Origin of the sequence: Sporosarcina newyorkensis (assembly GCF_900167515.1) — a bacterium.
In the GTDB taxonomy this organism is placed as follows: Bacteria; Bacillota; Bacilli; order Bacillales_A; family Planococcaceae; genus Sporosarcina; species Sporosarcina newyorkensis.
The window spans coordinates 57,672-115,342 of the sequence record NZ_FUYJ01000011.1 but is presented as its reverse complement, the minus strand read 5'-3'; the positions used below and the strand labels follow the sequence as shown (position 1 = coordinate 115,342).

56 protein-coding genes, 1 pseudogene and 1 riboswitch (2 of these 58 cut by a window edge) are annotated in these 57,671 nt (G+C 40.7%); of the genes and pseudogenes, 49 read left to right on the top strand and 8 right to left on the bottom strand.

What is annotated here, in order from left to right:
• Positions 1-534, bottom strand: the beginning of a protein-coding gene (gene dnaA / locus B5D59_RS17060) for a chromosomal replication initiator protein DnaA (RefSeq protein ID WP_009499369.1). It extends 816 nt beyond the left edge of the window; 534 of the gene's 1,350 nt are visible here — the first part of the coding sequence; the start codon lies at positions 532-534; its stop codon lies beyond the left edge, outside the window.
• Between the two features lie 506 nt (positions 535-1,040).
• On the opposite strand from dnaA, the gene rpmH reads away from it, so the two are divergent.
• The 11 genes from rpmH to B5D59_RS17005 all read left to right on the top strand — a co-directional run bounded on the left by rpmH (position 1,041) and on the right by B5D59_RS17005 (position 11,507).
• Positions 1,041-1,175 (top strand): 50S ribosomal protein L34, encoded by a 135-nt coding sequence (gene rpmH, locus B5D59_RS17055; protein ID WP_040760031.1) that lies wholly within the window; start codon positions 1,041-1,043, stop codon positions 1,173-1,175.
• Positions 1,176-1,294: 119 nt separating this feature from the next.
• Positions 1,295-1,645: a ribonuclease P protein component gene (gene rnpA, locus B5D59_RS17050; RefSeq protein ID WP_040760028.1), complete on the top strand. Its 351-nt coding sequence runs from the start codon at positions 1,295-1,297 to the stop codon at positions 1,643-1,645.
• A gap of 73 nt (positions 1,646-1,718) precedes the next feature.
• On the top strand, positions 1,719-2,492 hold the full coding sequence (gene yidC, locus B5D59_RS17045) for a membrane protein insertase YidC (RefSeq protein ID WP_040760025.1): 774 nt from the start codon (positions 1,719-1,721) through the stop codon (positions 2,490-2,492).
• On the top strand, positions 2,489-3,364 hold the full coding sequence (gene jag, locus B5D59_RS17040) for an RNA-binding cell elongation regulator Jag/EloR (protein ID WP_078818762.1): 876 nt from the start codon (positions 2,489-2,491) through the stop codon (positions 3,362-3,364). The genes yidC and jag overlap by 4 nt, the downstream gene beginning before the upstream one ends.
• Before the next feature lie 346 nt (positions 3,365-3,710).
• Complete coding sequence (gene mnmE, locus B5D59_RS17035; protein WP_009499362.1) at positions 3,711-5,096, top strand: tRNA uridine-5-carboxymethylaminomethyl(34) synthesis GTPase MnmE; 1,386 nt, start codon at positions 3,711-3,713, stop codon at positions 5,094-5,096.
• 51 nt (positions 5,097-5,147) lie between these two features.
• Positions 5,148-7,037 carry a tRNA uridine-5-carboxymethylaminomethyl(34) synthesis enzyme MnmG gene (gene mnmG, locus B5D59_RS17030; RefSeq protein WP_009499361.1) on the top strand — a complete coding sequence of 630 codons (1,890 nt, stop codon included), beginning with the start codon at positions 5,148-5,150 and terminating at the stop codon, positions 7,035-7,037.
• Positions 7,038-7,088: 51 nt separating this feature from the next.
• Complete coding sequence (rsmG, locus tag B5D59_RS17025) at positions 7,089-7,808, top strand: 16S rRNA (guanine(527)-N(7))-methyltransferase RsmG (RefSeq protein ID WP_009499360.1); 720 nt, start codon at positions 7,089-7,091, stop codon at positions 7,806-7,808.
• Between the two features lie 80 nt (positions 7,809-7,888).
• Entirely contained in the window at positions 7,889-8,749 is an 861-nt protein-coding gene (gene noc / locus B5D59_RS17020) for a nucleoid occlusion protein (protein WP_040760023.1), read from the top strand.
• Between the two features lie 391 nt (positions 8,750-9,140).
• The gene (locus tag B5D59_RS17015) at positions 9,141-9,902 is read left to right on the top strand and encodes a ParA family protein (RefSeq protein WP_009499358.1); all 762 of its coding nucleotides are present in this window, start codon (positions 9,141-9,143) and stop codon (positions 9,900-9,902) included.
• The gene (locus B5D59_RS17010; protein WP_078818761.1) at positions 9,895-10,725 is read left to right on the top strand and encodes a ParB/RepB/Spo0J family partition protein; all 831 of its coding nucleotides are present in this window, start codon (positions 9,895-9,897) and stop codon (positions 10,723-10,725) included. The genes B5D59_RS17015 and B5D59_RS17010 overlap by 8 nt, the downstream gene beginning before the upstream one ends.
• A 77-nt stretch (positions 10,726-10,802) precedes the next feature.
• A complete protein-coding gene (locus B5D59_RS17005) occupies positions 10,803-11,507 on the top strand; it encodes a DUF554 domain-containing protein (RefSeq protein ID WP_009499356.1) in 705 nt (234 codons plus the stop codon).
• Here the strand turns inward: B5D59_RS17005 and yyaC are convergent.
• Positions 11,418-12,056 (bottom strand): spore protease YyaC, encoded by a 639-nt coding sequence (yyaC, locus tag B5D59_RS17000; RefSeq protein WP_009499355.1) that lies wholly within the window; start codon positions 12,054-12,056, stop codon positions 11,418-11,420. The two genes, B5D59_RS17005 and yyaC, sit on opposite strands and share 90 nt — an antisense overlap.
• A gap of 124 nt (positions 12,057-12,180) precedes the next feature.
• Here yyaC and B5D59_RS16995 point away from each other — a divergent pair, with 124 nt between their 5' ends.
• The 3 genes from B5D59_RS16995 (at position 12,181) to ychF (ending at position 14,486) form a co-directional block, all read left to right on the top strand.
• Complete coding sequence (locus tag B5D59_RS16995; RefSeq protein ID WP_245799558.1) at positions 12,181-13,113, top strand: mechanosensitive ion channel family protein; 933 nt, start codon at positions 12,181-12,183, stop codon at positions 13,111-13,113.
• Positions 13,094-13,291, top strand: a complete 198-nt coding sequence (locus B5D59_RS16990; RefSeq protein ID WP_009499353.1) for a DUF951 domain-containing protein — start codon at positions 13,094-13,096, stop codon at positions 13,289-13,291. The genes B5D59_RS16995 and B5D59_RS16990 overlap by 20 nt, the downstream gene beginning before the upstream one ends.
• 94 nt (positions 13,292-13,385) lie before the next feature.
• Complete coding sequence (ychF, locus tag B5D59_RS16985; protein WP_078818759.1) at positions 13,386-14,486, top strand: redox-regulated ATPase YchF; 1,101 nt, start codon at positions 13,386-13,388, stop codon at positions 14,484-14,486.
• A gap of 58 nt (positions 14,487-14,544) precedes the next feature.
• On the opposite strand, the gene B5D59_RS16980 is transcribed toward ychF, so the two are convergent.
• Positions 14,545-15,087 (bottom strand): DUF3267 domain-containing protein, encoded by a 543-nt coding sequence (locus B5D59_RS16980; protein WP_078818758.1) that lies wholly within the window; start codon positions 15,085-15,087, stop codon positions 14,545-14,547.
• 154 nt (positions 15,088-15,241) lie between these two features.
• Between B5D59_RS16980 and rpsF the strand changes: the two genes are divergently transcribed.
• The 18 genes and pseudogenes from rpsF to B5D59_RS16890 all read left to right on the top strand — a co-directional run bounded on the left by rpsF (position 15,242) and on the right by B5D59_RS16890 (position 37,095).
• Positions 15,242-15,529, top strand: coding sequence for a 30S ribosomal protein S6 (gene rpsF / locus B5D59_RS16975; RefSeq protein ID WP_009499350.1), 288 nt, complete (start codon positions 15,242-15,244; stop codon positions 15,527-15,529).
• Between the two features lie 48 nt (positions 15,530-15,577).
• Positions 15,578-16,090, top strand: coding sequence for a single-stranded DNA-binding protein (gene ssb, locus B5D59_RS16970; protein ID WP_009499349.1), 513 nt, complete (start codon positions 15,578-15,580; stop codon positions 16,088-16,090).
• A gap of 41 nt (positions 16,091-16,131) precedes the next feature.
• Positions 16,132-16,371 (top strand): 30S ribosomal protein S18, encoded by a 240-nt coding sequence (gene rpsR, locus B5D59_RS16965; RefSeq protein WP_171805962.1) that lies wholly within the window; start codon positions 16,132-16,134, stop codon positions 16,369-16,371.
• Between the two features lie 334 nt (positions 16,372-16,705).
• Positions 16,706-17,644 carry a YybS family protein gene (locus B5D59_RS16960; protein ID WP_009499313.1) on the top strand — a complete coding sequence of 313 codons (939 nt, stop codon included), beginning with the start codon at positions 16,706-16,708 and terminating at the stop codon, positions 17,642-17,644.
• 11 nt (positions 17,645-17,655) lie between these two features.
• Positions 17,656-19,629 carry a DHH family phosphoesterase gene (locus B5D59_RS16955; RefSeq protein ID WP_139366044.1) on the top strand — a complete coding sequence of 658 codons (1,974 nt, stop codon included), beginning with the start codon at positions 17,656-17,658 and terminating at the stop codon, positions 19,627-19,629.
• Entirely contained in the window at positions 19,629-20,075 is a 447-nt protein-coding gene (rplI, locus tag B5D59_RS16950; RefSeq protein WP_040760012.1) for a 50S ribosomal protein L9, read from the top strand. Before B5D59_RS16955 ends, rplI begins: the two co-directional genes overlap by 1 nt.
• Before the next feature lie 24 nt (positions 20,076-20,099).
• A complete protein-coding gene (dnaB, locus tag B5D59_RS16945; RefSeq protein WP_425441362.1) occupies positions 20,100-21,446 on the top strand; it encodes a replicative DNA helicase in 1,347 nt (448 codons plus the stop codon).
• 220 nt (positions 21,447-21,666) lie between these two features.
• Entirely contained in the window at positions 21,667-22,377 is a 711-nt protein-coding gene (yycF, locus tag B5D59_RS16940) for a response regulator YycF (protein ID WP_078818756.1), read from the top strand.
• A gap of 6 nt (positions 22,378-22,383) precedes the next feature.
• Positions 22,384-24,207 (top strand): annotated as a pseudogene (gene walK, locus B5D59_RS16935) (cell wall metabolism sensor histidine kinase WalK).
• The gene (locus B5D59_RS16930; RefSeq protein ID WP_078818755.1) at positions 24,198-25,529 is read left to right on the top strand and encodes a YycH family regulatory protein; all 1,332 of its coding nucleotides are present in this window, start codon (positions 24,198-24,200) and stop codon (positions 25,527-25,529) included. The pseudogene walK and the gene B5D59_RS16930 overlap by 10 nt, the downstream one beginning before the upstream one ends.
• Positions 25,516-26,328, top strand: coding sequence for a two-component system regulatory protein YycI (locus B5D59_RS16925; protein ID WP_078818754.1), 813 nt, complete (start codon positions 25,516-25,518; stop codon positions 26,326-26,328). The genes B5D59_RS16930 and B5D59_RS16925 overlap by 14 nt, the downstream gene beginning before the upstream one ends.
• An 11-nt stretch (positions 26,329-26,339) precedes the next feature.
• A complete protein-coding gene (locus B5D59_RS16920) occupies positions 26,340-27,128 on the top strand; it encodes an MBL fold metallo-hydrolase (RefSeq protein WP_078818753.1) in 789 nt (262 codons plus the stop codon).
• Positions 27,129-27,245: 117 nt separating this feature from the next.
• Positions 27,246-28,499, top strand: coding sequence for a S1C family serine protease (locus B5D59_RS16915; RefSeq protein ID WP_078818752.1), 1,254 nt, complete (start codon positions 27,246-27,248; stop codon positions 28,497-28,499).
• A gap of 401 nt (positions 28,500-28,900) precedes the next feature.
• A complete protein-coding gene (gene rlmH, locus B5D59_RS16910; RefSeq protein ID WP_078818751.1) occupies positions 28,901-29,380 on the top strand; it encodes a 23S rRNA (pseudouridine(1915)-N(3))-methyltransferase RlmH in 480 nt (159 codons plus the stop codon).
• A gap of 459 nt (positions 29,381-29,839) precedes the next feature.
• A riboswitch (cyclic di-GMP riboswitch) is annotated at positions 29,840-29,950 on the top strand.
• Between the two features lie 201 nt (positions 29,951-30,151).
• Positions 30,152-32,203, top strand: a complete 2,052-nt coding sequence (locus tag B5D59_RS16905) for a methyl-accepting chemotaxis protein (RefSeq protein ID WP_078818750.1) — start codon at positions 30,152-30,154, stop codon at positions 32,201-32,203.
• 186 nt (positions 32,204-32,389) lie between these two features.
• Positions 32,390-34,570 carry an amidase family protein gene (locus B5D59_RS16900; protein ID WP_078818749.1) on the top strand — a complete coding sequence of 727 codons (2,181 nt, stop codon included), beginning with the start codon at positions 32,390-32,392 and terminating at the stop codon, positions 34,568-34,570.
• A 637-nt stretch (positions 34,571-35,207) separates the two neighbouring features.
• Positions 35,208-36,392, top strand: coding sequence for a sodium/glutamate symporter (gltS, locus tag B5D59_RS16895; RefSeq protein ID WP_009499309.1), 1,185 nt, complete (start codon positions 35,208-35,210; stop codon positions 36,390-36,392).
• Positions 36,393-36,816: 424 nt separating this feature from the next.
• Positions 36,817-37,095: a hypothetical protein gene (locus tag B5D59_RS16890; RefSeq protein WP_009499308.1), complete on the top strand. Its 279-nt coding sequence runs from the start codon at positions 36,817-36,819 to the stop codon at positions 37,093-37,095.
• A 247-nt stretch (positions 37,096-37,342) separates the two neighbouring features.
• Here B5D59_RS16890 and B5D59_RS16885 read toward each other — a convergent pair whose 3' ends face one another.
• Positions 37,343-37,549: a hypothetical protein gene (locus B5D59_RS16885; RefSeq protein WP_009499307.1), complete on the bottom strand. Its 207-nt coding sequence runs from the start codon at positions 37,547-37,549 to the stop codon at positions 37,343-37,345.
• A gap of 223 nt (positions 37,550-37,772) precedes the next feature.
• On the opposite strand from B5D59_RS16885, the gene B5D59_RS16880 reads away from it, so the two are divergent.
• The gene (locus B5D59_RS16880; RefSeq protein WP_040760247.1) at positions 37,773-38,273 is read left to right on the top strand and encodes a YehS family protein; all 501 of its coding nucleotides are present in this window, start codon (positions 37,773-37,775) and stop codon (positions 38,271-38,273) included.
• Between the two features lie 123 nt (positions 38,274-38,396).
• Here the strand turns inward: B5D59_RS16880 and B5D59_RS16875 are convergent, their stop codons facing one another.
• A complete protein-coding gene (locus B5D59_RS16875; RefSeq protein ID WP_078818748.1) occupies positions 38,397-39,212 on the bottom strand; it encodes a DUF817 domain-containing protein in 816 nt (271 codons plus the stop codon).
• 178 nt (positions 39,213-39,390) lie between these two features.
• Between B5D59_RS16875 and B5D59_RS16870 the strand changes: the two genes are divergently transcribed.
• Positions 39,391-40,077, top strand: coding sequence for a peptidylprolyl isomerase (locus tag B5D59_RS16870; RefSeq protein ID WP_078818747.1), 687 nt, complete (start codon positions 39,391-39,393; stop codon positions 40,075-40,077).
• Between the two features lie 210 nt (positions 40,078-40,287).
• Complete coding sequence (locus B5D59_RS16865; protein WP_176132622.1) at positions 40,288-41,157, top strand: DMT family transporter; 870 nt, start codon at positions 40,288-40,290, stop codon at positions 41,155-41,157.
• 81 nt (positions 41,158-41,238) lie between these two features.
• On the opposite strand, the gene B5D59_RS16860 is transcribed toward B5D59_RS16865, so the two are convergent.
• Positions 41,239-41,856 carry a YczE/YyaS/YitT family protein gene (locus B5D59_RS16860; RefSeq protein WP_139366043.1) on the bottom strand — a complete coding sequence of 206 codons (618 nt, stop codon included), beginning with the start codon at positions 41,854-41,856 and terminating at the stop codon, positions 41,239-41,241.
• Positions 41,857-41,974: 118 nt separating this feature from the next.
• Here B5D59_RS16860 and B5D59_RS16855 point away from each other — a divergent pair, with 118 nt between their 5' ends.
• Positions 41,975-42,754 (top strand): TatD family hydrolase, encoded by a 780-nt coding sequence (locus B5D59_RS16855; RefSeq protein ID WP_176132621.1) that lies wholly within the window; start codon positions 41,975-41,977, stop codon positions 42,752-42,754.
• Between the two features lie 75 nt (positions 42,755-42,829).
• Here the strand turns inward: B5D59_RS16855 and B5D59_RS16850 are convergent, their stop codons facing one another.
• Entirely contained in the window at positions 42,830-43,321 is a 492-nt protein-coding gene (locus B5D59_RS16850) for a hypothetical protein (protein ID WP_078818744.1), read from the bottom strand.
• A 303-nt stretch (positions 43,322-43,624) separates the two neighbouring features.
• Between B5D59_RS16850 and isdC the strand changes: the two genes are divergently transcribed.
• From isdC to B5D59_RS16805, 9 genes are all read left to right on the top strand, one after another.
• Complete coding sequence (gene isdC, locus B5D59_RS16845; RefSeq protein WP_245799557.1) at positions 43,625-44,314, top strand: heme uptake protein IsdC; 690 nt, start codon at positions 43,625-43,627, stop codon at positions 44,312-44,314.
• Positions 44,311-45,747, top strand: coding sequence for an NEAT domain-containing protein (locus tag B5D59_RS16840; RefSeq protein ID WP_078818743.1), 1,437 nt, complete (start codon positions 44,311-44,313; stop codon positions 45,745-45,747). The genes isdC and B5D59_RS16840 overlap by 4 nt, the downstream gene beginning before the upstream one ends.
• A gap of 232 nt (positions 45,748-45,979) precedes the next feature.
• Positions 45,980-47,197 carry an NEAT domain-containing protein gene (locus tag B5D59_RS16835; protein ID WP_139366042.1) on the top strand — a complete coding sequence of 406 codons (1,218 nt, stop codon included), beginning with the start codon at positions 45,980-45,982 and terminating at the stop codon, positions 47,195-47,197.
• A gap of 42 nt (positions 47,198-47,239) precedes the next feature.
• Positions 47,240-48,127, top strand: coding sequence for a heme ABC transporter substrate-binding protein IsdE (gene isdE, locus B5D59_RS16830; protein ID WP_078818769.1), 888 nt, complete (start codon positions 47,240-47,242; stop codon positions 48,125-48,127).
• A 32-nt stretch (positions 48,128-48,159) separates the two neighbouring features.
• Positions 48,160-49,125: a FecCD family ABC transporter permease gene (locus tag B5D59_RS16825; RefSeq protein WP_078818741.1), complete on the top strand. Its 966-nt coding sequence runs from the start codon at positions 48,160-48,162 to the stop codon at positions 49,123-49,125.
• Positions 49,126-49,131: 6 nt separating this feature from the next.
• On the top strand, positions 49,132-49,902 hold the full coding sequence (locus tag B5D59_RS16820) for an ABC transporter ATP-binding protein (protein WP_009499295.1): 771 nt from the start codon (positions 49,132-49,134) through the stop codon (positions 49,900-49,902).
• Positions 49,903-49,913: 11 nt separating this feature from the next.
• Positions 49,914-50,690, top strand: a complete 777-nt coding sequence (srtB, locus tag B5D59_RS16815; protein WP_009499294.1) for a class B sortase — start codon at positions 49,914-49,916, stop codon at positions 50,688-50,690.
• A gap of 124 nt (positions 50,691-50,814) precedes the next feature.
• A complete protein-coding gene (locus tag B5D59_RS16810) occupies positions 50,815-51,432 on the top strand; it encodes an NUDIX hydrolase (protein WP_009499293.1) in 618 nt (205 codons plus the stop codon).
• Between the two features lie 112 nt (positions 51,433-51,544).
• Positions 51,545-52,270, top strand: coding sequence for a 3-ketoacyl-ACP reductase (locus tag B5D59_RS16805; protein WP_009499292.1), 726 nt, complete (start codon positions 51,545-51,547; stop codon positions 52,268-52,270).
• A 105-nt stretch (positions 52,271-52,375) separates the two neighbouring features.
• Here B5D59_RS16805 and B5D59_RS16800 read toward each other — a convergent pair whose 3' ends face one another.
• Entirely contained in the window at positions 52,376-52,858 is a 483-nt protein-coding gene (locus tag B5D59_RS16800; protein WP_009499291.1) for a DUF2798 domain-containing protein, read from the bottom strand.
• Positions 52,859-52,989: 131 nt separating this feature from the next.
• Between B5D59_RS16800 and B5D59_RS16795 the strand changes: the two genes are divergently transcribed.
• The 4 genes from B5D59_RS16795 to B5D59_RS16780 form a co-directional block, all read left to right on the top strand.
• The gene (locus B5D59_RS16795) at positions 52,990-54,180 is read left to right on the top strand and encodes a DUF4317 domain-containing protein (RefSeq protein ID WP_078818740.1); all 1,191 of its coding nucleotides are present in this window, start codon (positions 52,990-52,992) and stop codon (positions 54,178-54,180) included.
• 111 nt (positions 54,181-54,291) lie between these two features.
• The gene (locus tag B5D59_RS16790; protein ID WP_078818739.1) at positions 54,292-54,834 is read left to right on the top strand and encodes an RNA polymerase sigma factor; all 543 of its coding nucleotides are present in this window, start codon (positions 54,292-54,294) and stop codon (positions 54,832-54,834) included.
• On the top strand, positions 54,827-56,089 hold the full coding sequence (locus tag B5D59_RS16785; protein ID WP_078818738.1) for a DUF4179 domain-containing protein: 1,263 nt from the start codon (positions 54,827-54,829) through the stop codon (positions 56,087-56,089). Before B5D59_RS16790 ends, B5D59_RS16785 begins: the two co-directional genes overlap by 8 nt.
• Positions 56,090-56,347: 258 nt before the next feature.
• Positions 56,348-57,671, top strand: partial view of a malate:quinone oxidoreductase gene (locus B5D59_RS16780; RefSeq protein WP_078818737.1) — the 5' portion only. 176 nt of this gene lie beyond the right edge of the window; only the first 1,324 of its 1,500 coding nucleotides appear in the window; its start codon is at positions 56,348-56,350; its stop codon lies off the right edge, out of view.

Genomic DNA, 57,671 nt, shown 5'->3' with positions numbered 1-57,671 from the left:
GACAACCTTCAAGGATGGATTCTGTTCTAGCACATAATGTCCGATCGCATGCATCAAGTGGGTTTTACCAAGGCCAACGCCTCCATAGATGAAGAGTGGATTGTAGGCTTTCGCAGGTGCCTCTGCAACTGCAAGTGATGCTGCGTGAGCAAAGCGATTGCCGGATCCGATAACGAACGTATCAAATGTATACTTTGGATTGAGCATGCCAGCGGAATTGGTCATTGGTACTTTTTCTGCTACCTTTGGCGGTGCTTTCGGTATTTTAATATCATTTTCCACCATATCTTGCGGAACAATGAATTCTATAATCCGATCTTCTCCGGTTAATTCAGACAAAATTCCAGTAATTAAATGGACATAATGTGTTTCTAACCAATCTTTCGCGAATGAATTGGGGACCGCAATCGTTACATTTTCAGCTTCGAAAGTCAGCAGTTTTGTTGATTTTAACCACGTTTCAAAACTGGGCTTTGAAACACGGGTTTCAATATTCTTCAATACCTGATCCCACAAATTCGATAAATTTTCCAATCGTGTGCCTCCTTTACGATGAGATATTAAAAAGCCTGGAATCCGCTTATGCACAGTATCCAAGCTTGTGGATAAAACTTATCGAAACATGTTGAAAAAACTATCCACACACTATTCACATATGTGGATAAGATTCTTTAAATAAATTATACACACAATAAAAGCTTTTTAATTGTAACAGGGAACATGAATAATGACAAGGTGTCTAATGATTTATTCACAATGCCCGCAACTGTGCATAAAATGGTTATCCACAGCCTTGTATATGTGAAAAACTTGTCGACAAATGCCGGAATAAAAAATCCACAATTTTAGTCTGCACACAATTCATCAAGAATCTGCTTTCAAAGAATTGTGGATAAGTTATATGTTGAACGAGCTAAAATCTAGTGAGTAGTCAAATGCTAATGAATAGAAAAGCATTGACATTCTTTTACTGGGTGGCTATACTATTCAAGACTGTCACAATAGGAAAAGAGACAATCAAGCAGGAGGTGTCTTACGAAATGAAACGTACATTCCAACCAAATAAACGTAAACGCAGTAAAGTCCACGGATTCCGTACTAGAATGAGTTCTAAAAACGGCCGTAGAATTTTAGCAGCTCGTCGCCGTAAAGGAAGAAAAGTTCTTTCAGCATAAGGCCACTGACTTATCAGTGGTCTTTTTTTTGCTATTATGGCTATTTAGGCTAACGGAATTTGTTTACGTTGTTGAGGACCAGCAGATGAAGTTTGAAGAAAATTAAAGCAGGTGGAATTATGAAGAAGAGCCAGCGGATTAAAAAGAATAAAGAATTTCAGACGGTTTTTAAGAAAGGTAAATCATTCGCCAATCGGCAATTCATCGTCTATACCTATAAAAAAGAGCATCAAGAAGAGTTTCGCATTGGCTTGTCTGTCAGCAAAAAGGTGGGCAATGCAGTCACCCGCAATCGAGTGAAACGCTATATCCGTCAATCTTTCCTAGAAATGAAAGATGAGATTAGACAGGATCTCGACTATGTTATCATCGCAAGAAATCAAGCAGCCACGCTCGATTTCCATACGGCCAAAAAAAATCTGCAGCATGTCCTGCGAATTGCCAAAGTATTTAAAGACAAGAAGAAGTAGAACGTTTAGTGTCATCATGATAAACTGAGAAAAAAGTTGAGAAATCAGCTTGTGATTGTTTGGGGGAAAACATGTGAAGAAGAAATTAATATTCCTTTCGTTGCTCGTCGTGGTCGCTGTCTTCATGGCTGGTTGTACGGAATTCAAAGAGCCGATCACCGCGGAAAGTACAGGGATTTGGAACGAGTACATAGTTTGGCCGCTCGTTACCTTGATTATGAAATTCAAATCTTGGCTTGGGACGTACGGATTGGCGATCATAGTCGTAACTGCTATCATTCGTACTGCTTTGCTACCATTAATTATTCAACAAACGAAGAGCTCGAAACGGATGCAAGAAATTCAACCACGTTTGAAGGCGTTGAAGGAAAAGTACAAGTCTAAAGATGCTGTGACACAGAAAAAGTATCAAGAAGAAATGCAACAAATTATGATCAATGAAAAGATCAATCCGGTTGCTGGATGTTTGCCAGTCATCATCCAAATGCCCATATTTATCGGTTTCTACCATGCAATCAACCGGATGAATGCAACACCGACGATTGAATTGGGGAACTTCTTGGGCGTTGCACTTGGTACACCGAGTATCGTATTCGCTATCATCGCCGGACTGTTCCAGTTGATGGTACTTCGCACGGGACCAGCAATGGATAACCCGCAAATGAAAGTCATGATGTATATCATGCCATTCATGATCATGGTTTTCGGATCATTCTTACCAGCAGCACTTGCCCTATACTGGGTTGTTGGAAACATCATTTCACTTATCCAAAATATTTTTATTTACAAGCCGTTTGACAAACCGAAAGACGGTGAAGTTGTAAAAACAGGAGGGAAAAAGAAATGAAGCAACTTACACAAAGGGCTGCAACCGTTGAGCTAGCAATTGCATCAGCTTTACAAGACCTGGGTGTAACGAGAAATGAAGTAGAAATAAAGGTGCTTGAAAATGGCAGAAAAGGATTTTTAGGTTTTGGGGCTAGGGAAGCAGAAATACTTGTAACAGTCACAAAACGGAAGCCAGCAAAGCAGAGAGCACCTCAAGTAACAGATGGAGTGACTGAATCTGATGAATCCAGAACATTAAATGAAGTCAGCGAAGTACCTTCCATTGTTACTGAGCCTGCACCAGAAGTGGTTGAGGAGCCGGCGGCGGAGTTGCAGCCAGAACCGATAATTGTTTCTGAACTGGAGCAGCAGCCAACTATGCTGGATCCAATTGACGATATGAATGAAGAAACTTCTAATCTCAAGAAGTACAGCGAAGCAGAAGCAATTGAGGAAACTAAACGTTATATAGAAGATGTAGCGAACAACATGGGGATTACAGACTTAGCTATCACGTACGAAACAAAAGGAAAGTACATCAATTTTCAATTGGATAGTGAAAAGGCAGCATTCTTAATAGGAAAAAGAGGCCAGACGTTGAATGCTATTCAGCAATTAGCCCAGCTCGTTGCCAATAAAGTTACCCATCAATTCAAGATTGTACGAGTCGATGTAGCAGATTATAGAGAACGTCGGGAGCAATCACTAGAGCAGCTTGCAGACCGCATGGCGGATCGAGCTATCCGTACGAAACGTCAAGTAGCACTTGAACCGATGCCTTCATACGAAAGAAAAGTCATCCATAATGCATTATCTCGCAGGCTGGATGTCGAAACTTTCTCAGAAGGAAAAGATCCATATCGACATATTGTAATTAAAGGAATCGAATAAATACTAGGCTGTCCGAAAAGTCATATATATGACTTTGGGACAGCTTTTTTTTACTCAATTTCCTCATACACCGTGCCAAACTGAATTCCTCATGCACTGACCAAAGCCTCCGTGGACTGATCTAAACTCTCTATGTACAGAAACAAACTATCCTCAAACAGTTGCAGTCTTGTCAATTTATGACTTGTACACATCTCCTAATTTGTCTATTTGTGAAATTATCCACATTTTTTCATTTCGCATGCTAGGAGATTTAGATGATTTATGATAATATAGGATGTTAGAAAGTTGTGTCCGCATTAAAGATATTCACATGTGGATAACGAAGCCAGGAAGGTGAAAAAACTTGCATTTTGATACGATAGCCGCCATATCAACTCCAATGGGAGAGGGAGCGATTGCAATCGTTCGGATTAGCGGTGAGGATGCGTGGACGATAGCGGACCGTATATTCCGTTCGCCTGCAGCTTTAGCCTTAAGTGAGCAACCCTCACATACGATTCATTACGGACATTTGCATAATCCTGCTACTGCAGAAATAGTGGAAGAAGTCATGGTCTCGATTATGAAAGGACCAAAGACGTTTACACGGGAAGATATAGTAGAGATTAATTGTCATGGAGGAATCACTTCGGTCAATCGGGTACTTGAACTCGTATTGACAGAGGGAGCAAGATTGGCGGAACCCGGCGAGTTTACCAAACGGGCATTTCTAAATGGTCGGATTGACTTATCACAAGCTGAAGCAGTCATGGATTTGATCAGAGCCAAAACGGATAAAGCGATGAACGTAGCGCTCAATCAAATGGAAGGAAAACTGTCCCATTTGATAGGCGATCTTCGCCAAGCACTTCTAGAAACACTTGCACAAGTGGAAGTGAACATTGATTATCCGGAATATGACGATGTAGAAGAAGTGACAATCCCTTTGATGATTGAAAAAGGCGAGTGGGTACGTGATGAGATTGATCAGCTATTACGTACTTCCTCGCAAGGGAAAATTTTGCGAGAAGGACTATCAACTGTTATTGTCGGGCGTCCGAATGTCGGGAAGTCTTCATTGCTAAATAGCTTAGTTCAAGAAAATAAAGCGATTGTGACTGACATTGCAGGCACTACCCGTGATATTATAGAAGAGTATGTCAATGTAAGAGGAGTTCCTTTACGTCTTGTTGACACGGCTGGAATTCGCGAAACGGAAGATATTGTGGAGCGCATCGGGGTGGAGCGTTCAAGACAAGTGCTGAAAGAAGCCGATTTGATTCTATTGATGGTCAATAGTTCAGAACCATTGACCGATGAAGACGAAAGGTTATTTGAAGCAGTTGCTGGAATGGACGTGCTCGTCATCGTCAATAAAACCGATTTGCCAGCGAAGATCGACTTGCAGCGAGTTTATGAAGTGGCGGGAAAAGAACGTGTCATCACAACGTCCATCTTACAGGAGCAAGGGATCACGGAATTGGAAGAAGCAATTGCCTCATTGTTTTTCGAAGGATCGATTGAGTCAAATGATATGACGTATGTGTCGAACGCTCGTCATATAGCGTTATTAAAACAAGCACGCAATACGATTGAAGATGCTGTAATGGCTGCTCAAACAGGAGTCCCGATTGACATGATTCAAATAGATGTAACACGTACATGGGAAATCCTTGGTGAAATTATCGGGGATACCGTTCAAGATAGTTTAATTACGGAGTTGTTTTCAAAATTCTGCCTCGGAAAATAATAAGTTCAGCCAACCAGCTGAACAATTTAATAATAGGAAGGATGAACGAACATGCCACAATTTGAAGCAGGCACGTTCGATTGTATCGTCATCGGAGCTGGACATGCAGGCGCAGAAGCGGCTTATGCTGCAGCAAAGATGGGCGCATCGACTTTAGTTTTAACAATGAATTTAGATATGATTGCTTTCATGCCATGTAATCCGTCACTAGGAGGACCTGCAAAGGGAATCGTGGTGCGTGAAATTGACGCACTCGGCGGAGTAATGGCAAAAGTTATTGATAAAACGCATATTCAAATGCGTCTTTTAAATACAGGTAAAGGCCCGGCTGTACGCGCTTTGCGTGCACAAGCCGATAAAGTTTTGTATCAGCAAGAAATGAAACGAATTTTGGAGGAACAGCCAAACCTTACACTTCGTCAAGCTGTCGTCGAACGATTGATTGTAGAAGACGATGAAGTAAAAGGGGTGGTAACACAAATCGGCGCCATTTTCCGCGCGAAGACCGTCATTATCACGACAGGCACATTTTTACGCGGGGAAGTTATTATTGGAGACTTGAAGTATTCCAGCGGTCCGAACAACCAAATGCCGTCCATTAAGCTGGCAGATCACTTGAAAGAGTTGGGCTTGCAAACAGTTCGATTCAAAACAGGTACACCGCCTCGAATTAATAGCAATACGATTGACTATAGCAAGACGGAAATTCAGCCCGGAGATGACGTGCCGCGTTCATTCAGTTATGAAACGACAGAGTTCATTATGGATCAATTGCCGTGTTGGCTTACGTACACGACACCTGAAACGCATGAAATCATTAACGAAAACCTTCATTTGTCTCCAATGTATTCGGGGATGATCAAAGGAAAAGGGCCAAGCTATTGCCCATCCATTGAAGATAAAATCGTTCGTTTTGCAGATAAATCAAGACATCAAATTTTCTTGGAACCAGAAGGCCGCAATACGCGTGAAGTGTATGTCCAAGGATTGTCTACGAGTTTACCTGAACATATACAACATCGCTTAATCGCCAGTGTTCCTGGTTTAGAAAAAGCGGAGATGATGCGTGCAGGTTATGCGATAGAGTATGATTCCGTTATTGCTACTCAATTGTGGCCGACACTGGAAACGAAGAAAATTAAAAATCTATATACAGCAGGTCAAATAAATGGAACATCCGGTTATGAAGAAGCCGCTGCGCAAGGTCTGATGGCGGGAATCAACGCAGCACGCAATGTTCTTGGCAAAGATGAGGTCGTACTAGCGCGGAGTGATGCGTATATTGGGGTGTTAGTCGATGACTTGGTCACAAAAGGAACGAGCGAACCGTATCGTCTGTTGACGTCTAGAGCTGAATATCGTCTATTGCTTCGCCATGATAATGCAGACATGAGACTGACGGAAATTGGTTATCAAATTGGCATGATCAGTGAAGAAAGACACGAAAGATTTATTGCTAAGAAAGCGCAAATTGATGCAGAAATTGATCACTTGCGTAAGACTTCCGTCAAGCCGACAGAAGAAGTCCAAGCAATTATCGCTGAAGCAGGGGGCACCGCATTGCGTGAACCGATGAAAGCTGCTGATCTATTGAAACGTCCGGAAATGAAATACAGCGAATTACGCAAAGTAGTTCCTCCTCTTGAAGAGATAAATGAGGAAGTGGCGGAGCAAGTAGAGATTTTCATTAAGTACGAAGGATATATCGAAAAGTCTATGCAACAAGTAGAGCGAATGAAGAAGATGGAGAACAAGCGTATTCCTGAACATATCGATTACGATGCGATTTCAGGAATTGCAAAGGAAGCAAAAGCAAATTTAAAGGCTGTACAGCCTTTATCGATTGCACAAGCTTCTCGTATTTCAGGGGTTAATCCCGCAGACATATCCATCTTATTGGTCTATATTGAGCAAGGAAAAATTGCGAAAGTATCCGGTTGAGTATATGGCTGGCGCAAAGATGCGCCAGTCTTTTTGAAAAGGAATGAGAACATGACGGAAGAACAGTTTTACGAAGCATTACGACAGGAAGGCATTGAATTGTCCGATGTGCAAAAACAGCAATTCAAGCGCTATTTTGAAGTGCTTGTAGAGTGGAATGAAAAAATGAATTTGACGGCGATTACGGATGCGCCGTCTGTGTATTTGAAGCATTTCTATGATTCAATCACTAGTTCATTTTACGTGGACTTGTCTTCTGTTGAATCGATTTGTGATGTAGGCGCTGGTGCTGGCTTTCCGAGTATTCCATTAAAGATTTGCTTTCCGCATCTTCAAGTGACAATTGTAGATTCTTTGAACAAGCGAATAACTTTTTTAAATCATTTGGCGAATGAATTGAAGCTGGAAAAGGTGGCGTTCGTCCATGCGAGAGCAGAGGAATTCGGACGCGATACAAAGTATAGAGAACAATTCGATTTAGTTACCGCCCGTGCGGTAGCGCGTTTGTCTGTACTATCCGAGCTATGTATCCCGCTTGCAAAACAAGGAGGACTTTTTGTCTCCATGAAAGGCGCTGCGGCTTCAGAAGAACTGCAAGACGCAACGAAAGCTGTTAAATTACTCGGAGCAGTGTTGCAGGAAGAACATGAATTTTTATTGCCAGTAGAAAACAGTGAACGACATATCTTCATATTTAAAAAAGAGAAACAAACGCCAAAGAAATATCCACGAAAAGCAGGGGTACCAAACAAAACGCCAATTACAGGCTGAACCTATAAAAATGTTTCACGTGGAACGGAAAAAGAGATAGAATTGTAAAAGGGACTAGTTTCGAAAAGGTGGTGCAGGGGTTGAAAAATACTTTTTCGCGCTTTTTTGGTGGGGGAGAGAAGATAGGATCGATAGAAGAGGACGTTCAGAATCTTGAAAAGGTAGAACAAATTGCAATTGATTTAATCAAACCAAATCAATTTCAGCCGCGAACAATTTTTAATGACGAAAAAATTGAAGAACTCGCTAGAACGATCCACACGCATGGTGTCATCCAACCGATTGTAATTCGGAAAATGGATGAAGAACAGTATGAAATCATTGCAGGGGAAAGAAGATACCGTGCGATGCGCAAGCTCGGCTGGTCTGAAGTCCCGGCTATTGTTCGTAACCTGAATGATAAAGAAACAGCTTCGATAGCATTGATTGAGAACTTGCAACGTGAAGAGTTGACGGCCATTGAAGAAGCATACGCCTATGAAAATCTGTTAAAGCTCCATGAACTGACACAGGAGGCGCTAGCTCAACGATTGGGAAAAGGTCAGTCGACAATTGCTAACAAGATGCGTTTATTAAAGCTGCCTGAAGAAATACAAGATGCAATTTTGAAACAAGAAATTTCTGAAAGGCATGCACGTGCTTTATTACCATTAAAAGAAGCAGCTCTTCAATTAGAAGTAATGGAAGAAGTGAAAATCAATCACTATAATGTGAAGCAACTCGAAAACCGAATCCAAGAAATTCTACATCCTAGTGAAGAAGCGCAGCCTGCCAAAAAACGAGCACCCCGTCGAAAAGCAGTCAGCAAAGATGTAAGAATTGCAGTGAACACACTGAGACAATCTCTGTCTTTGATGACGAAGAGTGGAATCGAAGTGGAATCAGAAGAAGAAGACTCAGAGGAATTCTATACTATCACGGTCAAAATACCTAAAAAGTGACGAACCAAAACTCTTGCTACTCGACTAGCAAGAGTTTTCTTATATATCAATAGAGTTCATCTAATGAAGATGATAAAATGATAGAGACAGTATAATAAGGTATTTCATAAAATACAGTAAGCAAGTTAGGGTAGCCTGAACAATCAACAAGTCAGCTTCCCAATCCGCGGATGGCTGTCGTGATAAGCCTACCGCTTGTGAGGCGCTTACGTTGGTATTATGTTGAATAAATAGTCTTTGCTTAATAATAAGATGAGAATAAAAGGTCAGTTCATTTAAAAACTTTACCAGTTGATTGAAATGGAAGATGGGAGACTCCATCTGGAGCGGAAATCAACGGTGCACAATGACTACCAAAATAATTGAACTATGAAAGAAAGCAGGTGCGAGAGTGGGTAAGATTATCGCCATAGCAAATCAAAAAGGAGGAGTCGGCAAAACGACGACTTCTGTAAACCTAAGCGCATGCCTTGCCCATATCGGCAAAAAAGTGCTTTTAATCGACTCCGATCCACAGGGCAACGCAACGAGTGGAGTCGGCATCAATAAGGGAGACGTGCAAGACTGCATCTACAGTATATTGATTGATGACGTACCTGTAAAAGACGTCATCCTTCAGACAGAAATTGAAAATCTTGAGATTATCCCTGCGACCATCTCCCTAGCAGGGGCAGAAATTGAATTAGTCTCTACAATTTCTCGTGAGGTACGGATGAAACACGCCATACAGGATATTAAAGATCAATATGACTACATCATCATCGATTGTCCTCCGTCGCTTGGTCTGTTGACGTTAAATGCACTGACAGCTTCTGACTCGATCATCATTCCAGTACAATGTGAATACTACGCACTGGAAGGGCTCAGTCAGCTGCTCAGCACCGTCCGGCTCGTGCAAAAACATTTGAATGACTCGCTTTATATTGACGGTGTATTACTGACAATGTTCGATGCACGAACGAATTTGGGAATTCAAGTCATTGAAGAAGTGAAAAAGTATTTTCAAGACAAGGTGTACCGTACGATCATTCCGCGGAATGTTAGATTAAGTGAGGCACCGAGTCACGGTAAGCCGATTATTATGTACGATTCAAGATCAAAAGGTGCAGAAGTCTATTTAGAGCTGGCAAAGGAAGTGGTGGAGAATGAGTAAGGGTCTAGGTAAAGGGCTTAACGCATTGTTTCCTGGTGAGTCACTGGAAAAAGTGGAACTTCTGCGTTTGAACAGCATCATAGAAAATCCATACCAGCCACGGAAAGAGTTTGATGATACATCGCTTTCGGAGTTAAGTGAATCCATTAAAGAACACGGTGTGCTACAACCGATTATCGTACGAAAAGCAGGGACGCAATACGAAATTGTTGTAGGGGAAAGAAGATATCGTGCATCGAAGTTAGCGGGGAAAAAAGAAATTCCAGCGGTCGTCCGCGAATTAACAGATGAACAATCGATGGAAATGGCTATCTTAGAAAACTTGCAAAGAGAAGACTTGACTCCGATTGAAGTTTCAGAAGCCTACCAAAAGCTTATGGAAAGTCTGCAACTCACACAAGAACAACTAGCTTTTCGCCTTGGAAAGAGCAGACCGCATATTGCGAACCACGTCCGATTGCTCGCATTACCGGAGAAGGTACGAAAAGATATATCACAAGGAAATCTGACGATGGCGCATGGGCGGACTTTATTAGGTCTTCGAAAAAAGGAACAAATCCTATTAATTGCAGAAAAGACAAAGAAAGAGCACTTAAATGTTCGCCAATTAGAGAAGCTTGTACAACAATTAAATGAAGATGTTCCACGTGAAACAAAAAAAGAAAAGAAGAAAGATTTGTTCATTGCAGCTCAAGAAACTAAACTAAGAGAACAATTTGGGACGAATGTAACGATTAAAAAGACAAAGAATAAAGGAAAAATTGAAATCGAATTTTTCTCAGACGAGGATTTTGAACGAATCCTTGAACTCTTGAATGATTAATAATTCGTCAAATACCTATTTTGCGAATAAAGCAAAATAGGTATTATTCTGACTGAAGAGGACACGGATGTGACTGCATGATATTATTTGGATCGGTGTTTAATGTGCTGACTATTGTGGTAGGTACATTGATTGGGCGTTTTTTACATGGTATACCTGAGCGAATGAAAGAAACGATCATGTATGGGATCGGACTAGCAGTAGTAGCAATTGGTTTGCAAATGACGTTCGAGTCCACACAAATCGTCATCGTAATTATCAGCATCGTGATAGGAGCAATTATTGGTGAGTGGGTAGATTTGGATCAAAAGATCAACCGACTCGGCCAATGGATTGAAGGAAAGCTGCCGGCAAGAAAAGAAGGCCCAGGTATAGCCCAAGGTTTTGTGACCGGCACACTTATATTCTGTGTAGGTTCTATGGCAATTATCGGTGCCATAGACAGTGGGCTTCGAAACGATCACAATGTACTCGTGATGAAAGGGATTTTGGATGGTTTTACTTCTATTATTTTAAGTTCTACATTAGGGATTGGCGTGGCTTTTTCAGCTGTTCCAGTTCTTCTGTATCAAGGTAGTATTACGTTTCTTTCAACGTTCATTAGCCGTTTCGTTCCAGATGATTTGTTACAGTTCTTTATATCTGAAATGACTGCGACAGGTGGGCTAATGATTGCGGCGATTGGCCTGAACTTAATCGGCCTGACGAAGATGCGCGTGGCGAATTTTATCCCTGGGATTGGTGTAGTTGCCATCTTGGTGACGATTGTTTATGCTTTTTGAAGTTTGCCGATGATGTGCTAGTTGTAAAGCTCGGCCGATCATGCGGCTCATTTCAAAAGGAAGATGCAAACGGGTACTTTGTAAAACGGCTTGTTCCATAAAACCAGCAATGTTGACGATGCCTTTAATTGAGACATCGCCGACTGGAGGAAGCTCTTTGCCCACTGCTTTTCCTGGTGAAATTGGTCCGCTATGGAACAATAGATCACCGACTGCGTCCCTTTTACTAAGACACGCGTCAATAGCAACAGTGAATGCATCAGGATAAATCTCGGTTGTTTGTTTGATTCGTTGTTGTAAATTTAATGCATGAAGAGGTTCCCTTAAAGTACCGATCACCGGGTAGGGAAATAAGCTGAGTTCAGATAAGTAGGAGCCAGTCAACGGACCCAGGGAGTCACCTGTTGAACGATCTGTCCCGATACAATAGAAAACAATAGGTTTTTGGTTAAAAGGGATATGCTCTGCGAAATAAGAACTTAATTTCCAGACAACACCGGTTTCTTTGTGGGGAATACGGTAATGATAAGAAGACTCAGCAATATACATACGGAAACACCAGTCCTTTATAATTTTTATACGTTAGGGTACTGTGGTAAAAAAATGTAAGTACGTATTGCTGTGCAGTATAACCTGGGGGATTGAGGTTTATACGAAAGGAGGATTTCTTTCAATGGCAGTGTCTACAAATACAGAAGTGAAAGAAAACCTGGAAGATGTAGGGGAAGCGTTTAAGCAAGTGAATAAAACATTATTTGATTCGGATTTTTGGATCAGTACCGGCTTCTTTGCGCTACGAATCTTTTTGATTGTCATGATTTCTATTGTGTTGGTAAAGGTAGGACATATGCTGATCCGCCGATTTTTTTCTATTAAATTAAAGAGTCCAATGCGTAAGAATGAACGGCGTGAAAAGACGATGATCAAGCTGTTGGAAAACGCATTGACGTATGTCGTGTTTTTTTCCGCGATGCTTTCCATTTTGACGGAGTTCGAAATTGATGTAAAAGGACTTCTAGCCGGAGCTGGAGTTCTTGGGTTAGCAGTTGGTTTTGGAGCACAAAGCTTAGTGAAAGATGTCATTTCAGGTTTTTTTATTATCTTCGAAGACCAATTCGGCGTGGGAGATTACGTACGCATTAATTCTGCCGAAGGAACAGTTATTGAAATTGGTCTGCGAACGACAAAGATTGGTTTATTCGGAGGCGAAGTATTTATCGTGCCGAATGGACAAATTGGCGAAGTTATAAATTTTTCGGTGACTAACTCTATGGCCATATTGGATATCGGGGTATCTTATGAAACAGATATCGACCATGCAGAAGAGCTGATATCCGAGTTTTTAAAAGGATTGCCAAAAGATCGCTACCCGGAAGTAATTGGAATTCCGGAAATGCTTGGCGTTCAAAGTATCGACCCATCCAAAATCGTGTTACGCATTGTAGCTGAAACAGAGCCTGTTGCAAATTTCAGAGTGGGAAGGAAGTTACGTCAAGATTTAAAGAAATTCATGGATCAAAATGGAATTGAACTACCTTATCCAAAAATGGTGTTATTCCAAGAGAAGATGGAAGGGGATTCGCAAAATGGCGGAGAAAGAGTTTGATTTGCATGACGTGGTGGAGATGAAAAAACCACATCCTTGCGGCAAGAATGCATGGAAGATCATTCGAATGGGTGCCGATATCCGAATAAAATGTGAGGGATGCGGGCATAGTGTCATGATTCCACGTAATGAATTTGCCAAAAAGATGAAAAAAGTTCTTCTGAAGAACGAGTCTTGAGAACAAATAGACATTCAAGCATATTGTCCTTATAATGAAATGGTTGACTATCGAATAATGCAAGCTTTGGATAGATGAGAAAGGTGTGGGAAGAATGGCGTTAACAGCTGGGATTGTAGGTCTTCCGAACGTGGGGAAATCAACATTATTTAATGCAATTACAAAGGCAGGAGCGGAAGCGGCAAACTATCCATTTTGTACGATCGATCCGAACGTAGGGATCGTTGAAGTACCAGATGAGCGTTTGGATAAGCTGACAGAACTCGTTGTTCCTAAAAAGACTGTTCCGACTGCATTCGAATTTACTGATATTGCAGGAATTGTAGAAGGCGCGAGTAAAGGAGAAGGATTGGGAAATAAGTTTCTTTCGCATATTCGTGAAGTCGATGCAATCTGCCAAGTAGTCCGTTGTTTCGTGGATGAAAATATTACGCACGTTGCAGGTAAAGTGAATCCGATTGATGATATTGAAATCATTAATTTGGAATTGATCTTAGCGGACATGGAAAGCGTGGACAAACGTTTGGCGCGCGTTTCCAAAATGGCGAAGCAAAAAGACAAAGCGGCTATGATCGAAGAACCAATTTTATTGAAGTTAAAAGAGGGCTTTGAAAACGAATTGGCAGCGCGTTCTGTTGATTTGACGGATGATGAATATCAAGTGGTCAAGGGCATGCATTTATTGACGATCAAGCCAATGCTTTACGTTGCAAACGTCTCGGAAGATGAAATTGCCGACGCTGACAATAATCCGTATGTTCAGCAAGTGCGTGATTTTGCTGCGAAAGATAATGCAGAAGTCATTGTCGTATGCGCGAAGATTGAAGAGGAAATGGCAGAGCTTGAAGACGATGAGAAGGAAATGTTCTTAGAGGAACTCGGCATCAAAGAATCAGGACTCGATCAATTGATCAAAGCAACGTATAATTTGCTTGGATTGGCTACTTATTTCACGGCAGGCGTTCAGGAAGTGCGTGCATGGACGTTCCGTAAAGGCATGAAAGCTCCGCAATGTGCGGGCGTTATTCATACCGATTTCGAACGGGGCTTTATTCGGGCGGAAACGGTAGCTTACGATGATTTAGTAGAGAATGGGTCGATGGCAGCAGCGAAAGAAGCTGGAAAAGTCCGTTTGGAAGGTAAAGAATACATCGTTAAAGACGGCGATGTTATGTTGTTCCGTTTTAACGTGTAATTGGGGTATTTGAAAAGCTGTTTCCTTATCTTGATAGGGAAACAGCTTTTTTGTACATTCATTCAGTACTATAAATGTAAAGCTTCGGCAGCTCGGGATCATCTTTCACCATGGCGTTATCAGGAAACTTCTTCAGCTCTTTATACATTGCAAAATCCCCGGCTGCCCCGCCAATCAGTAATGCACCCAGCATCAGCAAGACACCGTCACCTATATAGAGCGCAATTACAGCCGGTAAAATCCCTGTCATCCAAAAGGGCAGTAATAACGCTTTACGAATTCCTTTATTGTCCATTAATTGATCTGCCGTGGCATAAGCAATTCCCATTTTTAAATTGACTCCGTAGTCCATGTTCTTCCAAGGTACTTTGCAAAAAACACGGAATCCTAGCAAATGGAAAAACTCATGTACCACAATTAAAATAAGATATCCGATAAATCCATAAATCAAATACCAAAAAGAAAAGGTCAACTCCAATCCGCCTTCTAGCAGAAAACGAATCAGGAAAAGTGCGAGAAGTGGAAGGACTGTCAGCCAAATACTCTCCTTCGCTACTTTTTGCAAATCTAATTCTACAATCACAGGATGTTGTTCTTCCATACGCAATCACTCCTTGATCCTCTCAGTATAGTCTATTAAGGGTTGATGTTTCAACGGAGTTGTGGTAATATCAACTGATGTGAGTAATATCAAAATTACTTACTCCTTGCCCGCTTGAAAAGCAGGGCCCAAGTCCATAAGGAGGTGACTATTGATGAGAAAGTACGAGATTATGTACATTATGCGCCCAACTCTTGAAGATGACGCGAAAAAAGCATTGATCGAACGTTTTGATAACGTCCTAACTTCAAACGGAGCGGAAATCATCGAGTCGAAAGAGTGGGGCAAGCGTCGTCTTGCATACGAAATCGACGACTTACGTGAAGGTTACTACCAATTAGTAACTGCAAACGCAGGTACTGAAGCAATCGATGAATTTACACGTCTAGCGAACATCAACGAAGGTATCATTCGTCATATGACTGTTCGTGTGGATGCGTAAGCTGATATAAACTAATTTAATCTGATGATGAGGGAGGTTTGATTCTGAATGATAAACCGTGTCGTTTTAGTTGGTCGATTAACGAAAGATCCTGAACTAAAGTATACACAGAGTGGTATTGCAGTGACTCGTTTCACTCTGGCAGTGAACCGTGCGTTCTCTAACCAGCAAGGAGAGCGAGAAGCAGATTTTATTAACTGTGTAGCTTGGCGTAAACAGGCTGAGAATATCGCGAATTACTTACGAAAAGGAAGTCTTGCCGGAGTAGATGGTCGTATTCAGACGGGCAGCTTTGAAGGACAAGATGGTAAGCGTGTTTACACGACAGAAGTTGTTGCAGACAGTACTCAATTTTTGGAACCGCGTAGTGCCAATCAAGAACGGCCACAAACGCCATCTTATGGTGGAGCGCCTTCTTATAATAATGCACCTTCGCAAGACCAAGGGTACAACCAGCAATCCTACCAACCGAATCAGCAAAATATGACGCGTGTCGATAACGATCCATTCCAACCAGGCGGCGGTCCGATTGAAGTAACAGATGACGATTTGCCGTTCTGATTGATAGGTTCATTCATACGCAAACAGGAAGGAGGACAACAATTATGGCACCACGTCGTGGAGGTCGCAGACGCCGTAAAGTTTGCTATTTTACTTCAAACAACATTACACACATCGACTATAAAGATGTAGATTTGTTAAAGAAGTTTATCTCTGAGCGAGGAAAAATGTTGCCTCGTCGAGTTACTGGTACAAGCGCTAAATACCAACGTAAATTGACGATCGCAATCAAACGTGCACGTATCATGGCACTTCTTCCGTTCGTAGCAGAAGAGCGGTAATATATAAACCGCCACTGACTGAATTATTCAGTCAGTGGCGGTTTTTTTATCTAAATTCACGAAAGTTTGGTCCATTTTACGTTAGTGTCAGTGAAGTAATCCCTTAAGAGTCGTTCATTTAGAATAATAGCTATTGATTGCGTAGTGTTCACTAGATATCCTAATTAACTGGAAGTCATAGCTCCCTCTACTTTTGTTTTCAGAGTGAATCATGATACAATTAGAAGGATGAATGTAACAAAATTTTAATAAAGACCAGTAGAACATTGTCTGCTTACGGAAAATCCGTATGCTGGAACAGAACAAGTTGTGAATGAATTGAGGCGTGAAGGATATGCAAGATCAAGCAAGGAGAATTACGTACGGAGCGATGATGATCGCATTATTTGCCCTACTATTGGCGTTCACGATGTATGTACCGTTGCTCGGTGCATTGACGCTGCTGTTTATTCCGCTACCTATAACGCTGTATCGTTTGCGTTATGACCGGCTTTCTACATTGCTGGTGGCCGCGTGCACTTGGCTCATTACACTGCTGATCGGTGGACTGCTGTCGATTCCGTCAGCCATCGTATTGAGTGCTGTCGGATTTGTCATCGGAGATACAGTTCGTACAGGCAAATCAAAGCTTTATGTATTTATGGCGACAGGGCTGACGTTATTAGTGTCTTTGAGTCTATTGTATCTCGGTTCTGTATGGTTTTTTAAGATGAATCCGATTGAACAGCTATTGCAGCAATTCCAATCGATACAGGAAGAAGCATTGGTCATGCTTACCGGAATGGGGAATTCAACAAGAGACATAGAAAAGATGGTGGCTGAGGCGTTTACCTATTATCAAACGATCGTCCCGTCGCTGTTTATTTTATCAGTTTTTATAGCGGCCTATTTGTTTGTAATGCCAATTTTGGCGGTCGCTGCACGCTTACGTTTTGAAGTTCCTAAGTTTGCTTCCTTCCTTACTATGCGTTTGCCGTTTGCTACTGTGGTCGTCTATATGGTTTTGTTATTGATTTCCATTTTATCACAGACGGAACAAGGAACGACATTGTATCTTATGGAAGCGAATGCCATTCTCATCTTTAGATTCTTATTCTTCATACAAGGTTTGGCGTTGATTTATTTTGCATTACACACGATGAAGTTACCGGGAATCGTCAATGTACCGGCTACGTTGCTCGCAATGTTCCTCAGTCCGTTTACTGTAATGCTAGGTGTTATAGATATCGCCATCAACGTTCGTGCTTGGATAGGTAAAGACAAGAGAGGGTAGGAGATGAACTATTGAATTTATTTTATAAAAAACGAGCTATACGGACTCCGTTGGCAATCTTGTCACTCCTTGGAGCGGTAGGTGCTGTCTTGCTGATGCTTTACCAATTTTGGATTGGGCTGTTTTTCGCGGTCATTTTTGCAATGGCACTCGCGATGGCCTGGAAGATGGAAAATGAAAGTTATCAAGAAACTGAAAAGTATATTGAAACGCTATCTTATCGAATGAAAAAGGTCGGTGAGGAAGCGTTATTGGAACTCCCCATCGGGATCATCTTATTAAACGACAAGTACTTGATCGAGTGGGTGAATCCATTTGTCTCTTCTATCTTTCCGGATGAAACATGGATTGGAACCGACCTGTATGATATGAATGAAGGCTTCCGCCAAATAACGAAAGAGGACAATGAGCAGGAAGTCATCACACTGAATAACCGTTCGTACAGAGTATATTATAAACCGGAAGAGAAGTTACTATATCTATTTGACGTAACGGAGCGGATGAAGATCCAATCTCTTTATTACGAGGACCGTACGACCATCGGAATTTTGCTGGTAGATAATTATGATGAGCTTTCGCAAACGATGGATGATCAAACTCGGAGCCGTATGAATTCCTTGGTCACTTCACTTGTCAACGAGTGGGCAGAGGAGAATGGTATTTTTGTTAAGCGTATTTCTTCTGATCGTTTCTTAGCGGTGTTCAATGAAGGTACATTGGAAAAGTTAGAGAAGACCAAGTTTGCCTTGCTAGATACAATCCGTGAGAATACAGCAAAGCATACCGCACCGCTTACATTGAGTATTGGTGTTGGAACAGGTACTACGTCTCTCACAGCTCTTGGTGAGTTGGCTCAGTCAAGTCTAGATTTGGTTCTAGGCCGAGGCGGTGACCAAGTCGCCATCAAGCATTACGATGGTAAGTTGAAATTTTACGGAGGTAAGACAAATCCGGTTGAAAAGCGGACGAGAGTGCGGGCGCGGGTTATATCTCATGCGCTGCGTGACTTAATCCAGGGCAGTGATCGTGTATTTGTCATGGGTCATAAGATGCCAGACATGGATGCGGTAGGTGCGTCAATCGGAGTACGTAAAATGGCGCGTATGAATAATGTAGAAGGCTATGTTGTTGTTAATTTTGATGAGTTGGATGCAAGTGTCAATCGACTGATGGATGAAGTTGAAAAAGACGAAGAACTATTTAAGCATATGCTTATGCCAGATGAGGCACTGGAATTGATGACAGAGCGTTCATTGGTGGTCATTGTAGATACGCATAAGCCAAGTATGGTCATTGACGAGCGTGTCTTAGAAAAGGCACAAAAGGTTGTCTTGATTGATCACCATCGACGTGGCGAGGAGTTCATAAACAATACCGTTCTTGTTTATATGGAACCTTATGCATCATCTACGGCGGAACTGGTTACGGAACTTCTGGAATACCAGCCGAAAAATGAAAAATTGACGATGTTGGAATCTACTGCAATGCTCGCGGGGATTGTCGTAGATACGAAAAGCTTTACATTGAGGACAGGAGCCCGGACATTCGAGGCTGCTTCATATCTGCGGACGAATGGAGCGGATACCGTATTGGTGCAACGCTTATTAAAAGAAGATATTGCAACGTATATCGAGCGTTCCAAGTTAATTGAGACCGTAGAGTTTGCGGGCGATGGCGATATTGCGATTGCGAAAGGACACGATGGTGTCGTCCATAGTTCAGTGCTCATTGCACAGACCGCTGACATCCTACTGACAATGCAAGGCATCTCCGCTTCCTTTGTAGTGGCTCAGCGTGCTGATGGAAAAGTTGGAATCAGTGCCCGGTCATTAGGTGAGCTAAATGTCCAAGTCGTTATGGAAGACCTAGGAGGCGGAGGTCATCTGACAAATGCAGCTTGTCAATTAGAGATAGGATCAGTTGAGGAAGCTGTCGAAATGTTGAGGAATACACTAGATCAATACGTGGAGAGGGGAAATGGATGATGAAAGTAATTTTTTTGCAAGATGTAAAAGGAAAAGGTAAAAAAGGTGAAGTAAAAGAAGTATCAACGGGTTATGCGCAGAACTTTTTGCTGAAAAATAAGATGGCAATCGAAGCAACGGCAAGCAATCTTAGCCAGTTGGAAGGCCAAAAGAACCGTGAAAAGAAAGATGCAGCAGCTGAACTGGCAGAAGCAAAGGAACTAAAAGAGACAATTGAGAAATTAACAGTTGTACTAAAAGCAAAGTCCGGTGAAGGCGGCCGACTATTCGGTTCTATTACATCGAAACAAATTGGACAAGCATTGGAAAAACAACATAACATCAAAGTGGATCGTCGAAAAATGGAGCTGCCGGATGCGATTCGTGCGCTTGGATTCACAAATGTACCGATAAAATTACACCCTGATGTAACCGCAACATTAAAAGTGCAAGTTACAGAAGAATGATAAGGAGATAATAGTTTGAACCAGATGATCGAACGTACACCTCCTCATAATAATGAAGCAGAACAGTCGGTCATTGGGGCTATATTTTTAGAACCACAGGCACTAATTACCGCATCGGAAATTTTATTGCCAGATGACTTCTACCGGATTGCCCATAAGAAGATTTTCGATACAATGCTTGTGTTGAGCGATAAAGGACAGCCGATCGATCTTGTTACCATCACCGAAGAACTAAAGGTGAAAAATGAGCTTGAGGATGTTGGAGGAATCTCCTATTTAACGGAGCTTGCCAACGCCGTACCAACCGCAGCGAATATCGTACACTACGCAAACATCGTAGAAGAGAAGGCTTTATTGCGACGACTGATTCGAGTAGCTACGGGCATTGTAGAAGATGGTTATACTCGAGAAGATGAAGTTGAAGCTTTGCTTGGTGAAGCTGAGAAAAAGATGATGGAAGTGTCCAACCGCAAAAATGCCGGTGACTTCCGTCATATCAAAGATGTTTTAGTAGAGACGTATGATAACATTGAATTGTTGCATACACGTAAGGGTGAGGTGACAGGGATTCCAACTGGTTTCCGTGACTTGGATAAAATTACGGCAGGCTTTCAGCGCAATGATTTAATCATTGTGGCGGCTCGTCCTTCTGTTGGTAAGACGGCTTTCGCCTTGAACGTCGCACAAAATGTGGCGACAAAGACGGATGAAAACGTTGCGATTTTCAGTCTGGAAATGGGTGCTGAGCAGCTCGTCATGCGGATGCTTTGTGCGGAAGGTAATATCGATGCACAAGTGCTTCGTACAGGGAATTTAGAAGCGGATGATTGGCGCAAGCTGACTATGGCGATGGGGTCCTTATCCAATGCCGGAATTTTCATTGATGACAGTCCAGGGATTCGTATCAATGAGATTCGATCCAAATGCCGACGCCTGCAGCAAGAGCACGGTCTTGGGATGATCATGATCGACTATTTGCAGCTTATTATGGGAAGTGGGCGCTCCAGTGATAACCGTCAACAGGAAGTGTCCGAGATTTCGCGTTCATTGAAGGCATTGGCGCGTGAATTAAAAATACCTGTTATCGCCCTTTCTCAGCTTTCCCGTGGCGTAGAACAGCGGCAAGACAAGCGACCGATGATGTCTGACTTACGGGAATCCGGAAGTATCGAGCAAGACGCCGATATCGTATCGTTCTTGTACCGTGAGGATTATTATGACAAAGAAACTGAAATGCAGAATATGATTGAGATCATCATAGCCAAGCAGCGTAACGGTCCGACCGGTACGGTGACGTTGGCTTTTGCAAAGGAATACAATAAGTTCTTAAATATTGACTGGAGTCAGCATGAAGCACCTCCATCCTATTGAGCGACAACACTTCTTTTCTCTAGATGTTTAGAAAAGGAGTGTTGTTTTTTCACTATCCACCGAACATGTATTTCCCGGGAAATAGCAACATGTGGTAGCTACTTGAAAAAAGTGCGATTTGAGTGTAATCATGATAGAGTTAAAGGATATGGAAAGATTTTTTCTTTGTAGCTAATTGTCTATAAAACCGATTGCCAAATTGGCAGGAAAGGAACAGACCATGCAAAATAAAACAATATTCATAGTAGACGATGAAAAACCCATCGCAGATATAATAGAATTTAATCTGAAAAAGGAGGGCTTTACGGTTTTTTGCGCGTATGACGGAGAAGATGCGATTAACCGCGTGGAAGAAATTCAACCGGATCTTATGCTGCTCGACATCATGCTGCCAAAGCGTGATGGTATGGAAGTATGTCGGGAAGTCCGTAAGAAATATGATTTTCCGATTATTATGCTGACAGCTAAGGATTCAGAGATCGATAAAGTATTAGGACTAGAGCTTGGAGCAGATGATTATGTCACTAAGCCATTTGGTACTCGTGAATTAATTGCGCGTGTAAAAGCGAACTTGCGACGCCATGCGAGAACAATGGAAGAAGACAAGGAAGAAGCGACAAATGATATTACGGTCGGACAGCTTGTCATTCAGCCAGATGCTTATTTTGTACAAAAGCGCGGTGAAACGATTGAACTAACACATCGTGAATTCGAGTTGCTGTTTTACTTGGCAAAGCATATTGGACAGGTGATGACTCGAGAGCACTTATTGCAAACAGTATGGGGCTACGATTATTTTGGGGATGTGCGAACAGTCGATGTCACGATTCGGCGTTTGCGTGAAAAGATTGAAGACACGCCGAGTCATCCAAGCTGGATTGTCACAAGACGTGGCGTAGGTTATTACTTGCGCGACCCGGAACAGGAGTAAGTCACTATGCAGAAAGTTGGCTTCTTCCGGTCGATCCATGTCAAGTTCGTCTTGATCTATGTTTTACTCATTCTCGTGGCGATGCAGATTATCGGGCTTTATTTTGCTACTACGCTAGAAAAAACACTAAAAGAAAACTTTACAAATTCGATTGTAGACCGGATGAATTTGGTAGAGTTCAGTGTGAGGGAAGAAATTACGAAAGAACGGGAAGATGGCGAACCCACGCTCGAACAAGGCTTAAAAAATGTTCTCACTGAGTTTACTTCAGATGATATTAAAGAAATACAAGTCATTAACCCAAAATATCGTATTTTAGCTACTTCTTCATTTGAAAATCAAATGAGAGTCGGACAGCATTCAAATAATGACAGTGTACGGAAGTCCATCACATCTGAAAGTATTAAAGATGTCATCACACTCGATCCTCAATCGCGTAAACGAGTCCTTGCGTTAGCACAACCTATATTCAATGGGAATGAAATTATCGGTTCGCTCTACGTCGAAGCCAATATCGAGACCGTCTTTCAGCAAATCGAACAAATTAATCGAATACTAGCTGGAGGAGCCGCATTTTCGCTTACCATCACGATTATCGTCGGGATTTTCATTGCGCGGACTTTTACTCGTCCCATCTCGGACATGCGGCGACAGGCACAGGCAATGGCGAGCGGAAACTTCATGCGAAAGGTTAAAGTGTACGGAACCGACGAAATGGGTCAGCTGGCAATTGCGTTTAATCATTTGACCAATCTTTTGTAAGAGTCGCAATCAACCACCGAGAGTGAGAGGCGAAAACTAGCCTCTGTTCTGGAAAATATGACGGACGGAGTTATTGCGACCGATCGAAAAGGTCGTGTCAGTTTGATTAATGATTCTGCACTACAGATGCTTAACCTAACGACGGATTTGGTGATTAACCGTCCAATTGCTAGCATTCTGGGCATTGAATCAGAGTATACATTTGAAGAGCTGATTCAAGTAAAAGAGTCGATTCCTCTAGATTTCAGTACGGAAGAGCAATCTTATATTTTACGTGCAACGATTTCTGTGACGCAACGCGAAACAGGCTTCGTCAACGGTTTAATTGTCGTATTGCATGACAATACGGAGCAAGAAAAGATCGACATGGAACGCCGTGAATTCGTTTCAAACGTCTCCCATGAATTACGTACACCGTTGACTACGATGCGCAGTTATTTGGATGCATTGGCTGAAGGGGCATGGAGAAGTGAAGAAATCGCACCGAATTTCCTTCACGTAACACAAAATGAAACAGAGCGGATGATCCGTCTCGTTAACGACCTACTGAAGCTATCTCGAATGGACAGTAAGGAATATGAGCTGAATAAAGAATGGGTAGAATTCAACCGATTCTTCAATGCAGTCATCGAACGTTTTGAGTTCTCCAAGTCACAAAATGTACACTTCACACGCAACCTATATTCAAGCAGTTTATTTGTCGAAATTGACACCGACAAACTAACTCAAGTACTCGACAATATTATTTCCAATGCGTTGAAATATTCACCAGACGGCGGGGAAGTCCGTTTTGGCGTTACAGTTTCCGGTGATCATATTAAAGTTATGATCTCAGACGATGGGATGGGAATCCCCAAGTCGAATGTGAATCGCATTTTCGACCGTTTCTATCGAGCGGACAGAGCACGCTCTCGTGCCCTTGGTGGGACAGGTCTAGGTCTCGCAATTGCAAAAGAAATGATTGTTGCACATAAAGGAAGCATTTGGGCTCAAAGTGAGGAAGGAAAAGGGACAACGATCTTCTTTACATTGCCATTTGAACAACAAGAGGACGGTGAGTGGGATTGAAGTATATTGAAACAATCAAATCCATCATATTACTGTTGCTTGTCCTTCTGAGTGTAATGTTCACCTTCACAATTTGGACGTTCACTCCAAATTATGAACCGATGGAACAATTACAGACGGTTGATATTTCCATTGCCGAAAAGAAGACGATAGATGAGATTATCAAACCGTATAAAGTGATTACTAATTTGAAAGATCAGGTGCTAGGTTCTGTTGATTCTGGCAAGATTAATACGATCCTTTCAGAGATGGGTACTTGGAATTTGACAAACTTGCAGAGAGTGAATCAAGACATGACGAAATTGGATATTTCACAAGTGTTGCGGCAGCCAAGTCAGATGATACTTTACTTCCAAGGCGAAGTCCCAATTCTTGTCTATGATAATGTACTATTGATCGACGATACTAGTATTCCGGAGGATACATTCAATCGACTGGTCATCGACTGGAGTCAATCCACTCAACTGCCGACTGTTCATTTTTTAAGTGAAACAAGTGGCATACATTATCAAGCACAAGTCAGTTTGCCGAATAGATCAAGCTTTCTACGCAATATTGTTGATGTTGGTCAGTCGTTTGCCGAGTATGCTGAAATTGATCGGGGCAACGCACCATTCTTGGCAGTTTCAAAAGATCCAGTCACTATTAAACGGTATACGTATTATCAAGAAGAGGTTAATCCAATTCAATTTCGAAATGCATTATTCAGTGATCCGAGTGCTGTCCGACGCAATCAAACCGATACCAACATAGAAGAGTATGTTGATGACCATCGTGCGCGAATGGACGTCAATACGAAGAATAAAACACTGACCTATGTCATGCCGGTCGCGGAAAGTCAGGAAATTGCAATTCCTTCAGAGCTGCTTGTAAACACAATTGATTTCATCAATGAACATGGTGGTTGGACGGACGACTTTCGCTATGCATATATGAATCCCATTTCCCGCTATGTTAAATTTCAGTTATATGTGGACGGTTTGCCAGTCTATAGTGATCAGTCCGGCACAAATGAGATAATAGAATACTGGGGAGAGTCTCAAATCTACAAATACATTCGGCCGTATTACAAACTTGTCAATTTCGAGACAGTAGATGAAGAACTTCCGTCAGGTTTGGATGTGGTAGAAGCACTCAAAGAGTCTGACGAATTGGACTTTGATTTGATTGATGAAATCTCCACGGGTTATTACTTGATTCATGATGAAAATAGCAGATTGCTCATTTTGCAGCCTTGCTGGTATTATCTGATCAAAGACAACTGGTTCCGCTTTATACCAGACGGCTCTTCTGAAGGAGGTGACCGGGTTGGATTGGAATAGAACCAAAACGATCTTTATCATCGTCTTTTCAATTTTGAATATTTTCTTGTATTCTTTATACGTGAATCGCCAAATGGATGTCGGGGATATGCAGGTCATTGGAAAAACTTCTTTGGAAGAAACGTTGCAGTTAGAAAATATCACCTACAGTCCGATTCCGTTCACTAAAAAGGAAGTCTCTTATTTATCAGCCCATATGGCTACATTTACTGAAGAAGATCTGAAGCAATTAAATAATCAGTCATTTGTACTGATTGATAAAACACGTTTGCTTTCTCATCTGAAAAAGACAGTAAAGGCGAGAGATGGGGATGGCAATTATGAGTTCGATGATTTTCTAGCGAAGTATATTCTCAAAGGTGATAGCTACGCATTGTGGGATGTCGATGAAGAAGAGCAACGTGCTGTATTCTTTCAGCGAGTGAAAAGTGAAACCATCTTCTACAGTCCCAATGCAATGTTGGTTGTTCATTGGGATGACGAAGGGAACATTACGCATTATGAACAGCGTATGCTAGAGGATTTTGTCAGCTTCAATCACAAAAAGGAATTGTTGTCACAGGACGCTGCAGTAGGCTCACTTGTAACGCGTGGCTATTTGAAACCCGATTCTACTGTCGTACAGGTCAAGTCAGGATATTCTATTCTAGTCCAATTGACGGAAACCCAAGTATTTGCACCGACGTGGAACATTCAGGTAAAATTGAAGGATGGAACTATCGAAAACTACTTCATTAATGCAATTGAAGGAAAAGTGATTGAGTTCCAAACCGATCTACTAGAAGAACAGACAGAATAGGAGTTTTCCACATGCGTTTTAGCATTTTAGCGAGTGGCAGTACAGGCAACTCGCTTTATATAGAGACGGACGAGCATGCTTTTCTCGTGGATGCCGGGATGAGCGGTAAGAAAATCGAAGGCTTGCTCGGCTCGATCAATCGCTCCATGAAAGAAATAGATGCTATTTTTGTCACACATGAACATAGCGATCATATTAAAGGAATTGGTGTTCTCGCGAGGAAATACAAAACCCCCATTTATGCTAACGCAAAGACATGGTCAGCGATGGACGGTCTTGTTGGAGAGATTCCATTGGATCAACGTTTTCATTTCGACATGGAGACAGTGAAAACATTCGGGTCGTTGGATATTCAATCATTTGCCGTGTCTCACGATGCAGCAGATCCCATGTTTTACACATTCAATGAAGGGGATCGAAAGCTAGCTGTTATCACCGATACAGGATATGTCAGCGATCGTATGAAGGGTCATATCGCAGGAGCTGACAGTTTCGTCTTTGAAAGCAATCATGATGTAAGCATGCTGCAAATGGGGCGTTATCCATGGTCTATTAAACGTCGAATCCTGAGTGATGTCGGCCACGTGTCGAATGAAGATGCAGCTGTCGCGATGAGTGAAGTCGTAGCTCAAAAAGAGACGCATATTTATTTAGCACACCTTAGTTTAGATAATAATATGAAAGACTTGGCGCGCATGAGCGTGGCACAGACATTGGAGAGTTGCGGTATTCGTGCAGGCGAATATGTCCACTTACGCGATACAGACGCAGCAGAATCTACAGAGCTTGTACTTGTCTGAAAAAATGCGAAAAGCCTTGCTTTAATTAGTAAGGCTTTTTTGCATTTTCAATGATAGATTGGGGTAAAGTACATGTATGATATGTAATGAGAACGTTTGGATGAGGAGGAAATGCGAATGGATGATGAAAGAAGAGGGATAGATGGAGAAAGAGAGCTAGAAAGAGAAGAAACATCATGGCAGCCAATCCCGCCTGCCGAAACGAAACAAGAGAAAAAACGTAGAAGTGGTTTTTGGATGGGCCTGCTTGGTGGAATAATAGGTGGACTGATCGTTTGGTTGGTCGTAATGTTTGCATCTGATTCAACAACAAATGAAGTACAAGTAAATAAACCTTCTAATTTAACAGAGACACAACACAGCCAAGTTCCTATGGATATTTCAACAGAGATTACGGACGTAGTAGATGACGTAGCTTCGGCTGTTGTTGGTATTACCAACATCCAGACAGTTCAAGATTTCTGGTCGGCAAGGACTTCTGTCCAGGAAGCTGGGTCAGGCTCAGGCGTTTTGTACAAAAAAGATGGAGACAAAGCATATATCGTCACCAATCATCACGTCGTGGAAAATTCAGAGCAATTGGAAGTCAGCTTTGACGACGGAACTAAAGTAGAAGGAAAGCTGATCGGCAGCGACTTATGGACGGATCTAGCTGTAGTTGAAATTGATTCGAAACATGTAGATACGGTAGTGGAATTCGGTGATTCCGATGCGCTAAAACGCGGCGAGTCGGTCATCGCCATAGGTAACCCACTTGGACTAGGATTCGCAGGGTCTGTCACAGTCGGTGTCATTTCAGGGAAAGATCGTTCGATTCCAATGGATCTGAATAAAGATGGAATCATCGATTGGCAAGCAGATGTATTGCAGACAGATGCTGCAATCAATCCGGGGAACTCAGGTGGTGCACTGATTAATATGGCAGGTCAGCTGATCGGCATTAACTCCATGAAAATTTCACAGGAGACAGTAGAAGGAATCGGATTAGCAATTCCGATTAATATTGCATTACCGATCATTGAACATCTTGAGGAGACAGGGCAAGTGAATCGACCGACAATGGGTGTTTCCTTACTCGATCTTCAGCAAATTCCAAGTCAACAGCAGCAACAGACCTTGAATTTACCCGAGGATGTGACGGAAGGCGTGGTCGTAACAGAAATCATGCCGAATTCCCCAGCACTTGCGGCAGGCGTTAAAAAGTATGATACAATTGTTCAATTGGATGAGGAGAAAGTGACGGATATGGTCGCGCTTCGTAAATATTTATACAATAAAAAAGAAATTGGCGATCAACTGAAATTGAAAGTGTATCGTGATGGAAAACCAGTGGAGTTAGAGATGGTCTTGAAGGATGGCAACACATTCTAAGACTATCCACAACCTGAACAAATTACAATCCACATCAGGCATCGAGCAGAAACGTGCTACGGTGCCTGATTTTTTATGGAGTTATCCAATTGTGGATAAAATCTAAATAATGTGTATAGTATTGTGTAAAAGAAAATAAGTATATACTAGTAGAAAAGCTGGTTAGTGTAAGGTATAAAGCCTTGGCATTCATGGTTTTTGAAATTTTCTATTTTACTGGTAGACATGAAAGTTTTCATTATGAGAATAAAACTATAAAAGGTTATCCACAGAACAAGATAAGAATAGTTAGTGAATTTTACATGTAGTAGGGAACAAATAGTCGGGCACAATATGTAGAATGTGCTGTGGATATGTGTATAAGTATTGTGTATAACTTTTGGAGAGCGAGTGGATAAGTTGTGAATATAACAATTGTGACCGTGGGTAAGTTAAAGGAGAAGTATTTGAAGCAAGGAATTGAAGAGTATACAAAGCGGCTGAAAAGCTATGCCAAAATGCAATTAATTGAAGTGGCGGATGAAAAAGCACCCGAAACTTTGAGTGAAGCGGATATGGAAATTGTTAAAAAGAAAGAGGCAGATCGGATCTTGGCGAAGATTGCTCCGGATGCTTATGTAATTGCTTTGGCGATTGATGGAAAGATGAAAACTTCGGAAGAATTTGCTGCGAGTATAGAATCGCTAATGACATATGGGAAAAGTAAGATCGTGTTTGTAATTGGCGGTTCGCTTGGATTGCATATGAGCGTGTTGCAACGGGCGAATGAGAAGTTATCTTTTTCAAAAATGACGTTTCCACATCAGTTAATGAAACTTGTGCTGGTCGAGCAGGTTTATCGGGGGTTTCGGATTATTAAGGGAGAGCCATATCATAAGTAAAGGCGGTTATCGATAAAATAAGACGAGACTCGGTCAGTGACAGACACTAGACATAAATGAATTCAAAGAGAACCATAAGAAAAGTGCTTCCATTGAAGTAGAAAATGCGAAGCTTTAATAGTTTTCAAGGTCTATTTCGAAGCTGGAGATAGGCCTTTTAGGCGTTTCAGAGCAATCGAGATTAGTTAATATTGTAACTAATAGTAGGCGGGTGAGTGATAGTATCAGCATAATACCGGATAAAGTCCCAAAATTAATTAATTACTAATTTGAAATCATATTTTTGACTTCATATTTATAAAACTATATACACAGTGAAAAAAACATCCCTTTTCATCAGTTTTGAATTATTCACATGATTCTTTTATCACATAATAAAAGTTGTTTCCGGTCAAAAAGTCTTGAATTTAATGGAGTTACGTGAGATTATAAGGGAGCATAATTTTAAACTAAAACTATAGAAGTTAAAGGCAAACTGATCTGAAAGGGCAGGACGCAAAGCTTAGGGTCTAAAGTTTAGGGATTATTTAAAAGTCCTGCAATCTAAACAATGATCGCCTGGTTACCAAGTTTATGGATTAATATATTCCTTTGGCTATTCTATATTATATAGAATAGCTTTTTTAGTGTTTAAAATTACCTGGCATGAGTTTGGCGTCAAGATATAGTTAGAAAGGATTAAGAGATTCTTTAAGTTATCAATTTAGAAGCTTTGCAGTTGTTGGTAACTTACGCTTTGATTCACTATCATAAACAGAAAGAAGTGTAAAAATGAATAAGAAAAGAATTTCGTTCAAAGCGAAGTTATTGGTTTTTTCATTATTACTATCACTAGTACCAATTATTTTTATTGGAGTTTTAGTTAATAAAACAGTTAGCGAAAAAACCGAGAATGATTATATCAGTTTCAGCGAGAAAGAAATTAAACAGGTGGACAATGGCATTTCTCTATACTTTGAAACGATTAGAGAAAATGTCAATTTATTAGCTAATGACAATTCCGTTTTAAATGCCGATTCAAGTATTACTTCATATAAAGATATAGCGGGAGATGCCTCTATTGATATGACCCCTTCAGAAAATGGGGATAAAGAGAAAGCCATTTTTAATTTGTTTTCTCAATTTAGTATTAATCACCCTAAAGCTTCTTATGTTTATATGGGCACATCGGATGGAGGTTATGTCCAATATCCTGAGGGACCAGTGTCAGCAGGTTTTGATCCTAGAGACCGTCCTTGGTATAGCACAGCTATTGAAGAACCAGGTGAAGTAAAATTAACAAGCGCCTATGAGGCAACTGGTATAGAAGGAATTATAGTAAGTAATGTAGTGTCGATTGAAAAAAATGGAAAACAAACAGGTGTGTTAGGTTTAGATGTAAGTTTGGAAGGCTTAACAGATATTATCAAGGAAATTAGTATAGGCGATAATGGTTATGTAATTCTCGCGCAAGAAGATGGAACAATTCTTGCACATCCAAAAGATCCTGAATTGAACTTCCAACCAGTGTCTAAACTAAACATACCTTCTTTAAAAGATCTAAGCAAAGATGGCTCATTTGAAGCTGAACTAGATGGAGAAGACTATGTATTAAACACAATCACTTCAGAAATTGATGGCTGGAAGTATATTGCTGTTATAAAGAAGGATGAAATTTTAAGTACCGCTACTTTTATTCGCTCAATGCTTTTTCTTATAGGCGGTATTTTTGCGATTCTTGCTGTAATCGCATCTATTGTTATGAGTTTACGGATAACGAAGAGAATTAAAAGTATTAGTGATTTGTCTTTAGCGATGTCAAATGGTGATTTGACTCAACAAGTCAAGGTGAAGGTGAAAGATGAAATCGGGGATATGGGCGAAAATTTCAATACCATGTCTAACAGTTTAAAAGAAACAATAAAAAAAATTGCACATGAATCCCAACAATTATCTGCGACATCTGAGGAGCTGGCAGCCTCTTCAATCGAAAATCAAACAGCTTCCAATGAAATATCCGAATCAATTCAATTTGTTGCTACTGGAACAGATGAACAGGATGCTGCTATGAAAAATGCGGTAGGTATTATCAATGAAGTGTATAAGCATGTTGATGACGTGACAGTGAGCATGGACAATGTAAGTAATTCCATACATTATTCGACAGAAACTGCTATACAGGGCAGTGATGTCGTTGAGCAAACTGTAAATCAAATGGTTGAAATTGATAAAAACGTGAGTTCTTCCGCTGAGAAAATTAGCATGTTAAATGAAAAATCAAATGAAATTAGACAAATCAGCTTTATCATTCAATCAATTTCAGAGCAAACGAATTTATTAGCTTTGAATGCTGCAATTGAAGCTGCAAGAGCTGGCGAACATGGAAAAGGATTTGCAGTAGTGGCAGATGAAGTTCGAAAACTCGCAGAGCAATCCAGTAATTCAGCATTGCAAATCAATGAAATTATTCAAGATATTGAAGATGGCATTGAAGATTCGATGGGTCTAGTAAATCTAGGGGTAAGCTCGGCAAAAGAAGGAATGAAACTCGTGAATGAAAGCGGGAAAGCGTTTGGAGAAATTAAGGACTCCATTCTCGCTGGTACAACAAAAATATCCGAGGTTAACATAGCAATGGAAAACATGAAGAATCATATAGCTGAAGTGGTAGTTCACATAGAGGACGTTTCAAAAACGAGTATTGAAGTAAATAATTATTCTCAAAACGTCGCAGCATCCTCCGAAGAAATGAGTGCCTCAATGGAGGAGGTTTCATCGGTTTCTCATGAGTTAGCTAGGATGTCAAATGAATTGGAAGTAGCCATCCAGGAATTTAAACTGTAAAAGTATAATTTCTATCTAAACAATAACCAAAAGAATGTGTTAGATATCCTAACATTTTGACCCATTATATTTAACTTTGTTTATGATATACAGAAATGTTGTATAAAATGACCTCTGAATATTGTTATATAACTTTCAGGGTGAAAATTTTATAGTTAATTTGTTTTAGAATAGGGAGGAAACATTATGTTTAACATATTAAATCGAGTTAGAACCTTGATAGCTCTTATGGTAGTAGTAGCCGTGCTTCCATTGGCAAGTGTCTCTGCGGAAGAAACTGAATTTAATCCATTTGAAAAAAGTATTAGCGAAATTTCCGATGCTTTAGATAACAACCAAATTAAATCTGAGCAGTTGGTTAAGTATTATCTAGAACGTATAGAAGCATATGACAAGCAAGGTCCTGCGATTAATTCGTTCACTAATATTAATGAAGAAGCTATAGAGATTGCAAAGCAATTAGATGCAGAGAGACAAAGTAAAGGCAAAAGAAGTGTACTTCATGGTATTCCAATCGTTGTAAAAGATAACTTTGACGTCAAAGGCATGCCGACAACGGCTGGCTCTGTTGCACTAAAGGATGCTTATCCCGTAAAAGATGCTTTTGCTATTCGGAAACTTAAGGATGCAGGAGCCATTATCATTGGAAAAACAAATATGTCAGAGTTTGCAGCATCTTATGGTAGATTAGGATATAGCTCTTTGGGCGGTTTAACCTTGAATCCTTACAACCTTAAACGTGATGCTTCTGGTTCTAGCAGCGGAACTGCCGCGGCAATCACAGCAAACTTTGGTGTATTTGGATTAGGTACTGATACGTCTGGATCGGTCAGAGGACCATCTCATGTTACGGGACTTGTCGCTATCAGACCGACATTAGGTTTAATAAGCCGTGGCGGAATCGTTCCGTCCTCGTTAAATTTCGATACTGCTGGTCCAATGGCTAGATCTGTAGAAGATGTAGCGATTGCATTGAGTTTTATGGCTGGAGTCGATGATAAAGATGACCAAACCTTATCTGCAAAGGGACATATAGTTGAAGACTATAGTAAGTCCTTAGACAATACTGCTTTACAAAATGCAAGAATTGGAGTAGCTGTTGACTTTTTTGGAGACAACGCTGAGGTGGATACAATTACTAATAAATCCTTGAAGAAAATGGAGGAAATAGGGACGGAACTTATTCCGGTATCTTTCTCAGAGACGACACAATATCTTTGGACACCAATTATTGGGCCAATTAATGAAGCTAATTTTAAGTCTCAGTTGGAAGAGTATCTAAAACAGTTCCCTGAAAGTCAGCCGAAAACACTAGAAGAAATAATTAAAATTAGTGAATCACCAGAGATTTTGAATTCAGCAACGCCAGTAAATCCAGCAGGTTTGGAAGGTCTAAAAACGAATTTAAAACAAGCGGCGTTTAAAGACACACCAGAGTACAATGATTTAGTAACAAAAGAGATATCTAAAGTACGTGATGAAGTACAATCAATAATGGAAAAAGAAAATTTGGATGCCATTGTTTTTCCAACAATGTCATGTCCTGCATCACCAAGATTCGATAAGGAAGACCCGACATATTTATGTGATGCCTATGACACGTATGCCGCAAGTTATGTAGCGTCTGCTACAGGATTCCCTGAGATTACTGTTCCTGCCGGTGCTACTGGTGAAGAACTGCCTGTTGGGATCTCTTTCATGGGGTTGGCATTTAGTGAACAGTCTCTATTAGATATAGCTTATTCTTTTGAACAAGCAACCAATGCTAGAACGCTGCCTAAAACAACGCCTAATTTCGAAATGAATGCAGATGAAAAGCCAGCATTTAAAGATGTAAGTTCATATGTCGATGAAATTATGTATTTGACAGACAAAGGAATAATTAATGGTTATCCAGATGGAACATTTAAACCAAATGAGTCAATTACACGTTTACATGCTATACGATTGATTTTGAAAGAAAAGGGAATTGTCGACTATTCAGATGTTACTAACCCAGGATTTGTTGATGTTTCACCTGGTGATTATGGATACGAGGAGATTGCTAAGGCTGTTGAATTGGGTATCGTCAACGGAAAAGTTAATTCCCAAGGTGAAAAGTATTTCGACCCTACCGGAAAATTAAGCCGCTCGCAAGCGGCTGCAATCTTAGTGTTAGCTTATGATTTAAAAGGCACTCACCCAACCGATTTTAAGGATGTTCCCAAGGGGAATTGGGCTCACAACTATATTTCTGCGTTGGTAGCAAATAATATTACAACGGGTTATTCCAACGGTAAATTTAAGCCTAATATTAATATATCACGTCAACATTTCGCGGCATTTATGGCCCGATACCTAGATGATCAATTTAAGCCCACGAAGTAAAGGCCGATAGAGGCCTTTCTTCAATTTAGATAAAGGTTACACAAAAATTATAGAAAAGATTTAGGCTTCTCATAAGCAGTCAGAGCTTATGAGAAGCCTTTTGTATGTGTAGAATTACGGTCATGTTAAAAAGCTTTGGTTACTATAAACAAATTACAGGTAAATATGTTATGGCGAAGCTTATCATAAATAAGGCAATTCATAGAGAGGACCACCTGAAACGTTGACATGACAATGACTTAGGTGGTTTTGTCTTTTATATTATGTAAATTATCAAGTCAAGTCGTACAATGCTGAAGCAAAAGAAAAGTATAGCGATGGCTAATTGAACAAAAGATTAAAAAATATCATTTTTTTAGAAATACATATCGAAAAATGTCGGATTTTGTAGGATTCAATAGGTTTACCGTAAAATATCGACATAACTCTATTTTCTAGGTATGAAAGCGTTTACCAAGGAGAGAGGGAAACGGAATCATGCCGTGATTAGCCGGCTACATTCATTCGGCACGTAAGTAAAAAAAGACAAACTTTAACATAGGCTTGGTTAACCCGGCTCTTGATAAATCGGTTGAACGGTTCGGCTGAGGGAACTTATCAATGAAGCGGTAAAGGCTTTTTAGAAAGGTGAAGATATATGATTGAACTCAACCAGATTACAACACTGTTCCTTGCAGTAGCTCTCTATTTGCTTGGAATGGCACTTGTCAGCCGGGTCGGATTCCTTAACCGGTTCCTGATCCCGGCGCCTGTCATCGGCGGTTTGATATTCGCCACTTTAGCGCTCGTGTTGAAAACTACGGGGATTGTCGAGATTACATTGGATACATCGCTACAGTCGTTGTTCATGATCGCCTTCTTTACGACGGTCGGCCTTGGAGCAAGCTTCAAGCTCATCAAACTGGGCGGAAAGCTCTTAGTCATCTATTTGCTCTTGTGCGGCGTCACGGTGTTCTTGCAGAACGTCATCGGTGTTTCGTTTGCTCAATTGTTTGGAATTGATCCACTATTGGGTGTCATGGCCGGAGCAGTTTCGATGAACGGAGGACATGGCGGTGCTGCGGCCTACGGACAGACGATTGAGAACTTGGGCGTTTCCTCAGCCTTGACGATTGGAATGGCTGCCGCCACACTTGGCCTAATTTGTGGTAGCCTTACCGGCGGTCCGGTTGCGCGGTACCTGATTAAAAAACATGACTTAAAGCCATCAGCGGGTAAAATAGAAGAATATGTAGAAAATGATGAGAGGCCGATTCAAGAGTGGTCGTTCATGGTGCAAGTTGCCCTTCTCACGTTCTCCATGGCAGTGGGAACGTATCTTGGGGATTTGTTTACAAATGTGACCGGCTTCGTCCTGCCGTCCTATATCGGGGCGATGTTCGTAGCGGTTATTGTTCGGAATCTTACTGACCGCTTTGTAAAGGGTACGGTGAACATGAAGGAAATCAACTTAATCGGGGACGTTTCGCTTGCAATCTTCCTCTCGATGGCACTGATGAGCATCAAGCTGTGGGAAGTTGCAGATCTCGCACTACCGCTCATCGGCATTATACTCATCCAGGTTATCGTTATCGTCCTATATGCCGTCTTTGTGATGTTCCGAATGCTTGGCAAGGACTACGATGCGGCTGTTATGATCTCCGGATTCTTAGGTCACGGGCTGGGTGCAACACCGAACGCAATGGCGAACATGTCCGCAACCGTGAGCAAGTATGGTCCTTCTCGCACGGCATTCCTGGTCGTGCCAATTGTCGGTGCATTCCTTATTGATGTTGTATTTAGCGCGCCGATCATTATCACAACCATTAACTTGTTCAAGTGAGTTATTGGAATGACTGTTTCCAGATTAACTATCTCTAATTTAATAAAAAAAGCTTCTAGCCCTTGTCTATCGGCTGGAAGTTTTTTTGTATAGGAAAGGATGAGGAAGATAAAGTTTTCATCCAGAAATGAGAATCCTTATGTTAATGTTTTTTATATTTACTAAGTCCACTTCTTGCTCACCTGTTAAGACAAGCTTATTTGTTGGCATATGTATTATCTCCTTCTAAATATTCTAAATATTTATTGGGAAAGTCGTATTTACATTAGCAACGGAGAACCTTATTATAAATAAATGTTATAAAAGGAAATGCCACGTAATTATATCTACTGTCATTAATCCCTGACCACGCATAGTTCCAGGTTTTTTTACAATACTAAGCATGCCGTAAAATATCTTATTTGCAGGAGGGAAAGAATCGTAAATGGCTAAGAATTCAAAACAAAGTTGGAAAAAGGATCATCCAGGCACTTTTTTAAGCAATTCTGTTCAGAAGGCTGATCGTTCGGTGAAGCAGGCGATGTCGCATCCTGAGGAGATAGCTGTGGAGCATGCTTTTAATTCGATAGCACGAACAGAAAAGGCATTAACGAAGGCAGAGCAATATGATGAGCGTATGGATTCCGTTCAACAAAACAAAGAACAGTTAGACATGATGAAGAAACAGTTGAACGAAGCACAAGAGATTGTAGAAGACCAATAAACGAAGACAATCCCCCCTCTAGGTTTTGTTAGCCTTTTGGGGTGATTTCTTCATGACCGTCAAATAACGAAAAACTTATCCTGACATTAAATTCCATAAAATATTCGTTGATATTTTTCAATTGAATTTAGAAATGTATTACATAGCTTTTAATGGAGTGGTAGTAACTCTATCAGCTGTTCTAAATGGAAATAAAACGCGAGATAAATAGGTAAGCCTTATTTTCAGGCATAAGACCGGAAGCATTTCATTTTCCAATCGTCTTCTTGAAGACCCTCGGATTCTCCACATAGCTCCCGAGCACCCAACCACAATCCGTACAGATGAGATGGATCAGCTTATGACCTATTCCCATCTTTTTATAAGTTGTCACGCTTGCGTATCCGCTTTGAACTCCTTTTCCGATCGCCGATCCTCCGCATTGCGTGCAAGCTTTTACATTTGTAGGCTGCATTTATTCTCCTCCTCTCCTGTATACGAATCATTTCCTTTAAAAGATTCGAGCGCTTCTTTCTATAAATGTCTGTGTGGAATCGGAATTCTCATATTTCAAATGTATTAATAATGTAAAAATGAGTTGAATAATATAGAGAAAAAAGAAAAGGGTTAATTGAGACAATGAAATGCAAATAGTACTATACTTAGAACAACAGCTAAAACAGGAAAGGTGTTAGGTGATCCTATTGAATAATAACGATATACTTACTCGATTAAGATATGCATTGGATATAAAAGACACAGCGATGGTAGAGATTTTTGAGTTGGGTGGTATGGAAACGACGAAAGAAGAAGTTCAGAAAATGTTGTCGAAGTCAAAAGAAGATGAAGCGCAAGAAAATGAGTACGTTAAAGAAGTCAATAATACTATGTTGGAGTCCTTTTTAAATGGATTTGTGAGCCTGAAAAGAGGAGTGCAGGATGTTAAGCCGGAGAACGAGCAAAACCAATTCTTAATGACTGACCGAAACGTGAATAATATCCTGCTCAAGAAGATGAAAATTGCACTTTCGCTCACGAGTGAAGATATGTTGGAGATCTTACAGGATGCAGGGGTTAATTTATCAAAAAGTGAATTGAGTGCAGTTCTCAGAAAAGAAGGACACCGAAATTATAAGGAATGTGGCGATCGATACGCTAGAAATTTCTTAAAAGGTTTGGCGCTAAGATATAGAGAATAGGAGTAGTAAATTGCTTGTCTGATTAAAAAAGGTATCTACGCATTATTGAATATAGGGTTCAATATTGCGCAGGTACCTTTTTGCATAACTTATTCTCCATTCTGTATAGGTCTCTCTAAGTTGCTATTTCACAGGTGGTTTTTCTTTAATCATCTTCAACGTCGCTACAATTAGAAAACTAACAATGACCAACAGCAGCCAAGAACTTAATTTTCCTATGCCGACCAGCTGCCATGTGTCGCTTTGATTCGGATATTTCCAAGCGCCAAAAAACGTTGCGATGTTCTCTGCAACCCAGATAAAAAAACCGATAAGTACAAATGAAAACGCAAGGGGCATACGGTATCGTGTTCCGTTCACTGCATATGTGACCCAAGACTGCCAAAAAACAATTACAACCAGCGCAGACAACCACCAACGAATATCAATCCAATAATGATGAGTGAAAAAGTTTAAGTAGATGGCAGCGGCGAGTGGCACGACTGCCCAAAGTGGCGGCCATTTCACGAGATTCACATCCAGTCTCCTCCATGCCTGGCAAAGATAGCTTGCAACACTTGCATACATGAATCCGCTGTATAAAGGCACTCCTAGTATTTTGAAATACCCATCCTCGGGGTATGACCAGGATCCCATATTAACTTTAAATACTTCAAGGGCCAGACCGATCAAGTGAAACATAGTGATGACTTTTAATTCATCACGAGTTTCTAGCCCCGAACGCACCATCCACCATTGCATAAGAAGAAAGATGATGAGTAGCCAGTCGTATCGAGGCAGTATAGGCAGGGGAATGACTTGGGTCAAGGCTAAGGAGCCAAAGATAACGACTGGAAACAGGCAGGACAGGGCTTGCTGCCATCCAAAATGGACAAGTTGCAGCCAGGCTCTCTTGATCTGTGTTTTTACTGTTTTTTGCTGAATTAGGCTGTCTCTCATAGGGCATCTCCTTCTAGTTTCATTTATAATCTGGAAATATAAATAAAGATGAGATGTAGTCTCTGTGGAAGTTAGTATGACGATGAATGATCGGATAGGGTTCGCTATTTAGCGTGAATTGCCTGATTATGTGTTATATAATGAACGAGCAGATTACATAAGGGAGTTGTAAAAGTAGATGTTTATAAGAAATAAAGCATTTTATTTAATCTTTAGCCTGATGGCGCTGGCTTTTCTTTTAGTGGGGTGTGGATCGTCAACAAAAGACGAGCAGCAGGAGGAGAAGACAGACGGGCAATCAGAGGAACAACCGGTAAAAGAAGCAGATTATTCGGAAGAAGTGGAAGAAAACCCGATTGTGACGATTACGATGGATAACGACGAAAAAATCGTCCTAGAATTAGATCCTTCTGTAGCTCCAAATACAGTAGCCAACTTTATTTCATTAGTTGAGGAAGGTTATTATGATGGACTGATTTTTCACCGAGTCATTCCAGGTTTCATGATCCAAGGGGGAGATCCTTCGGGAAATGGATCAGGCGGTCCGGGATATTCGATTGACGGGGAATTCACTAGTAATGGATTTGAAAATAATCTGAAACATGAACGCGGCGTTGTCTCTATGGCACGCACAGGGGAACCAAATTCTGCAGGCTCCCAATTTTTTATTATGGCAGAAGATACGTCCCAGCTTGACGAAGAATATGCTGCGTTTGGAAAAGTAATTGAGGGCATGGAAACTGTGGATGCAATCGTTGCTACTGAAACAGACTCTTCAGATAAGCCGTTAGAAGATCAGAAAATGAAGAAGGTGGAAGTAGATACGAAAGGCTTTGACTATCCATCTCCGAAAGTGAACGACTAATGTAAGAAGGGTGTCCTAGTAGGTTTCGGGGCTTTTATAAAAAATTAAGGTACCTGCATCATATTGATTTCCGAAATCAGTATGGTACGGGTACTTTTTTTAACTGTTATATGAACGTAAATGATAAGAACCAAACAAAAATGTATACGAAAATTCTTGCGGGGTATAAAATAGGGCAGTTAGCATTATGTTGCAGGAAGGATGATGCAAATGTTAAAAGCTTACGCTTGGCTAACATTTTGTGTGCTGGTATGGGGAAGCAATTTTGTTTTCGGAAAGATGTTAGTTGAAGTGTTTTCCCCCTCCATGTTAACCACACTCAGACTTTTATTTATCGTATTATTTCTAATTGGGATATCTGCTTACAAAAAGCAGTTACGAAGAGTTACGAAAGCAGACTTCCTTGCGCTGTTTTTTCTTGGAGTAATTGGCGTTTTCATCAATCAATGGTCATTTTTCGAAGGGTTGCAAACGGCAGACCCTACAACTTCTGCATTGATTTTAGCCACAGCACCTATTGTAACTGGCGTATTAGCGGCTATCTTTTTAAAAGAAAAGTTCCCCATTCGAATGTTGATGGGATCAGTTGTTGCTCTTATAGGGATTTATTTTGTCGTGACCAGAGGGGGCGTATCTTCCCTGCAGATCGACAAAGGTTTAATATGGATTGTGATCACGATGATTACCTTCGCTATTATGGTTATAATGACCAGACTTCTTTCTCAACGAATAGACCCATTCACCATTACGCTCTATTCAAATGTTGTCGGTTTAGTGGTGTCAATTCCCTTCGCTTTTACATTAGATACTCCTTTGCGAATCAGCTTCGAGATATCAGATTGGGCTTTTCTGATTAGTACCGCCATTGTGGTGCACGGCATTGCGACATTGATTTGGAACAATAATATACGGTATGTCGATGCTTCAAAGGCATCTATATTATCTAATCTTGAACCTTTTGTCGCCATGGTAATGGGAGTATTACTGCTTTACAAACCAATCGCTGGATCAGAACTTTTGGGATCTTTATTTATAGTTGGCGGAGTCTTGCTTTCCACATATCAACGAAAGAAGCGTTAGGTGCCTGCGTACCAGAAAACGTGTTAGCAGGAACATCCATAAATGTTTGAACTAACACGTCAGTTTTTTACGGTTTTTTCATTACTTAAGTAGTTCTGGACGATTTGTTAGTGCTTTTATGTAAGGTGAAAAAAAACTAATAAATACTCCTGTAAATAGCGCGTTCACTAGCGTCCCCAGCCCGATTGCTCCATCAAATAATAAAGCAATGATAACGAGAATAAAACTGATCATGGCGCGGGTATACGTCACACTCAAACCCGTTAGCTTGGATAATATTAGCATGGAACGATCCATTGGGTTGGGCGCAAATTGGGATTGTAAATAAATCGCAATACCCAGACCTATCAATACAATTCCTGCTCCTGTACAGATCCATTGACCGATCCAAGTTCCCGGTGCAATCCAATCACGCAATAAAAATAACCATGCGTCAATTCCAAGGCCAGTGATAAATGCCGAAATTAATGCGTAATATTCAGGTCTTTTCTTCTCCGCAATGGCGTTACAAAAGACCATTGCTGCCCCAACGACAATTTCCCAACTGCCGATTGTTAAGCCAAATGTGCGGTATAAGCCAACAAGAAGGGCATCAAACGGTGAAGCACCCAGTGCGGATTGGATCGTTAATGTGATGCCTAACGTCAAAACAATTAGACCGGCAAGATAATAATGAAATCCGGCTTGCAGCAATCGCAAAGAACATAACCCCCTAGACGTGATAATATGATAAATATAGCAACGATCATCTAGTTCTGATTGTATAGTAACTTCCGGAATGTTCAAACATTGTAGGAACAGAAAGCGAGGGGTGTTCATGAGCAGACGTCTGATTGATGCCCATATTCATTTGGATATGTACGAAGACGGGGAAAGAATCGTTCTCCTAGACAAGTTAGAAGAAAGTTCGGTTGATGCACTAGTCACTGTATCGAATAATTTAGCATCATCCAATCGTCAATTGGAACTAGCAGGTTTAGACAATAGGATCAAACCAGCAATCGGATATCATCCAGAACAAGCTTTGCCGGCTGAGGAAGAGCTTCAAGCAATCCTGAACGTAATCGATCAAAACAGTCACCGGCTTACTGCCATTGGAGAAGTGGGCTTGCCGTATTATACGCGTCAAGAACAACCTGATTTAGAAGTAGAACCTTACATAGAAGTACTTGAGCAATTCATTCGAAAGGCGAAGGGCTATGAGTTGCCGATCGTGCTGCATGCCGTTTATGAAGATGCTGCTCTTGTTTGCGATCTACTGGAGTCTTATTCAATTGAAAAAGCACATTTTCATTGGTTTAAGGGAGAGGATACAATTCTAAAACGTATCCTAGCGAATGGATATGTCGTCTCCGTGACACCGGATGTCACATACAAAGTAAAGGTTCAGCATATTGTCGACCAGACACCACTTTCACAGTTGATGGTCGAGACAGACGGACCATGGCCGTTTGAAGGTCATTTTTCAGGAAAAGTGACACACCCTTCGATGATGCACAAAAGTATCCAAACGATCGCGGAAATAAAGCATTTGAATATAGATGAAGTCTATCGAAAGATTTATGCAACGACTAGAAATTTCTATCGGATTGAATAAAAGAAGAGACGTGCCCTCGAAAAGTAGAGGGTTCGTCTCTTTTTATATACCGATTTTGAGCCCAACGTGGTCGGTTTAAGAGCAAAGTACAATAATCTTATAAGGTGTAGTCTGAGCAGGTATACTTCTTGTAGAAGCACCGTATACCACAATTAGATCGCGTCCGCCAATATCTCCATTAAAGGATTGGCCATTTTGTAAGATGATTTGAGTTTGCGGGGATAGATTCAGTCGCAGCGTTCCGTCACTACTTTCCAGACGACGGTTAAAATAGTCCACTTTCACATTTTGATATGGTGAATCTCTACTCATGACAAGTGCCCTGAATTGTGGTGGGTAGATAAGAGGGGCTGGTGCATTTGCATCGTAGAAACCAGTTACCTGATCACCTATCTCTACCATTACATGATCTACAAAATAAGTTGTCGGTCCTACTACAAAATTCACTATGTTTCCGTAACCGCTATCTACCATGAACAGCTTATAACATCCGGCTTCATTATCTTGGTCTGTTGAAAAATCATCAATCATCATTACAATTCCGCTAAAAGAATGAAATTCCATCATCCGACTCCTCGCGTTATTAATTAACTTCCTCTTTATAGATTATGTATTCCTCCCAGCTTGGTGAATGATTTGACTAGAACAATACGATAGTTAAGTCTTTTTAGAAAGGTTTGACATTGATACAATAACAGGATATATTAAATGATAATCGTTCTCATTTGTTGGCTCAATTGAATATGAATCTTCAATTGTCACACAAATGCCATGAGAAACGGTAGAAAAGTATAGTTTATCATTCGTACTTTCTACCATTTGTGCGATAATTTAGATGTGGAATTTTGCCCAGTTGTTGGGGCTTCCCTAGTGTCAGTTATTTTTTACAATGATTTATTGAAAGGAGATTTACAACAAGTGAAAAAAGGATTTATTTTTGTTTTACTTACAAGTTTTTTACTGTTTACTGTTGCCTTGCCAAAAGCTTCAGCACAGGTTGCGGATGGTACACATTCACTCGAATATCAAGTGAATCAGCCGGATAGTAACTCTGCTTCAATCGCCAATGATTATTTCGTAAAACCGGCGAAAGTAACGACTAAAAATGGAACTGCCACCGTGCAAATCACACTGAAAAACAGTGAGTGGATTACAAAGTTCGAACCGCCGGGCGGGGCGACTATAGTCAGTGAAGATAAAGAAGCCGACACACGTGTTGTTCAATTTACAGTAAGTGACTTGTCACAACCTATTAAAACGGCGATGAAAGTTGATATTGAAGATATTAATTACCATCATGAATACACAGTATCAATAGTTTTTGATGCGATGGAGGATGCTGCTCCGGTCACTCCGCCAGCTACGAATGAAACTAAAACAACTGAAGATAAGAAAGTAACCACAAACGCCACAACAACTAAAAAGCCAACAACTGAAGGACAAGTGGCAAACCCACAGACTAGTGACTCAGCGCCATACCTATTAATCTTTGCGTTAGCAGGTTCTGCATTTTTACTTTATAGAACTAAATTTAAAAGAAAACAGGGGGAACAATCATGACGAAAAAACAATCATCACGCGCAACGAAAGTGGTCCTTGCATCATTACTCGCAGCATCACTCTCCATTCCAACAGCGGCGTCTGCAAATATTGGAACAAGTGACAAGGCTGCGACTACTATTGCAGCTACAGTTGCAACGGATCAGGTAATAGATTTTCATGTATACAAACCAGGAACTAACGAGCCACAGCCCGCAATTAGCGGTCACATCGTCCCTCAAGGAAAGCTAATTGAAAAAGACGGTGAATATGAAGCTCAATTAACAATCCCGGCCAAATCTGCACCAATGATTGCAGGACTTCAGACAAAACAGGGCGAAACATATGTTGATGCAACAGAAGTAAAAAATGCAGACGGGACGATTACATACAGTTTCCCAATGGCAACGGATACCGTTTACCCAGGTAAAATCCATGTAGTTGTAGCTGCTGCCAATATGGATCATTGGTATGACTTCGATTTCAAAGCACAGGTTGCTAAAGAAGAAGCAGAGGCAGTTAAGAATGTAGCAGTGCAAGTGTTCAAAGATGGTACGAGTGAAGAATCGATCATGAAGAATTACATGTCACCTACAGCAAGCGTTAAGAAAGTAACAAATGGCAATGAAGTAACAGTAACATTTCCGAAAGGTCACTATATTCAAGAATTCAAAATCGATGGCAAAAAAATAGCGATTGCTACCGAAGACAAGTCAACAGATGAGCGCACATACACATTTAACGTGGCTGATCTTACAAAATTAGTTGATGCAGAGCTTCACGTTATCGTAGACGAAGCAGGCGTTAAATATGATTCAAATCACAAAGTTCAGATTGGCTTGGATGGTGTAAAACCAAGCGACAAGCCAGTTGTAAATCCAACTCCAAGTGCGAATCCTTTTAAAGATATTGACAAGGATGGAAATAAAGCTGCGATTCTAGCTCTTTATGAAAAGGGAATTGTTAAAGGTGCAGATCAATTTAACCCTCGTAACAACATTACACGTTCCCAATTTGCATTAATGGTAGCACGTGCGTTGGACTTGAACTCAACTCAATCTGCAGGATTTAAGGATATCGCTAACATTACAGACAAAGAACGCGTAGGTGCAATCAACGCGCTGGCCGAAGCAGGAATCGTCAAAAAAGGTGACAAGTTCAATCCGAATAACACATTGACTCGCCAGCAAGGCGCATTGATGCTTTATCGTGCCGTAAATTACGCTGCAGGTAAAGAAATGAGCTACGGAGATACAAGTCTATCCTATTATGCGGACAGAGCTCTTATAACAGATCCAGAGACGAAAAAGGCTTTCGCTCTTCTGTATGCGGGAGATATAATGACAGGCTCTAAAACGACGGACGGTAAGACAGTTATCAATCCAGGCAGCCCATTGAAACGTACACAAATGGCTAAGATCTTAAATGGTTCACTTGAATTTATGGAGAAATAATAAGTTTTAACATGTACTTCCTTTCGCTGTTCTACTCAGCGGGAGGAAGTTCCTGTCGTTTTATCTTTATTCAGCAGCACGCTGAATAATAGAAGTATGTAGGCTAAGATCGCCACATCCTGTGGCAACACCTGCATGACCTACATCCTGTAGGTCTAAGCACAATTCAAAATCTGGACGCAATTACGCCGAGGCATAATTGTTTTTCAATTAAAGGGAGCGACCGTTGGAAATGAGAAGAATAATCTATATAGCTTTGCTTACATCAATCATCTCTGCGCTGCTTCCTTTTCATTTTGGAGAATCTGTCGTAACAGCAGATGAACCAACAAAATTTAAGAATGGCGTGTATCAAGTTGAACTAAATTTTCTAGCACTTGAAGCGGTGGAACTGGGAGAGTTATTCAGCAAGCACGCTACGTTAATCATCCATGAAGGTCGATATGCATTGTCGGTTCCAATAAGGTTTGAAGGCGGCATCATCAATTCCATAACTGCAAAACAGCAGGAAACCACAATTAACTCCCTACTGGATAGATCTGAAAATTTAGTTCAGTTTGATATGAAAGATGTAAAACAGAAGATCGTGCTCGAAGGGACAGTAAAATTATCGGCAGATGAAAAGCCGAGAGTGTTTTCTCAGGAAATGGTAATTAACTTTGATTCATTCCTCGAAAGAGAAGAACCATCAATAAGTGACAGTCAACAAAGCCGTGACCTTATCAATTACACGCTATTAAAAGACGGCAAAGAAGAACTCTCCGTCATGCAGACATATGTAAACCCTGTCATGAAAATAATTGAAAAAGATGACAGCTTTTATGCACAGATGGAGATCATCCAATCATCTTGGATCAAAGTTCTGACGGTAGAGCGTCAAGGAAAAATGGTAGAGCCGAAAGTCATCTCACAGAGTGACAACACACGTATTATTGAGTTTGAAGTGGAAGATTTCCGCAAGAAAATCCGGCTTTGGGCTGAAGTGGAAATTCCTCAATTAATGTATTCGTCTAGCTACTTTACACAGTTACAGTTCGATGAAAAGCAAGCAATGATATTTGAAACCAAAGTGGATATACCTGAACTGGTTACGTCGAATGAGACAAAGATACCTCTTGTGAGAAGGCCTGTACAATCACCTGAGTCAACACGGCCATCTCGTAAGGAGAAGCAGTCGAGTCCAACTGTCGCAACACCTAAAGAAGTTCCTGTAGAAGAGCAATTACTATTTGACCGTACTTTGGATGAACTGAAGAAAGATGAGAAACTACCAGTCAGACAGGTGGCAGAAGAAGAGGTGAAGGGGGATCAAATCGCCTATAAGCCAGATGAACAAGTCATACCCTTCAATTTATTAAAGGTCGGTCTTCTTTTCTTCGTCTGTATCCTATCGGGGATCTTGCTGATTCGTCGTATTAAGAATGGAAAAAAAGAAATGGTTAATGAGTAATGAGTGGAGGATCACAACGTGCAAAAAAAATGGAGAAATTTCATGCTCTTCGTAGCGATTATGGCATTATCCGTTGTAGCCGGGTGCAGTGGCAGCGATACCAGTAAAGAAACGGAAGCAGCAAGCTCGCCTGTTGAGAATGAAGCTGAAGAAACGAATGATCAACGAATCATAGCGGGGACTGTCGTGATTGCAGAAATTCTTGATAAATTAGATATTGATGCAATTGCCGTGCCAGAGTCTGAAAAGCAATTAGCCAGTCGTTTCAATGATCTTCCTACGATCGGCAATGCCATGCAGCCTGATATGGAAATCGTAAAGTCTCTGAACCCAACGGACTTTTTATCTGTTTCTACATTGGAATATGATTTGACGGATGGTTTTGAGCAATTGAACATACCGGCACATTTTTTAAACTTCCAAAGTGTCGATTCTATGATACAGGAAATTCAGACACTCGGTGAACGCTATGAACGGACAGAAAAAGCCGATAAGCTGGTTGCCGATTTGCAGAAAAGTATTGATGCAGTAGAAACGGTTGCAGCGAATAGAAAAGGACCAAGTGTGCTAATTTTACTTGGGATTCCAGGAAGTTATTTAGTGGCTACTGAAAATTCTTATGCAGGGGACTTGGTAAAACGCGCGGGCGGCACCAACGTAATGGAAGGCCAAGATCCAGAATACTTATCATCTAATACAGAATATCTTCATAACAGCAATCCTGATATCATATTGCGCCTATCACATGGAATGCCAGAAGAAGTCGTGGAAATGTTCAATGAGGAATTTCAAACAAATGATGTTTGGAAACATTTTGATGCAGTGAAGAACGATAGAGTATACGATCTTGAAGAAGAGCTTTTTGGAACGACAGCCTCATTGAAAGCACCTGAGGCGTTAAAGGAATTAATGAAGATTTTCTATCGTTAATTGATGAATTCAAGTGAAAAGGGAAGACCACCATGACAAAAAGAATTGTAAGTTATGCGGTAGTAGCTGTGTTACTCATCGTGACCATTGTTTACTCAGCTACTACCGGCAGCATTAAGATAGGTTTTTTTGAATTTTTAGGAGCATTATTTGAACCGGGTAACAGTCAGATGGAAGCAATTCGAGATTTGCGTTTTCCACGAATGATTGTTGCGCTATTTGCAGGTGCGGCTCTTTCCGTTTCCGGTGTTTTATTACAATCCGTTATGCGCAATCCCTTGGCGGACGCAGGTATTATCGGGATATCTTCCGGCGCGGCGTTTGTTCAGCTATTCATTATTTCATTCTTCCCGGCGCTCTTTTTCATGACGCCTTTATTTGCGTTCATGGGAGGGGCATTCGCTTGTTTTCTCGTCTTTGCCTTGTCATGGAGATCAGGTTTGAGCCCGCTTAAGTTGATTCTGGTTGGAATTGCGATCAATGCTATGTTTACAGGGTTAACGGAAGCGTTCATTAGCTTTGGGGGGTCGCTAAATGTATCAGCCTCGAGTGTTATTGGCTCGAATCTAACAATGCGTACATGGAGTGATGTATCGACGATTGCAACGTACGGTACAATTGGATTGATTTTATCATTTGTGCTCTATAGTTGGTGCAACTTACTGGTGTTGCAAGATAAAACAGCGAAAAGCATTGGGTTTCATGTAACGCGTGCCCGACTGATCATTGCGGCGGTGGCAGTGTTACTAGCGGCAATTTCGGTTGTGGTAGCTGGTGTGATTTCGTTTGTAGGGTTACTCGTACCGCATATAGCACGTCGTTTGGTTGGCTACGATCATAAAGTATTGATTCCATTTACAGCCCTTTTAGGTGCACTTATTATATTATTGGCTGATACCATCGGCAGAACGATTGTATCACCACTAGAAATACCTGCTTCTACGATTATGGCGATTATCGGCGGACCGTTCTTAATATTCTTACTGCGAAAAGAGTGACCAGCTATGGAAATGAAGAGTATCATCGTATCGCATGATAATAAAACAAATCATTTGGATGGTGTGACGACAACGATTCCAAAAGGTGAAATTACAACAATCATTGGGCCGAATGGTTGTGGAAAATCAACGTTATTAAGCGTCTTATCCAGAAATAACATGCCGAAATCCGGTTCCGCTTCATTAGAAAATCGCGATTTGGTCATGTATAAGCCAAAAGAATTTGCAAAGAAACTTGCAATTGTTTACCAGCAAAACGATGTGCCGAAAGACTTGACAATTGAAAAACTTGTTAGCTTTGGTCGGCTGCCTCACAAGACAATGCTACAGCGTAATCAGGAAGAGGATCATCAAGCAATTGATTGGGCATTATCTGTTACGAATCTAGTCGAAAAACGACATAATGACTTAGAGGCGTTGTCAGGAGGAGAGCGTCAACGAGTGTGGATTGCGATGGCATTAGCACAGCAATCTGAAATCCTTTGTTTGGATGAACCGACCACCTATTTAGATATTTATTATCAAATCGAATTATTGGAACTCGTGAAATCGTTAAATGAAGAGTATGGGTTGACGATCGTGATGGTATTACATGATATTAACCAGGCAATCCGCTATAGTGATCAGATTATCATGATGAAGGATGGACAAATTATTGCAGAAGGCCCTCCGAGGGAAGTAATCACTAAGGATGTCATAAAAAAAGTGTATGGTGTCAATGCAATTTTTAAGGAAGATGACGAGATTGGCTTCTATATGATGTCACTTGGTATTTAGGGGGTCTCCGAATGAGAAAACGTATTTCTAAATTGATGCCGTTCGTCTATTTGGCCGTGTTCCTTTACTCAGGTTACTTACTAGCGCAGTATCTTTATACATACGTTGAAGCCTCTAGTTCTTTGAAGGAAACGCAATTGATCTATGAGACGGCGTTGGAAAATAGTGTAGAAGCTGTGGAGACGGAGAGTTCATCTAAAGAGGATATTTTATCTCGCTATACAATGCGTCCGCAATTTGAAGAGTTACATGCGGTGAACGAACAGATTGTCGGATGGCTTTCAGTAGAAGGAACAAAACTGAACAATCCTATATTGCAGTCGGAAGATAATGACTTTTATCTGAATCGCAATTTTAAAGGCGAATATAGCCGTGCTGGCAGTGTGTTTATGGACTATCGTAACGATGTGACAGATATGAGCCGCAATACAGTGATTTACGGACATGCGATGAGAAATGATACGATGTTTGGTAGTTTGAAGAAGTTTGGTAAGCAAAGTTATGCAGATGACCATCCCGTGATTTATATGGATACACTTTATGATGGTTATGATATCGAAGTGTTCGCTGCGTATGAAACGACAATTGACTTTTATTACATTGAGACAAATTTTAAAACGGATGAAGACTTCATGCATTATTTAGAGGAAGTAGAATCGCGTTCATTAATTGAAATGCCTGTTGAAGTTAATCGAGATGATCAAATTGTCACACTGTCTACATGCAATAATTCAGTTAACAGTAAAGACAAACGTTACGTTGTACAAGGAAAACTCGTGAAAAGATGAGAGATCATATACTTATTAAATTAGGAAGTCACCTTGCTTAAATTGGGTGGCTTTTTTTGAAATTCTTTAAATGGGAACTCTCTAATGATACGATAGATGTAAAATGTCGGGGTGAGAAAACTTCATGAATCTTGATCACTTAAAGCAACAGTTAAATGAAAATAAGTCTTTATTCATTGGAGAGGAGACCGCTTTTCGTGCCGCAGTGCTAATTCCGTTAGTTGAATTAGATGGAGAATGGCATGTTCTGTTTGAAGTGCGTTCACTCACGATGAGAAAACAACCAGGGGATATAAGTTTCCCTGGCGGTCGCATAGATGCCACAGACGCATCGCCTATGGCTGCTGCTTTACGTGAAACAAATGAAGAGTTAGGTGTTGATCCAAAAATGATCACTATGATAGGGCAATTAAGTCCTTATGTGGCCTCTCCTTCATTTGTCGTCTACCCATTTGTTGCGACCATTGATTATGATCAGACTATTCATAGCTATAACAAAGATGAAGTGGAAGAGGTCTTCACGATTCCTGTAAAATGGCTCTTGAACTATGAGCCGTATATGCATTTAGTTTCCGTTCAGCCAGCTCCATCGTCCACCTTTCCTTTTGAAAAGATTATGAACGGTGATCAATATCAATGGCGAGCCCATTCAATGGAAGAATGGTTTTTTGAATATGGAAAATACACAGTTTGGGGACTAACCGCTAGGATTTTAAAACACTTCATTGAGATCATCAAATGAGTATAGATTGTATGGTGATAGTTCATGAACTTCACATGAATTCAAATCCATGCTATACCCCATGGCAAGCAGTATAATGGGACTGATATCAGTATGAAAAGGAGACGATCACATGACACAATCTTTAAAAGGAAAAGTAGCATTTATTACAGGTGCAGCTAGAGGGATTGGAAAGGCGACTGCGATTGCGTTAGCAAAAGAAGGGGTAACGGTTGGTTTACTTGCAAGAACTGAATCAACTTTACAAGAAGTGGCTACTGAAATTGAAACATTTGGTGTGAAAGCAGCGTATGCTACGGCTGACGTTTCATCTAAAGAGCAAGTGGAAGCGGCGATTGCCTCATTAACTGCTGATTTAGGTGCTGCAGATATTTTAATAAATAATGCGGGTATTGCGACTTTTGGTTCGGTACTGGATATGGAACCAGAGGAATGGAAAAAAATCATTGATGTGAATTTAATGGGTACTTATTATGTGACACATGCCGTCTTACCTCAATTGATTGAAAAAAATGGCGGCGACATCATTACGATCTCATCGACCAATGGGTTGAACGGAGCTGCTACATCCAGTGCATACAGTGCATCTAAATTCGGAGTAATTGGATTCACTGAATCATTGGCACAGGAAGTCCGTCGAAATAATATTCGTGTTTCTGCATTAACTCCAAGTACGGTGGCAACTGACTTGGCTATGGAGTTAAGTTTAATTAAGGAAAATGATGATTCAAAACTAATACAAGCTGAAGATATTGCTGAAGTGATCGTGAATCAATTAAAGCTGAATCCTCGGATTTACGTAAAAGCGGCAAGCTTCATCGCGACCAATCCTTATTGACTTGGAATCGTAAAAGAACAAGCTAACTATCCATATATGGGGTAGTTAGCTTTTTAACGGCTAATTGCAAAATATGCCGCATATTTTGCTGCGAAAGATATTCATTTAAATATTTAGTTCTGGTTTTGGTATTGCTGGTTTAATATATTTGATCAGTAGCCTGCGTGAGCACGGCCCCACGATCAGTAATTGCGCCGGGAGTGCGACTATAAAGTTTAGCCCAACTATTTTAAGATAGGCTAAGAAAATAGAGCCTTCAATACCTGTCATGAACGCTGTCAAAATTAACCCATAGACGGACATAATCAGAACCATTGCAGGGACCATACAAATAGCAATTGCTAAAATAAAATTGTTTTCTTTGGATTTATCATATGGCAGAGCAAATGCAAGTTTGCGCGCTTTTGGTTCAACCAACGACTCTGCGATAAATGCGACAATAAATGTTATGATAAATTGGATCGCGACACCACCTACTGTAAATGATGAAAATCCATGTAACGCCATGTTGTAAACGGACATAATTAAAACCATACCGAAACACATAAACAACCCAAAAATAATACCTTCTTTTTTATTACTAGGCAAATAATAACTTCCTTTCTTTTAGTGAGTAGTGTAATTATATATGGTCAATTTTTTTTACATAAGTGACGTTTTTGTGTCTTTTATTTCAGTCGGTAATTAATGGTTGGATTAACGAGGGAGTTGGAAAGTAGATGAATAAAAAAGATATTGCGGACATTAGGAAAAGATTTAAGCTGGATTCAGATCTTTTGACGATCACGGATATTTATAATATCTATATTAGGCAAGAGAGCAGTGAGATCTATCATGAGGAAAGCCAAGCATTTCCTTTGTTGGATCGCGAGCAACAGGAATTGTTTCTAACAAACTTCAAAAAAGTATTAGGTGGAAAGCTGGGTATGAAATTGTTTGAAGTGAAATTCGAACGTCAAACAGAAGAACAACCCGACCACGCACAGCAACTTTTGTATGACGGTCTTCAGGCGGAAGAAGCAGATGAATGGAAAGACGAAATGCAGCAACTCGCATTGAAGATGGTGAAGGACGTTCAATATGAAAAAGATCTTGTTGTTACGTTTATTCGGGGGAAGTATTTCAAAAAGACGAAGCGTGCTAGTGAAGAATCAGAAGTCGATGCACGAGACGAAGTGTTCACGACTCCTTTTATTCTTTGCAGCATGAATCAGACGGACTTACCGAAACGCTCGCTTGTATTTGATTTCATTGGAAGGGAATTTAAGTCGAGTGAGATGGTTGATCCAATCATAAATCTTGCCTCTCCTATTGGAGGATTTTTATTTCCTAGCTTCACAGACAATGCAGCAGACGTCAATCATATTTTGTATGCAGCAGGTAAGGCGAACAAGCCGGATTACCGCTTCATTGAAGAAGTATTAAATGGAGAAGAGATCATGACGGCGGCAGATGATAAAGCCGTATTTGAAGAGATCGTTAAACAAGTGGTGGGGGAGGAAGTGGATTCGCAAACTCTCGCCAACGTGTACGAAGCAGTACATCGCTTGACGGAAGTGGATGAAGAAGAGGAAGAACCAGAAGAACCACCTGCTTTGGACAAGCATCAGATGGAGCGCGTACTGAAGATGAGCGGTGTAGATTATGTAGACGCTGAACAAGTGAAGACAGCTTTTGAAACTGTAGTTGATGATGAATTGTATGAAATGAAAGCAACCCATATTGTTCCGAGCTACACATCCAAGTCGATCAAGATTGAAACAAAAGTAGCCAATATCTCGATCAGTCCGCAAGATTTGAAGTACGTCAAACAAGTGAATTATGATGGAAAACGCTGTATTTTAATCGAGGTAGAGGAAGATACGATCATTGAAGGATTTAAATTGATTCCGGAAGAGTTGTTGAAGTAGAAGTAATCTTTATATATAAACAAACCGTTCGCCTACCTTGGCAGAACGGTTTTTCTAATTAAAATGAACTTTTGGCTGCTATGATGACTCTTATAAGCGAGAGGTGAGAACATGAGGGTCGTTCGGTTAGTGAAAAAAGCGAAAAAAGGCAGTAAAGAAGCTTTGTTGCAATTAATTACTGAGCAACAAGATGAGTATTATCGACTGGCTCTCAAATATATGGGTAATTTACATGATGCCATGGACGCTATGGAAGAAATGATTGTTAGTTTGTATCGGAACATACAGCAACTTGAGAAAAACGACGCCTTCTATAGCTGGAGTAAGACAATTTTAGTGAATCAATGCAAACAAATGCTTCGCAAAGTAAATAAGGTTACGCTGATTGACAATTGGGAAGCAATTGAATCTCACTCTGATTCATCTGCTGTCCAAAATCCTTTCGAGCAAACAGAACAACGCATGGATATACAAGATCTGTTGCTGCGAGTGAATGCACAGCAAAGGGAAGCAATCGAGTTAAAATACTTTCACGATTTAGATTACGAAACAATCGCAATGATGACACAAACCTCTATAGGAACAGTGAAGTCGAGAGTCTTTAATGGATTGAAAAAAATGCGTGAACAAGCAAGGGGTGGATTCGATGAGTGAACTGGAGCGGCAATTGGCGGAAGAGAAAAGACGTTTAGAAAAGACGACAGCCCCAAAAGAATTGGAAGAAAGGCTACGTACGGCATTGGAGAAAATACCGAAACGACAAAGAAAACGTATACCAAAGTGGGTTTCCGTGGTGGCTGCATTGCTCATTCTCTTTGTGGTTGGCTATCAATATGATGCGTTTGCTTATTACGGAAAAAAACTGCTTGGTTTTGAAGAAATCATGCCTGCTACGCTCGCCCAATTAAATGAGTCGGACAAAGGACAGTCTATTGATCGAAAAATAATGCTGACTGATGGAACTGAATTGAGGCTGGAAGGTCTCATGACAGATGAAAACCAATTGGTACTTTATTATACACTCAGCAATCCTGAAGGCTTAGGGGAAGATATTTCGTTAATGAAATTGACTGGTCTATTTACAAACTCTTCTTCGCGCTTCGGTACATCCTCTATGAATGAGGAAGGAACGGAGCTAAAAGGAATGCAGACGTTCGAGCCGGTGAGTCCATTCGCGAAAAAGCTGACATTAGAATTTCATGACTCTAACATACAGGACTGGTTTGAGATCACATTTCCATATGATCCAAAAGCTGCGATGCAAACAGAACTGAAGAAAGCCATAAAAAAGAACGTCCAAGTGGATCAAGGAAGTATTCGCTTTGATTCTATTACGGCAACGCCCAGTCAAACGACAATCAAAGGTAAATTAAAAGTTGATAATTTTGATCGGATTCCCTTAGGATTTGACGGAGTGAAGTTGTTGGTCAATGGGGTGCCGATGGATCAGATAAGTGGCAGTGTTTCATCGGCATTCAACGGCGATATATTTACAATTGATTTTGATGCTTTGCCGGAAGGTCTTAATTCTCTTGCACTTGCAGTAGACAGGTTTGTTGGATATAAGCATGTGGATGAAACAATAATTCTAACTTCTAGAGAAGAAATGTCTGCTGATCTTGAAGGTGAGGAAGTAAATATCCGGAAAGTAGAAGTGACATCGGAGGGCTTAGAAATTATAGTAGCAACAGATGGAAATATCCTGTTGGATAACGTTGCTGTGCAAATTGATGACCATAAAGTTCCTTTGCAAACGACATTGAGACAGAATTATGTAACGGATGAAAAAGGTAAGGAGTACAAAGAACGAATCCTACTATTCGATACAAATCAACTGCCAGATGCCTTCTTGGTTGAAGGCCTTCATTATGAAAAAGAGTACAATAAAATAATTAAGATTCCACTGTGAAAATAACAGATTCAAATAAGGAAAATGTCACGAATTTTAATAAACACACCGAAATTCCGACATTTTTCTATCTAATTCCTTACAATTAAACAAGTCTCTTTAATCCTAGTTGCATTTAAGGTATAATAGAAAAGATAGTAGTAGATGTATGGTCAAACTAAGACAGAAAAAATGCTCCTAGGACGCGCCATGTTTGCTGTGACGCCTTATTTAGGAACATTTACATTTCTGTAAATTTCACATATAAGGAAGGTCAAAATGAGTAATAGACAAACAAAATCAGATGTTATCTTAATAGGTGCCGGAATTATGAGTGCGACGCTGGGGACAATGCTTAAGGAGCTAGCGCCAGATTGGAAGATCACATTGTTTGAAAAGCTGGATAAAGCAGGAGAAGAAAGTTCTCATGAGCTAAACAATGCGGGAACAGGACACGCAGCTTTGTGTGAACTAAACTACACTTCCGAAAAAGCGGATGGTTCTATCGATATTACAAAAGCTGTGAAAGTAAATGAGCAGTTCCAATTATCGATGCAATTTTGGTCTCATTTAGTTGATAAAAAGCTAATTAAAAATCCAGAACAGTTTATTATGCCATTACCTCATATGAGTTTAGTTCAAGGCGAAGATAATGTAACATATCTAAAAAAACGAGTCGAAGCGATGACTGCGAATCCATTGTTTGAAGGAATGGAATTTTCTGAGGATCCGGAAAAACTAAAAGAATGGATTCCGCTTATTATGAAGAATCGTCAAGTGAATGAATCAATTGCAGCAACTAAAATTGACTCAGGAACAGACGTAAACTTTGGAGCATTGACACGGATGCTGATTGAACACATGAATAAAGTAGACGTTGAAATTAACTATGGTCATCAAGTAGAAGATATTAAACGTACTAGTGATGGCGAATGGGAATTAAAAATAAAAAATAATCAAGACGGCAAACTTGAGTATCATAAGGCTAAATTTGTTTTCATCGGCGGTGGTGGCGGAAGCCTTCCGTTGCTGCAAAAGACAGGAATTCCGGAAAGCAAGCATATTGGCGGCTTCCCAATTAGCGGTATTTTCATGGTCTGTAAAAATCCAGATGTGATTGCGCAGCATCATGCCAAAGTATACGGTAAAGCAAAAGTCGGTGCGCCTCCAATGTCGGTTCCGCATTTAGACACACGCTATATCGACAATGAAAAGTCCTTACTATTTGGACCGTTTGCAGGCTTCTCACCGAAGTTCTTGAAAACGGGTTCAATGCTAGACTTGATCGGTTCTGTAAAACCGAATAACGTGACGACAATGCTTGCATGTGGTGCGAAAAACATGTCCTTGACTAAATATTTAATCGAACAAGTCATGCAAACAAAAGAACAGCGTATGAATGAATTACGTGATTTTATTCCAGATGCAAAAAGTGAAGATTGGGATTTGTGGACTGCAGGCCAGCGTGTTCAAGTTATTAAGGATACAGAGAACGGTAAAGGAACCCTTCAGTTTGGTACAGAATTAGTAACAGATGCGGACGGTTCAGTTGCTGCGTTACTTGGAGCTTCTCCAGGAGCATCCACTGCAGTAGCAGTAATGT

What these genes read in the sequence shown, in the direction of transcription:
- rpmH (WP_040760031.1), top strand. Translation starts at nt 1,041, where the DNA reads ATGAAACGTACATTCCAACCAAATAAACGTAAACGCAGTAAAGTCCAC.
- rnpA (WP_040760028.1), top strand. Translation starts at nt 1,295, where the DNA reads ATGAAGAAGAGCCAGCGGATTAAAAAGAATAAAGAATTTCAGACGGTT.
- jag (WP_078818762.1), top strand. Translation starts at nt 2,489, where the DNA reads ATGAAGCAACTTACACAAAGGGCTGCAACCGTTGAGCTAGCAATTGCA.
- mnmG (WP_009499361.1), top strand. Translation starts at nt 5,148, where the DNA reads ATGCCACAATTTGAAGCAGGCACGTTCGATTGTATCGTCATCGGAGCT.
- rsmG (WP_009499360.1), top strand. Translation starts at nt 7,089, where the DNA reads ATGACGGAAGAACAGTTTTACGAAGCATTACGACAGGAAGGCATTGAA.
- B5D59_RS17010 (WP_078818761.1), top strand. Translation starts at nt 9,895, where the DNA reads ATGAGTAAGGGTCTAGGTAAAGGGCTTAACGCATTGTTTCCTGGTGAG.
- B5D59_RS17005 (WP_009499356.1), top strand. Translation starts at nt 10,803, where the DNA reads ATGATATTATTTGGATCGGTGTTTAATGTGCTGACTATTGTGGTAGGT.
- yyaC (WP_009499355.1), bottom strand. Translation starts at nt 12,056, where the DNA reads ATGTATATTGCTGAGTCTTCTTATCATTACCGTATTCCCCACAAAGAA.
- B5D59_RS16995 (WP_245799558.1), top strand. Translation starts at nt 12,181, where the DNA reads ATGGCAGTGTCTACAAATACAGAAGTGAAAGAAAACCTGGAAGATGTA.
- B5D59_RS16990 (WP_009499353.1), top strand. Translation starts at nt 13,094, where the DNA reads ATGGCGGAGAAAGAGTTTGATTTGCATGACGTGGTGGAGATGAAAAAA.
- ychF (WP_078818759.1), top strand. Translation starts at nt 13,386, where the DNA reads ATGGCGTTAACAGCTGGGATTGTAGGTCTTCCGAACGTGGGGAAATCA.
- B5D59_RS16980 (WP_078818758.1), bottom strand. Translation starts at nt 15,087, where the DNA reads ATGGAAGAACAACATCCTGTGATTGTAGAATTAGATTTGCAAAAAGTA.
- rpsF (WP_009499350.1), top strand. Translation starts at nt 15,242, where the DNA reads ATGAGAAAGTACGAGATTATGTACATTATGCGCCCAACTCTTGAAGAT.
- ssb (WP_009499349.1), top strand. Translation starts at nt 15,578, where the DNA reads ATGATAAACCGTGTCGTTTTAGTTGGTCGATTAACGAAAGATCCTGAA.
- B5D59_RS16960 (WP_009499313.1), top strand. Translation starts at nt 16,706, where the DNA reads ATGCAAGATCAAGCAAGGAGAATTACGTACGGAGCGATGATGATCGCA.
- rplI (WP_040760012.1), top strand. Translation starts at nt 19,629, where the DNA reads ATGAAAGTAATTTTTTTGCAAGATGTAAAAGGAAAAGGTAAAAAAGGT.
- dnaB (WP_425441362.1), top strand. Translation starts at nt 20,100, where the DNA reads ATGATCGAACGTACACCTCCTCATAATAATGAAGCAGAACAGTCGGTC.
- yycF (WP_078818756.1), top strand. Translation starts at nt 21,667, where the DNA reads ATGCAAAATAAAACAATATTCATAGTAGACGATGAAAAACCCATCGCA.
- B5D59_RS16920 (WP_078818753.1), top strand. Translation starts at nt 26,340, where the DNA reads ATGCGTTTTAGCATTTTAGCGAGTGGCAGTACAGGCAACTCGCTTTAT.
- B5D59_RS16915 (WP_078818752.1), top strand. Translation starts at nt 27,246, where the DNA reads ATGGATGATGAAAGAAGAGGGATAGATGGAGAAAGAGAGCTAGAAAGA.
- B5D59_RS16905 (WP_078818750.1), top strand. Translation starts at nt 30,152, where the DNA reads ATGAATAAGAAAAGAATTTCGTTCAAAGCGAAGTTATTGGTTTTTTCA.
- B5D59_RS16900 (WP_078818749.1), top strand. Translation starts at nt 32,390, where the DNA reads ATGTTTAACATATTAAATCGAGTTAGAACCTTGATAGCTCTTATGGTA.
- gltS (WP_009499309.1), top strand. Translation starts at nt 35,208, where the DNA reads ATGATTGAACTCAACCAGATTACAACACTGTTCCTTGCAGTAGCTCTC.
- B5D59_RS16890 (WP_009499308.1), top strand. Translation starts at nt 36,817, where the DNA reads ATGGCTAAGAATTCAAAACAAAGTTGGAAAAAGGATCATCCAGGCACT.
- B5D59_RS16885 (WP_009499307.1), bottom strand. Translation starts at nt 37,549, where the DNA reads ATGCAGCCTACAAATGTAAAAGCTTGCACGCAATGCGGAGGATCGGCG.
- B5D59_RS16875 (WP_078818748.1), bottom strand. Translation starts at nt 39,212, where the DNA reads ATGAGAGACAGCCTAATTCAGCAAAAAACAGTAAAAACACAGATCAAG.
- B5D59_RS16870 (WP_078818747.1), top strand. Translation starts at nt 39,391, where the DNA reads ATGTTTATAAGAAATAAAGCATTTTATTTAATCTTTAGCCTGATGGCG.
- B5D59_RS16865 (WP_176132622.1), top strand. Translation starts at nt 40,288, where the DNA reads ATGTTAAAAGCTTACGCTTGGCTAACATTTTGTGTGCTGGTATGGGGA.
- B5D59_RS16855 (WP_176132621.1), top strand. Translation starts at nt 41,975, where the DNA reads ATGAGCAGACGTCTGATTGATGCCCATATTCATTTGGATATGTACGAA.
- B5D59_RS16850 (WP_078818744.1), bottom strand. Translation starts at nt 43,321, where the DNA reads ATGATGGAATTTCATTCTTTTAGCGGAATTGTAATGATGATTGATGAT.
- B5D59_RS16840 (WP_078818743.1), top strand. Translation starts at nt 44,311, where the DNA reads ATGACGAAAAAACAATCATCACGCGCAACGAAAGTGGTCCTTGCATCA.
- B5D59_RS16835 (WP_139366042.1), top strand. Translation starts at nt 45,980, where the DNA reads ATGAGAAGAATAATCTATATAGCTTTGCTTACATCAATCATCTCTGCG.
- isdE (WP_078818769.1), top strand. Translation starts at nt 47,240, where the DNA reads ATGCTCTTCGTAGCGATTATGGCATTATCCGTTGTAGCCGGGTGCAGT.
- B5D59_RS16825 (WP_078818741.1), top strand. Translation starts at nt 48,160, where the DNA reads ATGACAAAAAGAATTGTAAGTTATGCGGTAGTAGCTGTGTTACTCATC.
- B5D59_RS16820 (WP_009499295.1), top strand. Translation starts at nt 49,132, where the DNA reads ATGGAAATGAAGAGTATCATCGTATCGCATGATAATAAAACAAATCAT.
- srtB (WP_009499294.1), top strand. Translation starts at nt 49,914, where the DNA reads ATGAGAAAACGTATTTCTAAATTGATGCCGTTCGTCTATTTGGCCGTG.
- B5D59_RS16810 (WP_009499293.1), top strand. Translation starts at nt 50,815, where the DNA reads ATGAATCTTGATCACTTAAAGCAACAGTTAAATGAAAATAAGTCTTTA.
- B5D59_RS16805 (WP_009499292.1), top strand. Translation starts at nt 51,545, where the DNA reads ATGACACAATCTTTAAAAGGAAAAGTAGCATTTATTACAGGTGCAGCT.
- B5D59_RS16795 (WP_078818740.1), top strand. Translation starts at nt 52,990, where the DNA reads ATGAATAAAAAAGATATTGCGGACATTAGGAAAAGATTTAAGCTGGAT.
- B5D59_RS16790 (WP_078818739.1), top strand. Translation starts at nt 54,292, where the DNA reads ATGAGGGTCGTTCGGTTAGTGAAAAAAGCGAAAAAAGGCAGTAAAGAA.
- B5D59_RS16785 (WP_078818738.1), top strand. Translation starts at nt 54,827, where the DNA reads ATGAGTGAACTGGAGCGGCAATTGGCGGAAGAGAAAAGACGTTTAGAA.